This window comes from Telluria sp. ZB4P37 (genome assembly GCF_059685855.1).
Genome location: NZ_JCASID010000002.1, coordinates 1 through 57,242, shown reverse-complemented (window position 1 = coordinate 57,242; position 57,242 = coordinate 1). Strand labels below are relative to the sequence as shown.

Below are 57,242 nucleotides of genomic sequence, written 5' to 3'. Positions count from 1 at the left end.
CGCGCTGATGGACATCGGCTTGAGTCTGGCGCTGCTGGCGATGGGCGCTTTTGGGGGCTTCGCGGCGGGCTTGCTGGGCATCGGCGGCGGCATGGTGCTGGTGCCCTTCATCACAATGATCTTCACCGCGCGCGGCTTCCCGCCCGCACTGGTCATCCACATGGCGATCGCCACCTCGCTCGCCACTATCCTGTTTACCTCGCTGTCGTCGGTGCGCGCCCACCACCAGCACGGCGCGGTGCTGTGGCCCGTGGTGAAGCTGCTGGCGCCGGGCATCCTGGTCGGCTCCTGGATCGGGCCCTGGATCGGCAAGCAGATGGATGCCTCGGTGCTGGCCCTGTTCTTCGGCGTGTTCGTGGCCTTCTCGGCGACCCAGATGCTGATCGGGAAAAAGCCGGCGGCCACGCGTGAACTGCCGGGCGCGCCGGGCATGTTCGCGGCGGGCGGCGTGATCGGCACCCTGTCGGGCATCGTGGGCGCGGGCGGCGGCTTCGTGTCGGTGCCCTTCATGACCTGGTGCGGCGTGCGCATCCACAATGCGGTGGCCACCAGTGCGGCGCTGGGCTTTCCGATCGCGCTGTCGGGCACCATCTCGAATATCTATTATGGCTGGGGCGAGGCCGGACTACCTGGCTACTCGCTCGGTTTCGTCTACCTGCCGGCGCTGGTCATCATCGCGCTGGCCAGCGTGACCATGGCGCCACTGGGGGCGCGCACCGCCCACAAGATGCCGGTGCGCCGGCTGCAGAAGGTATTCGCCGTGATCCTGTACGCGCTGGCGGCCTACATGTTCTGGAAGGCGTTCAACTGATTACTTTGCCTTCGTTGCGAACCCGCGCATGCGTGCGCGGTCCATCGGCAGATCGCGCACACGCAGTCCCACGGCGTCTGCGACCGCATTGGCCAGCGCCCCCGCCGCCGGGCCTTGCGCGGCTTCGCCGGTGCCAAGATACGGCTGGCCGGGACGATCCAGCAGGTGCACGTCCACCCGGTCCGGCACCCCGTTAAAACGCAGGATCGGATAGCTGGCCCAGTCCTGTGTCAGCACGCGCTTGGCGTCGAAGCGCACCGCTTCCAGTAGCGACCAGCTGGCCGACTGGAGGATGCCGCCCTCGATCTGGTTGCGCACCCCGTCGGGGCTGACGATCTCGCCGCAATCGACGGCGGCGACCGCGCGCGTGATGCGCACGAAACCGGTGTCGAGGGCCACCTCGACTTCCAGCGCGATGGCGCACCAGGCGGCCAGGTTCTTGTAGCGGGCGAACGCGAAGCCGCGGCCGCGGCCGGCGGTCTTCTTATAAGCGTCCCAGCCGAACTTGGCGGCGGCCAGTTTCACGACCTCGATCGCGCGCGGGTCCGCCAGGTGGCGCAGGCGGAAGGCCACCGGGTCGGCTTTTGCGGCGCGCGCCAGTTCGTCCATGAAGCTCTCGATGGCGAACACGTTGCAGTAGGCGCCTAGCGAGCGCAGGGCCGAGGTGCGGAAGGGACCCGCCGGCTGGAAGCGGTGGGTCACGCGGGCGTTCGGCAGCACGTAATAGGGAATCGCGTTGCGGTCGCCGCCGCCCTGCGGCTGCGGGATGGGTTTTGGTGCCGGCGGCGTGAACGGCCGCGCCAGATGGGTGGCGGCCAGGAGGTTGCCGGCCTTGCCGGGGCGCGTATTGTGCGGCTGGCTCCAGACCTCGTATTGCCAGTCGGCGATGCGGCCGCCCGCATCCAGCGTCGCCTGCACCTCGGCCACCATCGCCGGGCCGTAGGGCTCCCAGCAATGCTCTTCCTCGCGCATCCACTGCACCCGCACCGGGTTGCCGGGAAAGGCGCGCGCCAGCAGAATGGCGTCGGCCGCCACGTCGTCGGCGCCATTGTGGCCGTAGCAGCCGGAACCTTCCATGTGCACGCAGCGGATCGCCTCCTCAGGCGCGCCGATCAGTTCGGCCAGCGCGGCGCGTAGCGGGAACACGCCTTGCGAATGGGTCCACACGGTGTAGCGGCCTTCTTCGAGTTGCGCGACGGCGCAGGAGGGCCCCAGGGAAGCGTGCAGCTGGAAGGGCCGGGTGTAGGTGGCGCGCAGGGTCTGGCCGGCGGCACCTGGAGCACCGCGCGCAAGAATCTGCTGCGGCTGCGAGCCCAGGCCGCGCGCCAGCGCCGCCACGTCCTGGCCCGCCGGGAGCAGGTCCGGCGCGTCCCAGCGCACCGCGCGCGCCAGCGCGCTTGCGGCCTTCACCGCGCGCCATTCCTCGTCGGCGATCACGGCCAGGAAGCGGCCGTCGCGCACGACATCGAGCACGCCGGGCAGGCGCATCACCTGCTGTGTGTCGACCGCGAGCAGCCGTGCTGCCGTTGCTGGCGGTCGCACCACGCGCGCATGCACCATGGCGGGCAGGCGCAGGTCGTGCACGTAGGCGAGTTCGCCTTTCAGCTTGCCGGGGATGTCAACCCGCGGCAGCGTCACGCCGGCATGGCGCGGCGCTGCTTTCTCGCGCGGGGGCAGGGCGCCGCTGGCGCGCACGTGCTGTTGGCCATTGGCCACCAGCTCGCCGAAGCTGATGCGGCGGCCATCGGGCGCGCGGAACACGCTATTGGTTTGCACGAGTAGGGCCGCCGGCACGGCCAGGCGCGTGGCTGCCCTGGCAAGCAGCAGGGCGCGCACCTGGGCCGCCGCATGGCGCAGCGCGGTGCCGCTGTCCTGCATCGACAGGCTGCCGGCGGTATAGCCTTCGTCGGGCGTGCGGTCGGTGTCGGCGGTGACCAGTTCCAGGCGTCCCGGATCGATCTGCAGTTCGTGCGCGGCCACCTGCAGCAGCGCGGTCCTGATGCCCTGGCCCAGCTCCACCTTGCCGGTGAAGACCGTAACGCGGTTGTCGGCGCCGACCCGGATCCAGGCATCCAGCCAGGGCGTCTTGTCCAGGCTTCCCGGCAGCCTGGCTCCTTGTGCCTGCGCGTTTGAAGGCAGCGCGAACGACAGCACCAGGCCACCGTTCGCGGCCAGGAAGCGGCGCCGGCCCTTGTCATGAGGATTGCTGCTCATCGTTTTTTTCGCACCGGTTGCATTGCCAGCACGTCGGCGGCGCGGCGCACGGCGCGCAGGATGCGCATGTGGGTGCCGCAGCGGCACAGGTTCGGCTGCATCCAGTCGCGGATCTGCTCGTCGCTCGGCGCCGGGACCTGTTCGAACAGGGCGGTGGCGCGCATGATCATGCCGGCGATGCAGTAGCCGCATTGCGCGGCCTGCTCGTCGATGAAGGCCTGCTGCAGCACCACGCTCGGCACCCAGCGGCTGCCGGGCGACTCCACCGTGCGCACGGCGCGCGTGCCCACCAGCGCCACCGGCAGCACGCAGGACATCACGGGCGCCTTGTCGAGCATCACGGTGCAGGAGCCGCATTGCCCGAGGCCGCAGCCGAACTTCGCACCATTGAGCTTCAGGTCGTTGCGCAGCACGTAGAGCAGCGGCGTATCCGGATCGACGTCAACCGTGTGCGGCTTGCCGTTGACCTGCAGGCGGTAAGTGGTCATGGGTGTTTGGCTTTCTGGATGCTGTCCTCGAGGTCCGGCCAGGGCGCGGCCTTGGCGCCGTAGCGCCGCAGGTAGGTGACAAGAGCGGTCAGCTGGGCATCGTCCAGCATCGCGCCGAAACCCGGCATGAAGCGTCCCGGCTCGCCGTTCGGGGGCGCGACGCCTTCGCGGATCAGGTGGACCAGGTTGCGCGGGTCCGGGTCGTAGAGCGCGACCGCCTTCTGCAGCGGCAGCGCGCTGCCCGAGCCGGCGTCGCGCCCGAGATCGTGGCAGCGCGCGCAGGCCATCGCATAGATCTCGTAGCCCTGGCGCATCTGCTGCGCGTCGTCCCCACCGGCGGCCGGGACGGGCAAGCTGCCGGGCGTAGTTGCAGCTGTACTTGCCGGCGCCGCGCGCGCGGGCGCCTGTGCCAGGAAACTGTGGATGTAGGTGGCGACGGCGGCGACGTCCCGTGGATCGGATTGTCCCAGGTTCACGACGACATCCTGCATCGGCCCGGCCGCGATCGCATGGCCGGGTGCGAGACCGGTGCGCAGGTAGCTGGTGAGGTGTTCGCGCGTCCACGGTACGGGCGAGGGCGAGTGCCTGTTCAGGGCAGGCGCGTACCAGTTTTCGGCGTCGCCGCCATCGAGCCGGCGCTTCAGGTTCGGGCCGCCGAGCATCGTGCGTGGCGTATGGCATGCGCCGCAGTGGGCCAGCGCATTGGCTACATAGGCGCCGCGGTTCCACTCGGCCGACTGGCGCGGGTCGGCCTGCCATGGCGCGTCGGCTAAATAGAGCAGGTTCCAGAAGGCGACCAGCGGGCGCAAGCCGAACGGGAAGGTCATGTCGTTCTCGCGCGCCGGGGCGTTCAGCGCCGGCCGCGTCATCACATAGGCATACAGCGCGCGGATATCGTCCTGCGCCAGTTGCGCGTAATGGTTGTAGGGGAAGGCAGGGTAGAGCAGGTGGCCGTCGCGCGCGACGCCCCGGCGCATCGCGCGCGTAAACGCTTCCTCGCTCCAGGCACCGATTCCGGTGCGCGCATCCGGCGTGATGTTGGTGCTGTAGACGGTGCCGAAGGGCGTCTTGAGTGCCAGGCCGCCGGCGAAGGGTTTTGCAGGATCGACGGTGTGGCAGGCGGCGCACATGCCCAGGCGCGACAGGTTCGCGCCGCGTTCGACCAGGGCAGTGTCGAAGCGGCTTGGCGCGGATTGCGGCGGCAGGGCGGGACGCCACATGAGGAAGCAGGCGGCAAGCGCCAGCACGGGACTTCCTGCCAGAGCCAGCCACCAGCCGTATCGCCGCGCGCGTCCTGGCCACTTCATTCCGACTTCCCTCCTTTATACGTGGAGAGCAGGCAGCCTCCATCGGCTGGCGGAGAATATCATGGCTGAGCGTTATGATTGGCTCAGCAGCCCGTACCAGTACGGGACCAAGCTATTCATACATTGTGTCGTTCAAATAATTGGGATTGCTCCGGAAACAGACATGGCCAGTCAATCTTGCTCTGGCTGGTCCAGGAAATGCCAAATTGACGGTGGGCCGGGAGGCCTTGCCAGGCGCAGCCTGGCGCTGGCGCGCATACGTATCGAACGCCCTCGACGTCCCGCAGTGGTATGCTTGCCACCATGACTACCGATTCCGACATTGAACTGTCCGGCGCCTTCCAGGCCGCGGACAGCAACGGCCGTACCCTGGACGTCAAGGCGATCCGCATCTTCGACGAGGGTTACGGGATCATTGACGTGTACGTGGACTTCAAGGCCCAGCTCGACCCGGCCGCCTACAAAGACACGGTGCTGACCAAGGCCATCGTCGAGCGCCTGCGCGCGCTCGGCTACAAAGGGCCCGATTTTGGCCACAGCGACCCGGGCCTGCAAGAGAGCAAGACGATCGTGCTCGAAGCGCCGGAAGAATTCGCGGTTTTCGCCAAGAGCCGCGGCTGGAAGAACCTGGCCGAAGAATTCGACGAATAAGCGGCAGCCGGGCTGCGCACTGGTGGCGGCCCGGCCGGAATGGCTGGCCGTCATCCTCACCGACGCCAGGGGCGCCATCCTGTTCCGTACCGCCTGGCCTTTCGGCAGCGCGGCCGGCGCAGGCCGCGACCTGCACCTGACCTAGCCGGCCACGCCGGAAGACTTGCGGTGGGCGCTCGCGCCCGCGTGATGATTCAGGCGTGCACCGGGCGGCCAGGGGCCTGGCGGTAGGCCCAGGCCAGCATCACCAGGGCGCCGATGATCATCGGCAGCGACAGCACCTGGCCCGAAGTGACGGGAATGCCTGCCACCGTGATTTCCCAGTCCGGCACGCGGAAGTATTCGGTGGTAAAGCGCGCGCACCCATACAGAAGGGTGAACATGGCGCCGACCGCGAGGCGCGGGCGCTGCTTGCGCGCGTAGGGCCAGAGGATGATGAATACAACGATCCCGTCGAGCAGCATCTGGTACAGCGGCGACGGGTGGCGCGGGCCTTCGACGCCCGGCCACAGCATGGCCCAGGGCAGGCTCGGGTCGGCGATGCGGCCCGGCAGCTCGTGGTTGATGAAGTTGCCCAGGCGCCCGGCCGCATACCCGAGCGGCACCATCGGGGCGATGAAGTCGTAGACGTCGAGCAGGTTGCGCCTGGCTTTGCGCGCCCACAGCGCCATCGCCACCAGCACGCCCAGGAAGCCGCCGTGGAAGGACATGCCGCCCTGCCAGACCTTGAAGATCTCGAGCGGATTGGCGAAGAAATGGGCGGGCTGGTAGAACAGCACTTCGCCCAGGCGTCCGCCCAGCACCACGCCGAGCATGCCGTAGAAAAGCATGTCGTCGAGGTCTTCGGCCTTCCAGCCTTGCGCGGCGATGTGCGGCTGGCGGATGCGCAGCCGGCCAAGGGCCAGGAACAGGCCGAAGGCCACCACATACATCAGGCCATACCAGTGGATGTCCACCGGGCCGATCGAAAAGGCGACCGGGTCCGGATTCGGGTGTACCAGCATAATCAGTTCTTCCTCAGTAAATCCAAAAAGCTCCGCAAGACCGGCGACGGATTGTCGCGGCGCCAGGCCAGGCCCAGCTCGGCCAGCGGCGTGGGGTCGACCAGGGCACGGTATTCTACGCCAGCGCGCATCAGGTTCGACACGGATTGTGGCACAAGTGCCAATCCCATGCCTCCGGAGACCAGGCTGACGATGGTCTGCATCTGGATCGCTTCCTGGCCGATGACGGGCGTGATGCCGGCCGCGCGAAAGCAGGCCAGGATGGCGTCGTGCAGGGCGGGCGCCACCGCGCGCGGGAAGATCACCAGCGGCAGGGGCGGCAGGTCGCGCAGGCGCACCGGGCCCCTGGCCCGCAAGGCTTCGAGGCCCGCGGGGGCGCACAGGATCAGGGGTTCTTCCAGCAGTTTCATGTAGTCGATGGCCGCGTCCATCTTGCCGGGCAGCGGCGGGATGACGAAGCCGGCGTCGATGCGCGCGTGCAGCAGCTCGTCGGCCTGCACGTCGGAGGTCGCTTCGCGCAGCACCAGGGCCACGTCCGGGAAGGCGGAGCGGTAGCGCTGCAGGATGGCGGGCAGCACGCTGTAGTCGGCGGTGGAAACAAAGGCCAGGCTCAGGCGTCCCGCTTCGCCGCCGGCCACGCGGCGCACCAGTTCCGGCAAGCGGGCGGCGTCGTCGAGGATGCGCCGCGCTTCGGGCAGCAGGGCGGTGCCGGCGGGCGTGAGCGCCACCTGGCGGCGATTGCGCAGGAAGAGGGGGGCGCCGAGCAGCTCCTCCAAGCCGGCGATGCTTTGGGACAAAGGCGGCTGCGTCATGTGCAGCCGCTCGGCGGCGCGGCCGAAATGCAGCTCTTCGGCGACGGCAAGAAAATGGCGGAGCTGGCGCAGTTCAGGTGTCATTGATACGCAGGATATATGGGCTGGGCCCGGTGATATGCAGAACATATCACACACCATCCTTGCCTACCGTGAGCCTGGCTCAGCGGCGCTTGTCGAAGGCCTGCTTCACCCGCGCTGCGCGGTGCTTCGATTGCACATTGTGTTCCTTCTTCTTGTCGAGCCCGAGCAGCTTCTCGATGAACTCGAACCAGATGAAGGCGAACACCATCAGCCCGACGATATACCACCAGGACAGGTCGGCGAAACGCCATACTTCAAAAAAACGCAGCCCGCAGAGGGCGGCAATCAGCAAGATCAGCGGCATGGGAGACTCCTTCAGCACCCATAGTACAAACAAAATGATGCTACGTGGCAAAATTTCGGGCTTTGATGCTGCTCCGTCAACTTCGATCGTTGCGCTCTCGTTACAGAGTGTATCCCTGCGTGACCTTGTCACGAATAACGGTAGAATAGGATTGTCATGAACCTGGAGAAACAAATGAAACGGTCTTTGTTGTTGTGTATGGTGATGTCGGCCTTCGCGTCCACCAGCGCGTTCGCCCAGGCCGACCTGGCGAAGGCCAAGAACTGCATGGCCTGCCACGCAGTTGCGAACAAGCTGGTCGGCCCGGCCTACAAGGACGTGGCGGCCAAGTACAACGGCCAGAAAGCCGCCGAGGACAAGCTGGTGCAGAAGGTCATGAAGGGCGGCGCAGGCGTCTGGGGTCCGGTCCCGATGCCGGCCAACCCGCAGGTGAGCGAGGCCGAGGCCCGCAGCCTGGTGAAATGGGTGATGGCGCAGAAATAAGCGGCTGGCCTGGATAACGAAAGCGCGCCTGCGTGAGCATGGCGCGCTTTTTTTTCGGGTTACCGGATCACGTCGATCCGCGTCCGCTTCCCACCCTTGTACGTAAACAGCGTCAACGCCCCGTTCAGGATATCGCCCGACTGGTCGAACTGGATGGTGCCGGTCACTCCCTCGTAGCGGATCTTCTTCAGCTCCGGCAGGTATTTCGCCGGCTCGGCCGATTTCGCGGCCTGCATCGCGGCGGCCATCACCATCACCGAGTCGTACACATAGGGCGCGTAGAGCTGCACGTCGGCGCCGGTCTTTTGCTTGAAGCGGGCGCGGAAGTCGGCCATGGTCTGTTCCTGCGGGCCTTTCACCCCGCCGGCTTCGGCGCACACCACCTTGCCTTCGCCGATGGCCTGGCCGGCCAGACGGCCCAGCGCCTCGGTGCAGATGCCGTCGCCGCCCATGAATTTCGCTTCGATACCGAGCGCCTTCAACTGGCGCAGCATCGGGCCGGCCACCGAATCCATCCCGCCGAAGAAGACCAGGTCGGGCTTCTTGGCGCGGATCGAGGTCAGGATGGCGGTGTAGTCGGTGGCCGTGGCGCTGGTGAATTCCTTGGCCACGATCTTCACGCCAGGGCCCTTGAGCCCTTTGGCAAATTCCGCCGCGACGCCCTGGCCGTAGGTGGTGCGGTCGTCGATGATGGCGATGTTCCTGGCCTTGAGGGTCTCGACCGCGTACTTGGCCAGCGTGCCGCCCAGCTTGGCGTCGCTCGCCACCACGCGGAAGGCGCCAGGGAATTTCTGGCGGGTGTACTGGGTGGCGGTGGTGGCCGGCGAGATCTGCACCAGCCCGGCATCGTGGTAGATTTTTGACGCCGGCACCGTGGTGCCGGAATTGAGATGGCCGATGATGCCGTTCACCTTGGCGTCGACCAGCTTCTGCGCCACCGCCGTGCCTTGCTTCGGATCGCTGCCGTCGTCTTCGGCCAGCAGTTGCAGCTTGACCTTCTGGCCGCCCAGCGTGACGCCCCGTGCATTGAGTTCGTCGATCGCCATGCGCGCCGCGTTCTCGTTGTCCTTGCCGAGGTGGGCGTTGGGGCCCGAGACCGGGCCGACGTGGCCGATCTTGACGACTTGCTGTGCCTGGGCGCTGCCTGCGGCTGCTAGGGCGGCGGCCAGCGCCATGACTTTGATACTGAGCTGCATGTGGTGTTCCCCTTGGTGTCGACTGCGGCGCCGCTGCCGCGGCGATCAAGATTTCCACGGTAAAAGGTACAACAGTTTTTTGCCTCCGCAAAGCAATATCGGCAGACATTTGCGCCTTCGCACCACTGCGGTGCGCGGTCGGCAGAGCCGACCACCCTGGATAGTCACCGTTCCATACATGGGGTCAGCCAGATAGACCCTAGCGGCTGATCCGGTAGATCACGTCCACGCCCTGCACCAGGGTCATGGCCGCCATCAGGCTCAGGTCGCGCGGCTGTTCCCCGCCGCCGTCCGAATAGCGTCCATTGGGATCGGTCGCCATGCCCATCGCATTCGACACATTCTTCAGCGCGCCCAGCGAAACGCCGGTAGCCGGCCCCAGCTTCGCGCCGATGCCGCGCGCCATGTTCTGCGCCTTCCCTTTCGCATTGGCGAGCGCCTGAGTCACCAGTTCGGCTTCGATCTTGTCGCGGTCGCTGCGGCTGAAGGCGACGGCCAGCGATTCGACCTGCTGCATCGCCATCAGGGAACGGACCATGGACGACCAGGCCGCCATATTGCGCACCGTGACGTTGACGGCGACCCGGGTATCCATCTGCGGCGCCGCGTCGCCTGCTACCTCCGTCTTGCGCGGGCGGCGCAGGATGTCCTGCACGGTGACGTCTTCCGGCGCGATACCCTGGCTGGCGAACAGCGCCCGGCTGGCCTCGAGCCGCTGCGTTACCTGCTGCCACGCGGCGGTTGCATCGGCATCGGCGGACACGATCTCGAAGTCGATCTCGCCGGTGTCGGGCAGCATGCCGATGCTGGCGGCGGCGCTGACATGGATGAAGGGGTGGGTGGGGAGGTCGGCGGCCAGGCCGGGGAGGGCGGTGGCGGCCAGCAGCAGGGTCGCGGCAAAACGCTTGAGCATACGGGTCCTTGTCGAAGAGGTAGTGGCTCGACAATAGACCAACTAGACATGTCTGTCTACAAATTTGCGTGGTGCGGATGCTGGTTATGCCGAACTCATAGAGCAGCCTGTCTAGGCGGGCAGACGCGGAAGCGGTGGTAGTCGAGGTCGCAGAAATAGTCTTCCAGCGCCTGCGCCGAAGCCCCCGGGTCGCACAGGGCGACATACCCGTCCGGCCGCACCAGATAGCTCGCATTGCGGGCGAACCCGGCGTCTTCGTATTCGCGGGCCCAGTCGAACTCGCGCAGCAGCATGCAGTGGCGGTCGCACCAGGCGCGCAGGTCGTCGTAGGCCTGGCCATACACGTGCACTTGCCAGTCGATGGTCTTGGGCGCAGCATGGTTGTCCTGGCCTTCGCGCATTACCCAGGGCAGCCGGTCGCCGCCATGCACGCGCCCGGCCGTGCCGCTGCTGAGCGCGCTGTCGTGGTAGCTGATCATGGTCTGCGACAGGATACGGAAGATCTGCTCGCGTGACGTGCCCACGCTGTAGAGGGCGCTGGCGAACATCGGCGCGATCCGCATGCGCACGAAATCGGCGAAATTACCCTCGGCGGTAATGAACGTGAACATGCGGTCGGTGGTCTCGACCAGCTTGCGCGCGAAGGCAATGCGCTCGGGCTCGTAGGTGTCGAGCAGGCTGTCGGGCGCTTCGGCGCGCACCACGGCGGCCAGCTTCCAGCCCAGGTTGATGGCGTCGCCGATGCCGGTATTCATGCCCTGGCCGCCGGCCGGGCTGTGCACGTGGGCGGCGTCGCCCAGCAGGAAGGCGCGGCCGCGCCGGTAGTGGTCGGTGACCCGGTGGTGCACCCGGTAGGTCGAGAACCAGTGCACCGCGTCGACCTCGATGCCCAGGCTGGTGAGCGCGCGGTGGCTGACGTCGTTGAAGGTGAGGCTCTCGGGATGCTGCGCGCGCTCGTCGCGCACGGTGCCGATCAGGCGCGCGCGCCCGTCGTCACTGTACGACAGCAGGATGCAGAAGTCGGACGTGTCGAGCGAGGCGTGGATCTCGCCGTTGACTGCCGTGCCATGCACCTGCACATCCGCCACGTAGAACAGGTGGTCGTAGGTGCCGCCCGCGAAGCCGGCGCCCAGGCTGCGCCGGACGGTCGAGCGCGCGCCGTCGCAGCCGGCCAGGTAGCGCGCCTCGACCTGCACGTCGTTGCCGCTGTTGCGGCGCAGGCGCGCGACCACGACCTCACCCCGTTCCTCGAAGTCGGCCAGCTCGGTATTGCGCTCTACCTGGATGCCCATGGTCTCCAGGTGGCGCACCAGCAGGGCTTCGTGCGCGTCCTGCGGATAGATCAGCACGTAGGGATAGGGCGTCAGTTTCTCGCCGGCCGACTGGAAGGCCAGCTGGGCCCGGCGCTTGCCCTTGACCCACAGGTTGATGGCGGTATTGGGCTTGCCGGCTGCCGCGACCTCGTCGGCGATCCCGAGCGAGCGGTAGAGCTCGAGAGTGCGCGCATGCACGGCCATGGCGCGCGAGGTGGTGCCGGGCCCGGCGGTCTTGTCGACGATGCAGACCCGGATCCCCTGTTTTGCCAGCGCCAGCGCCAGCACCAGGCCGGTCGGGCCGGCCCCCGCGATGAGTACGTCGTATCGGTCCATGGCGGTCTCCTGGCCTCCTCGGCGTCAGTAGGGAGACGCCAAACGGGGCGAAATGTTCCGCGCCCGCCTACTCGATGCTGATCGGCAGGTCGCGTCCTTCGAGCGCCACTTGGCCGGCGTAGTCGGCCGCATGGATGCGCAGGATGTAGTCGCCCGGCGCCAGCGCGCCGACCTGCCAGCTGCCGGCCTTTACTTCGCCATCCTGCAGGCGGTTGTTTACAGCATAGGCGAAATGCGTGGCCTTGCTACCATAAACCGTGATGCCGCTGTTGGGCGCGTACACCAGCTTGACCGCGTCCGGATTGCGCGGCAGGCGGTCATACACCTGGGTAATGAGCGGACGCTCGTAGCCGGCCACCGGCGAGCCGTCGGCGCGCAGCAGCTGGTAGCCGAGCTTGTACAGGCCCAGGCGGCGCCGCGCCAGGTTGCCGTTCACCTGGTCCCAAGCGTCGACCACGATATTGACTTCGCCCAGCGCGCGCGGCACGCGCAGCGGTTCGCGCTTGTTCGCCGGCAGGCGCTTGCCGCTGCTGTCGAACAGCGCGATGCTGTTGACCTGCGGCGCCACCGTGTCGGTAAAGCCCACAAACGGCAGGGTCAGTGGATTGACCACGGTGCCGCCCTGGTAATAGTCGAGGTGGACGTGGGCCATCGCGTTGATGGTGCCGATCGGGTCGCCCACCGCAAAGCGGGTACCGCGCGGCACGCGCACGCGCTCGGCCTTGCCGCGCTCACCCGTCTGTACCTGGAAGCGTGGGTCGAGCGGCTTGCCGCGGGTATCGCGCCCGACCCGCATGTGGATATACGACAGCGGCCCCAGGCTGATGCCTTCGCTGAGCGAATCGAAGCCCCAGTTCGCGAACGGGTCCGATACCTTCGAGGGCAGCACGGCCAGCACCGGCTCGCCGACGTCGGCGCGCACGTCCAGGCCGGCGTGGAAGTGGTCGCGGCTGTCGCCGTTGTAGCTGCCGCGCACCTCGCCCATCACACCCACGACCTCGTGCGGCATGTCCTGCGGTCCCACCGGCCAGGGCATCGGCGCCGATCGCCGCACCGCCACCGGCTGGGCACGCGCCGGCGCCGCTTCGCCGGCCCGGGGTGCAGCCAGGCGGTTGAGCTGGTGCGACTGCGCATCGGCCACCACCAGGCTGCCCTGGGGCTCGACCGCGATGCCGCGCGGGCCGTAGAGCTGCACCGTGCCGTCGGGGCCGAAGCCGTCAACGGAGGCCGGAACGTCGGCGTCCAGCAGGGCGCGGTATTCGCCTTGTGGAGTGAGCTGCAGGATGCGCCCGCCGGAGCCGGACGCGATATAGAGGTAGCCGTCGCGCGTGAGCGCCAGGCCGACCGGGCGCCGCAGCACGGCGCGGCGCTCGCCCTCGGGGGGGACGGCAATTGTCGTCACCATGCCGTCTGGCGCAATCCTGCGGATGGCATGGTTGCCGGTGTCGGCAACATACAGGGTGCCGTCGAGGGCCACCGCGATCGCGCTGGGGGTATCGAAGCTGGCCGCCGTGCCAATGCCGTCGGCCATGCCGGGCTTGGCGCCGCCGGCGATCGTGGTGACGCTGCCGTCCCGGGCGATGCGGCGGATGCGGTCGTTATAGGTGTCGGCCACGTAGACGATGCCGGCGGCGTCCACCGCGATGCCGACCGGGCCGTTGAAGCTTGCCGCGCGCCCCAGAGCATCGAGCTCGCCGCGTACGCCGCTGCCGGCCAGGGTCGCTACCATCCCGTCGGGTGCGATTCTCCGGATGGCGTGGTTGCCGGTGTCGGCCACATACAGGTTGCCGGCGTGGTCAAATGCGAGGGCGGAAGGGGTGTGGAAGCTGGCTGCGGCGCCCACACCGTCCGCGAAACCTTCGCGGCCGCCGGCGAAGGTGGTGACCGTGCCGTCGGGGGCGATCGTGCGGATGCGGTTGCTGTCGCCGCCGTCGGCGACAAAAATCTTGCCGCGGCTGTCGAGGGCGACGCCGAAGGGGTCGCTGAAACGACTCCTTGCTGCCGGGCCGTCGGTCGTGCCGGGGATGCCGTCGCCGGCCACGGTGGTGAGGCGGGCCGGCCAGAACGGGATCGTTTTCGCGACCTTCGGCGTGAGCACGGCGAGCGCGCCCGCCTGGCGCTCGACGAGGTCGGTGAAATAAAGGGCGGTGCCCGCCAATACGACGCCCGCGCCCGCAAGCGCCGCGATGAGGATCTTTCGGTTCATTGGAGCCGCTAGGGTGATTGCAGAGGGTGCAATCTTAGCGGATGTGCCTGCGTCGTGTTGCACCTAGGGTGGGCGGGTCCTCCCGCCCGCGCGTTCAAATTACCTTGGACTTGCACGCGGCGTGGTATCCACACGTGGGTTGAACGCGTGGGCAGAATCTGCCCGCCCTACGGTTATCCGCCCAGCGACTTGAGATGGGTGATTTCCTGGGCAACCGCCTGGCTCACAATCTCCCCCAGCGCCTCCTGCAGGCCCTCCCGCAAATCCGCACTGAACCGCTCCAGCGACCTCTGCATTGCATCGGCCATCGCATCCCTGACACGCTGCTCGAGCACGAAATCGACCCGCCCCTGCAGCTGCTGCAGCACGCGCTCGGTCACGCGGCGTTCCAGCACGCTCCATTCCTCGCCGGTCCAGCGCTCGTTGGCGCGCCGCTCCAGCTGTTCGGCCACCGGCTCGCCAGCCACCGGCGCAGCCGGCTGTTCGCCGACGACTTCGGTCAGCACCGGGATACTCGGATCGAATGCGGGGTTTTCGTTCATGACTGTCCTGCGACGAAGTGGGTCAGGGGATAGGACTGCTTCTTGTAAGCCGAGTAGCGCTGGCGGCCGGCGGCGGCATCGTCTTCATCGAGCGAAATGATCTCGAACACGCGCGCGAACGCATCGAGCCTGGCGGGCGTGCGGCGCGTGAGGTTGACCAGCATGTCGTGGTGTGGCAGCTCGGCCGCTTCGTCGAAGGTGACGATAATGGGCGTCACGGCCGCCAGCGGGTCGTCGGCGAACACGTGCGGGATGAAGTCGGTATCCGATACCGTCCACAGCGCCGCATTGAGCGCCTCGGCCTGCTCGGCGTTCTCCAGCAGGACGACGACTTTCGCCTTGGCGGCATAGGCCTTGCGCGCCAGGCGGCAGGCGTAGGCCAGCTTGTCGGGAATATTGGTATGGAAGTCGATGCGGGTCATGGTGGGTGCAAATATACAGGGCGGCACATGGCCGCCCCGGGTTCAAGTCAATTTTTGGCTTGGAGCGCTCTCAACCGTTCATGCCGCTGTGGCGCAGCAGCGCGTCGATCGATGGCTCACGGCCGCGGAAGGCCTTGAACGATTCCAGCGCCGGGCGCGCGCCGCCCATGGCCAGGATCTCGCGCTGGAAGCGCTTGCCGGTTTCCGCCAGGTTGCCGGCCTCCAGCGCCTCTTCGAAGGCCGCATAGGCGTCGGCCGACAGCACCTCGGCCCACTTGTAGCTGTAGTAGCCGGCCGCATAGCCGCCCGAGAAGATGTGGCCGAAGGAATGCTGGAAGCGGTTGAAGGCGGGCGGGATCATGACGGCGAACTTCTCGCGCACGTCGTTGATCAGGTCCTGCACGGTGCGCTGGCTTTCTGGATCGAAGTCGTAGTGCAGGTGCATGTCGATCAGCGAGAACTCGACCTGGCGCAGCGTCATCATCCCGGACTGGAAGTTTTTCGCAGCCAGCATCTTGTCGTACAAGGCGCGCGGCAGCGGCTCGCCCGTCTTCACGTGGGCGGTCATCTGCTGCAACTTGTCCCACTCCCAGCAGAAGTTTTCCATGAACTGCGACGGCAGCTCCACCGCATCCCATTCCACCCCCGAGATGCCGGATACCGACAGCTCCTCGACTTCGGTCAGCATGTGGTGCAGGCCGTGGCCGAATTCGTGGAACAGGGTAATGACTTCGTCGTGGGTGAACAGCGACGGCTGCAGCTTGCCGTCCACCGTGGCCGGCGGTGTGAAGTTGCAGGTCAGGTAGGCGATCGGGGTCTGCACGATGCCGCCGGTGGCCAGGCGGCGGCCGCGCGCGTCGTCCATCCAGGCACCCTGGCCCTTGCCGGCGCGGGCATACAGGTCGAGGTAGAACTGGCCCACCAGCTCGCCCTCACGCTCGATGCGGAAGAAGCGCACGTCCGGGTGCCACACGGGCGCTTCGTCCGGCTTGATCGCGACGCCGAACAGGTCCTGGATGATGGAGAACAGGCCTGCCACGACCTTCGGCTCGGGGAAGTATTCCTTTACTTCCTTTTCGGAGAAGGCATAGCGCTTCTCGCGCAGCTTTTCGGAGGCATAGGCCACGTCCCAGGACTGCATGTCGGCTATGCCCAGCTCGTCGCGGGCAAAGACACGCAGCTCGTCCAGGTCTTTTTCGGCGAAGGGGCGGGCGCGCTTGGCCAGGTCTTCCAGGAATTCGATCACGTGCTGCGGGCTTTGCGCCATCTTCGGCACCAGCGAGACTTCGGCGAAGTTGCCGTAGTCGAGCAGCTTGGCTTCTTCGTTGCGCAGGCGCAGCAGGTTGACGATGTTGGACGAGTTGTCCCATTTTTCCAGTTCGGTGAACATGATGCCGGCGTCCGAGGCCTTGGTGGCGCTGGCGCGGTAGACCGTTTCGCGCAAGGCGCGGTTGTCGCAGAACTGCAGTAACGGGTAATAGGACGGGAAGTGCAGGGTGAACTGCCAGCCGGCCTTGCCGTCCTTCTCGGCGGCGGCGCGGGCAGCAAGCTTCACGTCGTCCGGCACGCCGGCCAGATCCGCTTCGCTTTCCACCACCAGCTTGTAGTCGTTGGTCGCGTCCAGCACGTTTTCAGAGAAGCGGGTGGAGGTGGCAGCCTGCAGTTCCTGGATCTCGGCGAAGCGCTGCTTTCGATCTTCCGGCAGCTCGGCGCCGCCCAGGCGGAAGTCGCGCAGCGCGTTCTCGACGATCTTCTTGCGGGCCGGGCCGAGACTGTCGTAGTCGCTGGCGGCGCGCAGGAGCTTGTACTTGGCGAACAGCGCCTCGTTCTGGCCGAGCGAGGTCCAGAACTCGGTGACCTTCGGCTGGTTCTCGTTGTAGACCGCGCGCAGCTCGGGCGTGTCCATCACGTTGTTCAGGTGGTTGACCACGCCCCAGGCGCGGCCCAGGCGTTCGGTGGCTTGTTCCAGCGGCACCACGAAGCTGTCCCAGGTGACCGACTCGACAGGTGCTTCGAGCTGCGTGACAACCTCGGATGCTTCCTTGATCAGCTGTTCGATGGCCGGCGTGACATGCTCGGGCTTGACCGCGTCGAAACGGGTGAGGCCGGAAAAATCGAGTAGGGGATTGCTGGCTGCGATGGTCATGGTGTTCCTTCTAGTGTTAGGCCACGCCGGGCTTCGGTTCCATTCCCGTTGCCTGGCTGGGGCATTCCTGGCTGCTCGAGTGCACGCGTTCCGCGGACTCGACGGTGTTCATCAAGAGCATGGTAATCGTCATCGGGCCGACGCCGCCCGGCACCGGGGTGATGTGCGAGGCAAGTTCACGGACACCGGCAAAATCGACGTCACCGCACAGTTTGCCCGCATCGTCGCGGTTCATGCCGACGTCGATCACGATCGCACCCGGTTTCACCATGTCGGCCGTGAGCGTATTGCGGCGCCCGACGGCGGCCACGACCACGTCGGCCTGGCGGGTGTGGTAGGCCAGATCCGGCGTTGCGCTATGGCAGATGGTGACGGTGGCATTGGCTTGCAAGAGCAGCAGGGCCATGGGCTTGCCGACGGTGTTCGAGCGGCCGATCACGACCGCGTGCTTGCCGCGCAGGTCGACGCCGGTGCTTTCGATCAGCTTCATGCAACCGTAGGGCGTGCAGGGACGGAAGCCCGGCAGGTTGGCGACCAGTTCGCCGGCCGACAGCACGGAATAGCCATCCACGTCCTTGCTGGTGGCGATCGCTTCGATGACCTTGCTCGGGTCGATGTGCTTCGGCAGCGGCATCTGCACCAGGATGCCGTGGATGGACGGGTCGGCGTTCAGGGCGGCGATGCGCTCGAGCAGGGCCGCTTCGCTGAGGTCGGCCTCGTATTTTTCCAGCACCGAGTGAAAACCGACGTCGCCGCAGGCCTTGACCTTGTTGCGCACGTAGACGTGGCTGGCCGGGTCCTCGCCGACCAGGATCACGGCCAGGCCGGGCTGCTTGCCGGCTGCGGTGAGCCTGGCGGCGCGCCCGGCGATCTCGCCGCGCAGTTGTTGGGAAAGGAGGACTCCGTCGATCAGTTGGGCAGGCATGTTCGGGCTCGTGGCTAGGCAAAAACGAAATTATAAGGCCCGCACCCATATCGCGCGCCGCCGATAGCCAAGCATTGTCATATTTGCAGGACGGCTCTTCCAAAGGCAAGAGCAGCTGCCTTACCCATGGGCGTCGACTTCGTTATACGATCGACAAGTACAACATCGTAGCGTGGGCAGGGCAATTTCGGGCAATGCCCGGAATTACGCCCTCGCGTTCAACGAACAGGCGCAAGCCACGCGGTGAGCCGGAATACGCGGTTTGAACGCGCGGCCGGCGAAGCCGACCACCCTACAAAATTGTGCAGTTGCAGCATAAAATTTCATTATGTGAAATGACGTATCGCAATTTGAAAAAGACCAGGTCCGCTGGTAGAATCGAAGGGTTTATTTTCAGACATGTGAAATTTCACCAAATCGCCGCCAGCCATTTCGCCTGATCGGGTGGGGCGCAATTCTAAGGAGACGCATTAATGTCAGCTCAACTCGACCAGTTGACGGCGCAAGCCGCCAATGACCCGGACACGCTCGAAACCCAGGAATGGCTGGACGCGCTGGAAGCCGTGATCGAACACGAAGGCACCGACCGCGCCCACTACCTGATGGAGCGCATGGTCGACCTGGCACGCCGCCGCGGTGCCCATATCCCGTTCTCGAGCAACACGGCCTATGTCAACACGATCCCGGCCCACCTGAACGTGAACTGCCCGGGCAACCTGGAATACGAAGAGCGCCTGCGCTCGTGGATGCGCTGGAACGCGATGGCGATGGTGGTCAAGGCCAACCGCGCCGACGGCGACCTGGGCGGCCACATCTCCTCGTTCGCCTCGCTGGCGAACATGCTGGGGATCGGCTTCAACCACTTCTGGCACGCCCCGACCGAAGACCACGGCGGCGACCTGCTGTACATCCAGGGCCACTCGTCCCCAGGCATCTATGCGCGTGCTTTCCTGGAAGGCCGCATCACCGAAGAGCAGCTGCTGAACTTCCGTCGCGAAGTCGACGGCAAGGGCCTGTCTTCGTATCCGCACCCGAAACTGATGCCGGACTTCTGGCAGTTCCCGACCGTGTCGATGGGCCTGGGCCCGCTGATGGCGATCTACCAGGCGCGCTTCCTGAAATACCTGCACGCACGCGGCATCGCCGATACCGAGAACCGCAAGGTCTGGGTCTTCTGCGGCGACGGCGAGATGGACGAGCCGGAATCGATGGGCGCGATCGGCATGGCCGCGCGCGAGCGCCTGGACAACCTGGTCATGGTCGTCAACTGCAACCTGCAGCGCCTGGACGGCCCGGTGCGCGGCAACGGCAAGATCATCCAGGAACTCGAAGCCGACTTCCGCGGCGCGGGCTGGAACGTGGTCAAGGTCATCTGGGGCTCGCAGTGGGATCCGCTGCTGGCCAAGGACAAGGACGGCATCCTGCAGCGCGTCATGATGGAATCGGTCGACGGCGAGTACCAGAACTACAAGGCCAAGGACGGCGCCTACGTGCGCAAGCATTTCTTCGGCAAGCACCCGGAGCTGCTCAAGATGGTCGCCAACATGAGCGACGACGACATCTGGCGCCTGACCCGCGGCGGCCACGACCCGCACAAGATCTATGCCGCGTTCAAGAACGCGCAGGAGAACAAGGGTTCGCCGACCGTGCTGCTGGTGAAGACGGTCAAGGGCTTCGGCATGGGCAAGTCGGGCGAGGCGCGCAACACCGCCCACCAGACCAAGAAGCTGGACGACGCCGCGATCCGCGAGATGCGCGACCGCTTCAACATCCCTATCCCGGACGACAAGCTGGCCGAGATCCCGTTCTTCAAGCCGTCCGACGACGCGCCTGAAATGCAGTACCTGCACGAGCGCCGCAAGGCCCTCGGCGGTTACCTGCCGCAGCGCCGCTCCAAGGCCGACGAACAGCTGGTGGTGCCGGCCCTGGAAACCTTCAAGGCCGTGCTGGACCCGACCCCGGAAGGCCGCGAGATCTCCTCGACCCAGGCTTACGTGCGCGTGATCACCAGCCTGCTGAAAGACCCGAGCATCGGCCAGCGCATCGTGCCGATCCTGGTCGATGAGTCGCGTACCTTCGGCATGGAAGGCCTGTTCCGCCAGATCGGCATCTTCAACCAGCAGGGCCAGCTCTACGAGCCGGTCGACCGCGACCAGGTGATGTACTACCGCGAAGACAAGGCCGGCCAGATCCTGCAAGAGGGTATCAACGAAGCGGGCGGCATGAGCTCGTGGATCGCCGCGGCGACCTCGTACTCGTCGAACAACCGCCAGATGATTCCGTTCTACACCTTCTACTCGATGTTCGGCATGCAGCGCGTCGGCGACCTGGTGTGGCTGGCGGGCGATATCCGCGCACGCGGCTTCCTGATGGGCGGCACCGCCGGCCGCACGACCCTGAACGGCGAAGGCCTGCAGCACGAAGATGGCCACAGCCACATCATCGCTGCGACCGTCCCGAACTGCCTGCCTTACGACCCGACCTTCGGGCACGAAGTGGCGGTGATCATCCAGGACGGCCTGCGCCGCATGGTGACGGAACAGGAAGACGTGTTCTACTACATCACCATCATGAACGAGAACTACGCGCATCCGGGCCTGAAAGCGGGCCAGGAAGCGGGCATCCTCAAGGGCATGTACCTGCTGCAGGAAGGCGCGGCCATTGCAGACGACCAGCCGGCACCGCGCGTGCAGCTGGTCGGCTGCGGCACTATCCTGCGCGAGTCGATCTTCGCCGCCGAACTGCTCAAGAACGACTGGGGCGTCGATGCGGACGTGTGGTCGGCGCCTTCCTTGACGCTGCTGGCACGTGACGGCCAGGACTGCGAGCGCTGGAACATGGTCAACCCGGATGCCGAACAGCGCCTGCCTTACGTGACCTCGCTGCTGCAGAACACTACCGGCCCGATCATCGCGACCACCGACTACATGCGCATGTTCGCCGAGCAGATCCGCGCCTTCATGCCGCAGGGCCGCACCTACAAGGTGCTGGGCACCGACGGCTTCGGCCGCTCGGATTCGCGCGTCAAGCTGCGCGAGTTCTTCGAGGTGAACCGCTACTACGTGACCGTGGCGGCACTGCGCTCACTGGCCGACGAAGGCAGGATCGAACGTTCGGTCGTGTCGCAGGCGATTGCCAAGTACGGTATCGATCAGAACAAGCCGAATCCTGTGACCCAGTAAATGCTTCTGGTTCCGTCGTTTCCGCCACTGGCGGAAACAACTCCCGGCGCAGGGCCAGGCGCCCCGCCGGGACCCAAGTTTGCGTGCGTGGTCTGCTGCGTAAATTGGGTTCCCGCCTGCGCGGGAACGACGGGCTTAGGCTAACTCAAATAAAAACGGAGCTAACACTATGAGCATTGTGGAAGTCAAAGTCCCGGACATCGGCGACTTCAAGGAAGTGGAAGTCATCGAACTGATGGTCAAGCCAGGCGACACGATCAAGGTCGACCAGTCGCTGGTCACGGTCGAGTCGGACAAGGCGAGCATGGAAATCCCATCGAGCCACGCCGGCGTCGTGAAAGAAATCAAGATCAAGGTCGGCGACAAGGTTGCCGAAGGTTCGCTGGTGCTGCTGCTGGAAGAAGCGGGTGGCGCTGCCGCGCCGGCGCCTGCAGCCGCTGCTGCACCGGCACCGGCCGCTGAAGCCGCACCTGCGGCCGCGCCGGCTGCTGCCCCTGCAGCTTCGGGCGGCATCGTCGAAGTTACCGTGCCGGACATCGGCGACTTCAAGGAAGTCGAAGTCATCGAAATGATGGTCAAGCCGGGCGACACGATCAAGGTCGACCAGTCGCTGATGACGGTCGAATCGGACAAGGCGAGCATGGAGATCCCGTCCAGCCACGCCGGCGTCGTCAAGGAAGTGAAGGTCAAGGTCGGCGACAAGGTCGCCAAGGGCTCGCTGGTGCTGCTGGTGGAAGCTACTGGCGGCGCACCTGCTGCTGCTCCTGCTGCTGCGTCGGCACCTGCGGCCGCTGCAGCCCCGGCTCCGGCCGCTGCACCTGCTGCCTCGGCTCCGGCCGCCGCAGCACCGGCGCCAGGCGCCACCGGCTCGAAGGCCCACGCCTCGCCGTCGATTCGCAAGTTCGCCCGCGAACTGGGCGTCGACCTGGCGCGCGTGCCGGGCACCGGCCCGAAGAGCCGTATTACCCAGCTCGACGTGCAGAACTTCGTCAAGGGCGTGATGGCTGCACCCGCGGCGGCGCCAGGCAAAGCGGGCGGTTCCGGCGTGGGTCTGGACCTGCTGCCATGGCCGTCGCTGGACTTCTCGAAGTTCGGCCCGACCGAACTGCTGCCGCTGTCGCGCATCAAGAAGATCTCCGGCCCGAACCTGCACCGCAACTGGGTCATGATCCCGCACGTGACGCAGTTCGACGAAGCCGACGTCACCGACCTGGAACAGTTCCGCGTCGATTCGAACGCCGCGCTGGCCAAGCAGAAGTCCGCCGTCAAGCTGACCATGCTGGCCTTCGTGATCAAGGCATCGGTCGCCGCACTGAAGAAGTTCCCGCAATTTAACGCGTCGCTCAGCGAAGACGGCGCGAACCTGATCCTGAAGCAGTACTACAACATCGGCTTCGCCGCCGACACCCCGAACGGCCTGGTGGTCCCGGTCGTGAAGGATGCCGACAAGAAGACGGTATCGCAGATCGCGACCGAAATGGGCGAGCTCTCCGCGCAGGCACGCGACGGCAAGCTGCCGCCGACCGCGATGCAGGGCGCGACCTTCACCATTTCGTCGCTGGGCGGCATTGGCGGTACGGCCTTCACGCCGATCATCAATGCACCGGAACTGGCGATCCTGGGGCTGTCCAAATCGGCCATGAAGCCGGTGTGGGATGGTTCCGCCTTCCAGCCGCGCCTGATGCTGCCGCTGTCGCTGTCCTACGATCACCGCGTGATCGACGGCGCCGGCGCTGCGCGCTTCGCAGCCTACCTGGCGGAGGTGCTGGCCGACCTGCGCAAGACCCTTCTGTAAGGAGCGCCGAGTATGAGCACTGTTGAAGTAAAGGTCCCGAATATCGGCGACTTCAAGGACGTCGAAGTGATCGAGCTGCTGGTCAAGCCGGGCGACACCATCAAGGTCGACCAGTCCTTGATCACTGTCGAATCGGACAAGGCCAGCATGGAGATCCCGTCGACGCACGCAGGCGTGATCAAGGGCATCACCGTCAAGGTGGGCGACAAGGTGAACGAAGGCACGATGCTGCTGACGCTGGAGGAATCGGCGAACGCCGATTCCGGCGCCGCACCTGCCGCTGCACCTGCCGCAGAAGCCAAGCCTGCGGCGCAGGCGGCCGCACCGACCGCCGCGTCGAAGCCGACCGATTCCTACGCACCGGCCCATCCGGCGCCGGCAGCCAGTGTCGCGTCGGCCCCGGCCCCGGGCGCCGCCAGCTACAGCGGCCAGGTCGACATCGAATGCGAACTGATGGTGCTGGGCGCAGGTCCCGGCGGCTATTCGGCTGCCTTCCGCGCGGCCGACCTGGGCATGAATGTGGTGCTGGTCGAGAAGTACGCGACGCTCGGCGGCGTGTGCCTGAACGTGGGCTGCATCCCGTCCAAGGCGCTGCTGCACGTGGCCCACATCATGGACGAGACCGCGCACATGGCCGACCTCGGGGTGAGCTTTGCCAGGCCCGACGTCGACATCGACAAGCTGCGCGCCTATAAAGATGGCGTCATCAAGAAGATGACCGGCGGCCTGAATTTCATGGCCAAGGCGCGCAAGGTCAACGTGGTGCAGGGCGTGGGCCAGTTCCTCAGCCCGAACCACGTCGAAGTCACCAGCGCCGACGGTTCCAAGAAAGTCGTCAAGTTCGCCAAGGCGATCATCGCTGCCGGTTCCGCCGTGGTGAAGCTGCCCTTCGTGCCGGAAGACCCGCGCATCGTGGATTCGACCGGCGCGCTGGAACTGCGCCAGGTGCCGAAGCGCATGCTGGTCATCGGCGGCGGCATCATCGGCCTGGAAATGGCAACTGTCTACTCGACTCTGGGTGCGCGCATCGACGTGGTCGAGATGATGGATGGCCTGATGCAGGGCGCGGACCGCGAGGCCGTCAAGGTCTGGCAGAAGTTCAACGCCCACCGCTTCGACAACATCATGTTGAAGACCAAGACCGTCGGCGTGGAAGCGCTGCCGGAAGGGATCAAGGTCACGTTTGAAGCCGCCGAAGCCGGCGCCACCGCACCGGAACCGCAGGTCTATGACCTGGTGCTGGTGGCCGTCGGCCGCAGCCCGAACGGCAAGAACATCGCCGCCGAAAAGGCCGGCGTCGTGGTGAGCGACCGCGGCTTCATCGGCGTGGACGGCCAGATGCGCACCAATGTGCCCCACATCTTCGCCATCGGCGACCTCGTGGGCCAGCCGATGCTGGCGCACAAGGCGGTGCACGAAGCGCACGTGGCGGCGGAAGCGGCGCACGGCGCCAAGGCCTATTTCGACGCCAAGGTGATCCCGTCGGTGGCCTATACCGATCCGGAAGTGGCATGGGTCGGCCTGACCGAGGACGAAGCCAAGCAGAAGGGCATCCAGGTTGAGAAGGGCCACTTCCCGTGGAACGCCAGCGGGCGCGCGGTGGCCAACGGCCGCGACGAAGGCTTCACCAAGCTGCTGTTCGATGCCGAGACCAAGCGCATCATCGGCGGGACGATCGTCGGCACCAATGCCGGCGACATGATCGGCGAAGTGGCACTGGCCATCGAGATGGGCGCGGATGGGGTGGATATTGGTAAAACCATCCACCCGCACCCGACGCTGGGTGAATCGATCGGCATGGCGGCGGAGGCGTACAAGGGCGTCTGTACGGATTTGCCGCCGGTGAAGAAAAAGTGATCGCCTTGTCGGCGATGTAGCAGAAACGGGACCCTTGGGGTCCCGTTTTTTTTCGCTATTGGCTGCGGTGTGAACTTGGGCGGGAACGACGGTTGTTGAGCTGACTGTGAAAAGTTGAGGCAATCACGTACTTAAGCACGTCGTTGCGCGAGGCGGGAACCCAATTTTGGTGAACAGCCACTTCATCTGAAATAGCAGGAAGTAACTGCCACCATTCCCCTCACTTCGCAATCAACACCAGCGTCCCCCGCCCACATAACCCATAACTGAAGTTCTCCCCACCCACCAGATCCTCCGCCCCCGGCGCCCTGACCTGCGACGCCCCTTCAGCCCAGGTACAGGTATCGGTCACCCGATACCAGGTCTTGCCCGCACCCGGCCATGGCAGGGTGAAGTTGACCTGCGCGCTCCAGGCATTGTGGGCGACATAGATCGCGGACGCCGTGTCGCCGAGTTCCGAGCCATCGATGCGCCAGGCGATCGCGTGGTTCGCGGCATCGTTGAAATAGGCCGCGTCGGCCACCCCGCCGTCCGGCTTGAACCAGCGCAGCTGCTCCATCACGTTGCCGTTGTTGTCCACGCTGGAGTAGAAGTTGGCCGGACGCAGCGCCGGATGCGCCTTGCGGAAGGCCATCATCGCTGTCGAGAATGCCTGGAAGTTGTTCTGGTCCGTGGTGCGGGTCCAGCCCAGCCAGTTCGGCGAGGAATCCAGGTTGTACGGGTTGTTATTGCAGTTCAGGCTGCGCAATGCCTCATCGCCGCCAACGATCATTGGCACGCCCGCCGACAGCATCATCAGCGCCATGCCGTTGCGCGCTGCTTTGCGCTGGTCTGCCGCGATGCCGCCCTGGTCCCAGCTGTTGTTGTTATCTTCGCCGCCGTCGCTCGGGCCCCATGGCCAGGCCTGGTTGTTGTTCTTGCTGTTGCAGCTGTATAGGTCTTTGAGCGTGAAGCCGTCGTGGGCGGTGATGAAATTCACCGAGTGCCAGGGCTTGCGGCCATCGTCGCCGTACAGGTCGCTCGAGCCGGCGAAGCGGCTGGCCATCTGCCCGGTCGTGATCGCCACACTGCCCAGCTTGTTCTGCGCCTGGCGCACAACGTCACGGTAACCGCCATTCCACTCGGCCCAGCCGCTCGGGAAACCGCCGACCTGGTAGGAGTTGCCGCCAATCGCCCAGGGCTCGGCGATCAGGTCCACACCGGTGCCGCCCAGGGCAGGCCGAGGCGGCAGTTCCGCCACGATGCGGTTCAGCGCGTTGCCGGCGTCCATCTTGTCGAAATTGAAGCAACCGTGCTGGCAGGTATTGCCGAGCACCGAGGCAAGGTCGAAGCGGTAGCCGTCCACGCCCAGCTTGTCGCGCCAGTAGGCGAGCGAATCGACGATCAGGTTTTGCGCGATGGTATTGCGGGTGTTGTAGTTGCCGCCGACGCCGGTGTTGTCCCAGGAATTCTGCATGTCCGAGGTCAGGCTGTAATACGTCGGGTTGTCCAGCCCGCGGAAGCTGGTGATGTTGTAGGTCGTCTTGTCGGTTGGGCTCCAGGCGCCGCCTTCGCCGGTGTGGTTGTAGACCACGTCGACCAGCACCTTGATGCCATTATCGTGGAAGGCCTTGACCATCTCCTTGAACTCGCGCGTAGGGCCGCCCGGCGTCTTGTCGTAGGCATAGCGGCGATCCGGGGCGAAATAGTTCAGGGTCATGTAGCCCCAATAATTGTCGCCGCTGTTGCTGTTGGGGTCGTTGTCGTTGGTGTCGTTCTGGGTTTCCTGCACCGGCAGGAATTCGATGGCGGTCACGCCCAGGCTGGCCAGCCAGGCCGCTTTCAGTCCCGCGCCCTTGTAGGTGCCGCGGTAGGCGGCGCTGATGCCGGTGTCGTTCATCGTCAGCCCGCGTACGTGCGCCTCGTAGACGACGTCATCTTTCAGCGCGCGCGTCGGCTTGGTGCCGAAGGACTGCGTGTCGCCTGCCAGCACGATGCCCTTCGGCGCCGAGGTGCCGCTGTCGATGTTGCGGTAGGTGGCGCCGCTGGCATAGATGGTGCCGTTGGTCATCGTGGCCGTCGTCGGATCGTGGCTCAACTCGAGCGCATAGGGATCGGACAGCAGCTTGTTCGGATTGAAGCGGTTGCCGGCGGCGTCGACGTCGCTGACGAAGCCTGCGCTTGAGCCCTTGGTCCAGCTGGCGCTGTAGGGCCAGTTCGGGCCCCAGGCCCGGTAGCCGTAGTACAGGGTCCCGGTCAGGCCTTGGGCGCTGAGGGTCGAGGTAGGGATCGTCACGCTCCACGTACCGCTGGAATTGACCAGCGTGTAGCGTGCCTTTTCGGCGGCGCCGGTGGCGGTGCTGTACAGGTACAGTTCGATGCGGGTGGCCTTGCTTGAATAGACCTTGAAGGTCACGTTGGCCTTGGTCGCGTCGTAGGATGCGCCGAGCTTGGTCGGGTTGATGGCGGCCCAGGCGGGCGCGCCGAGCAGGGCGCCCGCAATGCACGCGGCCAGCATTCGTTGATGCAGTTTCATTGTCGTCTCCGATGTTTATCTGTTTTATATGCTGGTGGCCCAGGGCAGGGAGCGGCGCTCTGGCCGTTTCTCTCAACCGTGTCCTTGCAGCTTTCTATGTACTTTCCCTACCTCGTTTGGGTAGCTCGTCCATACACCCGGGTGACGCTACTCCTGCCGCATACCGAAGTCAACCGTATTTCCGTAGTTTTATTACTGCTGTGGATGTCAATCGTGACAAGCGCCTGCCTCGGTATTGACAGGCTATGATGAATGCGTGCGGCGGCAAGCCCACTTGTCGCCAGTCGTGTAATGCCACAGGAGACTGCTATGTACGAACACGGCAATGAATACGTCGGGACAGTCTTTGTCCTCCCCGAATCCCGGACCTTCGAACTCCGCACCTCGGTGCATGGCGAGCCGTCGGTCGTGCACGGCACCATCTCCCAGCAACTGGCGGCCCGCTTCGGCGAGGGCACGGCCGATTTCATCGATCCGCGCCAGGTGGCGCTGCAGCAGCGCCGGGTCGAGGTGATGACGCGCGAGATCCACGAACGCCACCGCGCGCCGCGCAAGGTGTTTTGCCTGACCCGGCTGTTCGATTTCGAGACCCAGTCCGCTACCCGCCCCGCTCCGGGAGTAGTTGGTTGAGACGACCGCTGGAACGAAAGAATGCCGCCCGGCTTGCGCGGGGCGGCATGGATGTGGATTCGGTTTGCTTATGTAAACGCGATAAACCGTTGCGGGATTTCAATCGAACCATTCTGTGCTGCAGCTGCGTATGAACGCATCTCGGCAAGGACTGCTTCCAGCTGTTCCATACCGGGATTCTCCATGAATCCTTTCATGCGTTCTTGCAGGGAAGCCTGCTGGTCACGCCATTCGTATCTGGACGCCTTGCTCATGCTGCCTCCTCGCGGCCGCTCGCCGCTGTCGTTTTATTGTTCATGACATCCTCCTGTAAAGGAGGTCAGATTGTCACAAATTCATGCCCCAAGTCGGTGCGATGACGCACAGACCCCCGTTAAAGAATGCTGCGGTAAAACAGTTCTAGACGCTCAGCAAGCAGGCGGCGTGCTTCCTCGCGCTCCGGTTTCCGGTCGGGGAAGAGGAAGCGGATCACCGGGTCGCCATTGATGCAGGCGATCAGGTGCGAGGGCAGCAGGGCCAGAGGCACCTCGGCGTGCAGCTGCGCACGGATGTCCGGGCGGGCAAAATAACGATCGAGCATCTCGCGGGTCATGCGCGGGCCAGCCTCGTAGAAGGCTTCGGCCAGTTCCGGATTAGTGCCGGACTCGGCCATCACCACCCGCTGCAGGGCTACCGCGTCGGGCTCGCACAGCATGTCGTAAAAATGGCCGGCGAACTCGCCGATGACTTCGCGCAGGGGCCGCTCGTCGTTGTCCATGCCGCCGATCGCGAAAAACCGTTCGCGGCGCGCGTGCAGGACGGCCTTGAGCAGCCCGGCCTTGCCGCCGAACTTCACGTAGATGGTGCGCACCGCCACATGCGCCTCGCGCGCAATGGTTTCCAGGCTGGTGCCGGTATAGCCGTGTTTCAGGAACAGCCCGGCCGCCACGTCGATCAATTCCTGGGTGCGCGCTTCCACCTCGGATGCCTTGGGGCGGCCGGCGGCCTTGGGAGGCTGGGTAGTCTCTGGCGTCGATTTGCTCATGCATCCACTCTACGCAAATCAAGAATGAAACGCAACCGTTTCATTTCTTGACTTCATGGGTTTCTTGGCAAATAATGCGATGAGTCCATTTCATTTCGCAAGGTCGTTCCCATGGCAGAATCGCATACCCCGGCGGCGCGGCAGGCCGTCCCGTCCCAGGCGCTTGGTCCGGCAGCCGCGCCGGGCAAGACCCCGCCCAACAAGCGCGTACTCGGCGTGGTGGCGTTGATTGCCCTGGCTGCCATCGGCGCCGGTGGACGCATGTGGTACCGCAGCCACCATTACGTCGAAACCGAAAATGCCTATGTCACCGGCCGTGTGCACCCGGTATCGAGCCGCGTGCCCGGCGTGGTGACGCGCGTGCTGGTGGACGACAACCAGGTGGTCAAGGCCGGCGATGTGATCGCCGAACTCGATCCGGCCGACCAGGCCGTGCGGGTGGAACAGATCGACGCGCAGATCGCCTCGGTCGAGCAGCAGATCGGCCAGGCCGACGCGCAAGTCATGCAGGTGAAGGCGCAGGCTTCTGCCGCTGGCGCCCAGGTGAAGCAGGCCGAGGCCCAGCTGCTGCGCGCGCGCCAGGATGCCGAGCGTTTCGGCCAGCTCTATAACGACACCATGAAGGCGGTGTCGAAGGCGGAAGTGGATGCATCGATCGCCGCGCGCGCCGGCGCCGCCGCCGATGTGGCGGCGCGGCGCGACAACGCCGCCGCCGCACAAGCGCAGATCGCCGCCGCCGGCGCCGGCCGCGAGGTGCTCAAGGCCCAAGTGAAGGTGCTGCAGGCCCAGCTCAAGGATGCGCGCCAGCAGCTGGCCTACAACCGCATCCTGGCGCCGGTCGCCGGGCGCATCGGCAAGCGCAGCGTCGAAGTCGGCGCGCGCGTGCAGCCGGGCCAGCAGCTGCTGGCCGTGGTGGAAGACGAAGTCTGGGTCACCGCCAACTTCAAGGAAACCCAGCTGGGCGGCCTGGAGCCAGGCCAGCAGGTGGCGCTCGAAGTCGATGCGCTGCCGGACGCCCACCTGACGGGCCGCGTGCACAGCTTCTCGCCGGCCTCGGGCAACCAGTTCGCGCTGCTGCCGGCCGATAACGCGACCGGCAACTTCACCAAGATCGTCCAGCGCGTGCCGGTCAAGATCGTGCTCGACCCGGCGGACATGAAGACATACGCCGGCCGCCTGGTGCCCGGCATGTCGGTGGTGGCCGAGGTCGAACTGGGCCAGGCTAGCCAAGCTACCCAGACCGCGGCTGCGCACTAAGGTCAGGTCATGACCAGCCTGACCAAGGATGCCCACGCCGGCGTGATGCCCGGCGCCCCTGCCAACGGCGCCCGTGTCGACGCGCGCACCTGGATCGCGGTCGCCGCCGGCATGCTGGGCGCCTTCATGGCCGTCCTCGACATCCAGATCACCAATTCCTCGCTGCGCGACATCCTCGGCACGCTCAATGCCACGCAGGAAGAGGGCTCGTGGATCTCGACCGCCTACCTGTGCGCCGAGATCGTCGTGATCCCGATGACCGCGCTGTTTACGCGCGCCTTCGGTGTGCGGGTCTACATGATCGGCACCACGTCGTTGTTCCTGGTGTTCTCGACCCTGTGCGGCGCGGCCTGGAACCTCGAGAGCATGATCGTGTTCCGCATGCTGCAGGGCTTTACCGGGGGCGCCCTGATCCCGATGGCGATGACGCTGGTGATGACCCGCCTGCCGGCCTCCAAGCGCGCGGCCGGCATGGCCATCTTCGGCCTGACCGCGACGCTGGCGCCGGCCATGGGCCCGGCCCTGGGCGGCTATCTGTCGGAGCTGTACGGCTGGCCGTCGATCTTCTACATCAACTGGGTGCCGGGCGTGCTGCTCATCGCCGGCATGATCTACGGGCTGAACCCGGAAAAGCCGAACCTGCGCACCCTGCTGAACGCCGATTGGCTCGGCATCAGCCTGATGGCGATGGGCCTGGCCTGCCTGACGATCTTCCTGGAAGAAGGCAATTCGAAAGACTGGTTCGAGTCCTCCTTCATCATCACCTTCGCGTCGCTGTCGCTGGTGGGCATCCTGGGCTGGATCGCCCTGAGCGTAAGCCGCCCGGATCCCTTCGTGAACCTGCGCCTCTACGGCCAGCGCAACTTCCTGGTCGCGACCGTGCTGTCGGCGGTGACCGGCATGGGTTTATATGGGTCGTCGTTCCTGCTGCCGCTCTACCTGGGCCAGATCGCCGGCTACACGCCGATGCAGATCGGCGAAGTGATCGCCTGGGTCGGCCTGCCGCAGCTGCTGGTGATGCCGTTCGCGGCGGCGCTGTCCTCGAAAGTGGACAACCGCATCCTGTGCTCCTTCGGCCTGCTGCTGTTCGGCGGCTCCTGCCTGATGAACGCCTTCATGGACGCCGGCACCGGCTACGACCAGCTGATGATCACGCAGGTCGTGCGCGCGATCGGCCAGCCCTTCGTGATGCTGACCCTGTCGAACTTCGCCATGGCCGGCATCGCCCCCAAGGACATGCCTTCGGCCTCGAGCCTGTTCAACATGACGCGCAACCTCGGCGGCTCGATCGGCATCGCCCTGCTGGCCACGGCCTTGAGCACGCGCGAGCACTTCCACTCGGCGCGCCTGGGCGAGGCGGTGTCGAGCTATGCGCTGCCGACCCAGCAGCGCCTGGAAGGGCTGACCCAGGGCTTCATCGCCGGCGGCATGGACCCGGCCACCGCCGCCAACCAGGCGCTCGCCGTGATCGACCGCATCGTGCGGCGCGAGTCCTATGTGATGGCCTATAACGACGGCTTCTGGATCGTCGGCCTGGTGCTGATCGGCTGCATTGCCGTCATCTGGATGGCCGACAAGGTGAAGTCGCCGGGCGGCGCCGCAGGCGCCCACTAAAGCGCGCACTGATAACGAAACGAGAGAACACATATGGTCAAACAATTTGCATTGGTGACCGCGCTGGCCGCGGCGCTGGCCGGCTGCGCAACCGTCGGTCCGGAATTCACGGAGCCGGTGGCTGCCGCGGCTCCTGCCTTCCGCCACGCCGCGGCGTCCAACGACGCCGTACGCCTGCCGGCGGCCTGGTGGACCGTGTTCGGCGACGCCACCCTCGACAATTTGGAACAACGCGCGCTGCGCGACAACCCGGGCGTGAAGGCCGCCGCGCAGCGCCTGCTGCAAGCGCAGGCCCAGCTGGGCGTGGTGCGCGCAGGCCAGGCGCCGAACGTGGCGCTCGGTGCCGGCGTATCGAACTCGCGCACCTCGTCGGAAACCTCGCAGGGCATCGCCTTGGGCGGGCGTTCGATCGAGGGCAACCACTTCAGCGCCGGCGCTTCGCTCTCGTATGAGCTCGACCTGTGGGGCCGGGTGCGGCGCGTGGTCGAAGCGGCCGATGCGCAGGCGCTGGCGGCGCAGGATGATCGCGATGGCGTGATCCTGCTGCTCTCCGGCCAGGTAGCGGCATCCTACTGGCAGCTGCGCGGGCTGGACGCCGACATGGCGATCCTGCGCGATGCGCTGGCGGCGCGGCGTGAAGCGCAGCAACTGGTGGAAGCGCGTTTCAAGGCCGGGCTGTCGAACGAGCTGGATGTCTCGCGCTCCCGCATCGAACGGGCCAATGCCGAAGCCGACCTGCACGAAGCCCAGCGCCAGCGCAACGCGGTGGAGCATGCACTGGCAACCCTGGTGGGCGCCTCGCCGAGCGCGCCGCTGCTCTCTGGCGGTAACGGCGCCGCGCTGCCGCTGCCCCCGGCGATTCCTGTCGGCCTGCCGGCCAGCCTGCTGAAGCAGCGTCCCGATCTCGCGGCCAGCGTGGCGCAACTGCGGGCCGCCAATGCGCAGGTGGGCGTGGCCGAAGGGGCCTTCTATCCGTCGCTGTCCCTCACGTCGAACTTCGGCTTCGCGTCGGAGCACCTGCGCGACCTGGCCAGCGGCGGCGCGCGCCAGTTCTCGTTCGGGCCGCTGGCCCTGTCGCTGCCCGTGTTCGATGGCGGGCGCAATCGTGCCAACCTGGCGCTGTCGAAAGCGCGCTACGACGAGGCGGTGGCGAACCACGAAACGCGCCTCTTGATCGCGCTGCGCGAAGTGGAAGACGCGCTGTCCGACGTACAGCAGCGCCAGCAGCAGGGCGAGGTGCAGGCGCAATCACAGCAGGCCGCGGCGCGCGCGCTGCTGGTGGCCAAGGCGCGCTACGAGCGTGGCGTGTCGACCTATCTCGACGTCACCGATGCGCAGCGCAATTCGCTGGCGGCGGACCGGGCGGCGGCGCAGATCCGCACCCAGCGCCTGCTGGCGACGGTGGCCGTGGCGCGCGCGCTGGGTGGCGGGTGGGAGCAGGGGCCGGCGCTCGCCACCGTGCGTTGATTTCTCCGCGCATCGGCAAGCCGCGATCTCGTAGCGTGGGCAAGTCCCTTGCCCACGCGTTCAAACCTGGGTGATGCCGCGCGCGCGGCTATTCATACGCTGGTTGAACGCGTGGGCGGCGTACACACCGCCTGACAATCGGCAGTCGGGTGGAGCCGCGCCACCCTACGGGATTCGAGGGCTCAAACATATCGAAATCTCAACGGCACCGGGTCGCCCCAGGATTACAATATTGCGTTGTCATTCCTAAAATAAAGAGACCCATGAAGAACATCCTCGCTCCTCTCATGCTGTTCGCGGCCGTTGGCGCCGCGCAGGCCGAACCGGCCGACGTCGCGCAGCTCAAGGCCATGGCCAAGCGCTTCGCCCCTGTCGAGCTGCGTGCCGACACCTCGACGCTGTCGAAAGGCGACCGCGCCGCGATCGTCAAGCTGATCGAAGCCGCGAAGATCATCGACACCCTGCAATTGCGCCAGCGCTGGTCCGGCAACGAAGCCCTGTGGGCCGCCCTGCAAAAGGACACCACGGAACTCGGCCGCGCACGCCAGAACGCCTTCTGGCTGAACAAGGGCCCGTGGTCCGGTCTCGACGACAACCAGTCCTTCATGCCGCTTGAGTACGCCGGCATCAAGATCCCGGCCAAGAAGCCGGCAGGCGCCAACTTCTATCCGGAGAACGCTTCCAAGACCGCGCTGGAAACCTGGATGAACGCACTCCCGGCCGCCCAGAAATCCGACGCCCAGTGGTACTTCACCGTGATCCGCACCGGCCCCGACGGCATGTTCAAGACCGTGAAGTATTCAAGCGAATACCGCGCTGACCTCGAGAAGCTGGCCACGCTGCTGCGCGACGCCGCCGCCTCCACCGACAACGCCTCGCTCAAGACATTCCTGAACTTGCGGGCCGACGCTTTCCTCAGCAACGACTACCTGGCCTCGGATTTCGCCTGGATGGACCTGGATTCGCCGGTCGACATCACGATCGGCCCGTACGAGACCTATAACGACGAACTGTTCGGCTACAAAGCCGCTTTCGAGGCCTATGTCAGCATCCGCGACCAGAAGGAAACGCAGAAGCTGAACTTCTTCGGCAAGCACCTGCAGGAGCTGGAAAACAACCTCCCGGTCGACAAGCAGTACCGCAACCCGAAGGTCGGCGCGATTGCCCCGATGGTGGTGGTCAACCAGGTGTATGGCGCCGGCGACGGCAACATGGGTGTGCAGACCGCCGCCTACAACCTGCCGAACGACGAGCGCGTGATCCGCGAGCGCGGCTCCAAGCGCGTGATGCTCAAGAACGTGCAGGAAGCGAAATTCAAGTCGACCCTGCAGCCGATCTCGAAACTGGTGCTGCGCCCCGCCGACCAGAAGGACCTCGATTTCGATTCCTTCTTCACCCACATCCTGGCGCACGAGATCATGCACGGCCTGGGCCCGCACCGCACGCAAAAGGACGGCAAGGAGTCGACCCCGCGCCAGGACCTGAAGGACACCTATTCGACCATCGAGGAAGCCAAGGCCGACATCAGCGGCCTGTGGGCGCTGGGCTACATGATGGACAAGGGCCTGCTCAAGGACGGACTGGGGCAGGGTGCAGCAAGCAAGCGCAAGCTCTACAACACCTTCCTGGCCTCGAGCTTCCGCACCCTGCACTTCGGCCTGACGTCCTCGCATGCGCGCGGCATGGCGATCCAGGTGAATTACCTGCTCGACAAGGGCGCTTTCGTGGCCAATGGCGACGGCACCTTCTCGGTGGATTTCAAGAAGATCAAGGCGGCCGTGATGGACCTCAACCGCGAGTTCCTGACCATCGAAGCCCTAGGGGACTATGCGCGTGCGAAGGCGATGATGGACAAGTACGTCGTCATCCGTCCGGAAGTGCAGAAGGCGCTCGACCGCCTGAAACCGACCGTGCCGAACGATATCCGCCCGGCCTTCATCACCGCCACAGCGCTGACAAAATAAAGAGCGTCTAACAATTCCCCCGATGGCCGCGTTGCATCGTCTCGCCGTACTAGCGTACTGTCTTCGACAACGCGCCTTGCCCTCGGGGTTTTGTCAGGCGCTCTAGCCTGTGGTCTTTCTGGCAGTATTGTTGGACGCTACGCAACAGTACTGCCGGATTTACCTCACCAGATCTGGTCGCCCGGACAATTGGTACATTCGTCATGATATAGTCGAGATATTGCTTCTGGGAAATTATTGGCGCCTGTGTGCGCCGGTCCTGGTAGTTGACCTCGAGTATGAACATGACAAACAAGCCCCTGACCATTGGCGCTCGCCTGGCTCTCGGCTACGGCGCCTTTTTCCTCCTGATGATCGTCCTGGCGATGCTGGCCGCCGGGCGCGTCACGGAGATCGACCGCGCCCTCAACCACATCAACGACGTTACCAGCGTCAAGCAGCGCTATGCAGTCAACCTGCGCGCGAGCGTGCGCGACCGGGCGATCGCGCTACGCGACGTTGTCCTTGCAGCCGACGCGGCCCGCGCCGCCGCGCCGGTGGGCTTGATCAAGACGCTTGACGATAACTACGCCCGCTCGGCCTCGCCGATGGATGCCCTGTTCCATGAGCTGCCGGATGTCCTGCCGGCCGAAAAAGACGCACTCGCGGCAATCAAGGAACAGGAGCGACGCACCCGGCCGCTGATCGACCGCGTGGTGGCGCTGCACGCCGCCGGGCAGGTGGCGGAAGCACAGGCCCTGCTATCGCAGCAGGCAGCGCCGGCCTTCGTCGACTGGCTTGCCAGCATCAACGGCTTCATCGAGCTGCAGGAAAAGCTGCATAACGAGGATGCGGCCGATGCGCGCCGTCTGGCATCCGGTTTCTCCGGCTGGATGCTGCTGCTGTTCCTGTGTGCGATCGTGACCGGTGCCTTCAGTGCCTGGTATATCGCGCGCGGCCTGCAGCGCCTGTTCGACCGCGATGCCTGCGCGGCGCGCCGGGCCGATCTAGCGGGCGAACCGGCGCCGGAAGGCGCGCCAGGGGACGGCCCGCCGGCGGCGCAGGTGGCCCAGGCGATGGCGGCGATCAATGCCTCGTCAAGGAAGATCGTCGACATCATTGGCGTGGCCGATGCCCTGGCTTTCCAGGCTACCATCCTGGCCCTGAACGCCGCGGTCGCAGCAGCCCGCGCGCACGGTCAGGGCCGGGTTTCCTCCATTGCGGCAACGGAAGTACGCGAGCTTGCGCAGCGCTCGGCGGCTGCGGCAAGGGACATCCGGGAACTGATGCGCAGCTCGGTCGAGCGCGTCGAGGCAGGTGCCCGGCTGGTCGACGAAGCCCGGTCGAGGATGGACGACATCGTCACCTCGTCCCGCCGCGTAAGCGAGCTCATGTGCGAAATCGGCCCCGGCGCCGGACCTGGCGAGCACGTCGGCCAGGCCGATGGCGCCATCGGGCAGATGAACGACACGATCTCGCAGAACGTGGTGCTGGTGCAGCAGGCCACAGCCGCCGCGACCTCGCTCGAGGCAGAGGCCGAGCGCCTGGCGCAGGCGGTGAACGGGTTCCGCAGTGACAGGGCGGAGCGGCCGGAACCCGCCACGTTTTGAGCACCAATGTTTGAACGATAAGGGCTGCTCCGGCAGCCCTTATCCTTTTGGACACAGCGCAATATATACCTGCGAGCAGGGCTTAACCTGAGACTAAAATTGCCGTTAGGAATTTTATCGTCCCTGGGAGAATCATCATGTCCAAGCCCCTGCTGCTCGCCGTCCTGCTGGCTGCCTCCATCCTTGCACCAGCACTCCAGGCCGCCGAGCTGACCGTGCTGGAAAAGCGCTGGCTCAGCGCCGCCGGCCCGGTGCTGGCCTATTCCCAACAAATGAACCTGCCGCTCGACATCACGGTCCAGCCCCGGCCGCGCGCCGGCGACGTGCCGCTGGCGATGGGCTTCGACAAGGGGCGCTGCAAGCTCGTCCTGTCGCTGCGTAACAACCCGGATGCCGAGACCGTGCTGGCCGGGATTCCGGAAGCCGGGCAGGGCGCCCTGATCGAAGCGATGGCGGCGCACGAGATCGCGCACTGCTGGCGCTATGCGCAAGGAGCCTGGCATGCATTGCCGGCAGGCTTCGAGGAAGTGGGGGAGGAAACGGCGTCCGACCGGTCGCTGCTGCAGGCCGCGAAGGCGATGCGCGAAACCCGGCGCGAAGAAGGCTATGCCGACCTGGTCGCCCTGGCCTGGACCCGGCGCAACAACCCCGGCGACTATGCACGGGTCTACCGCTGGCTGGCCGGCGTGCGCGACCGGGTGTCGGTGCCGCGCAGCGGCCACGACACCCGTGCGTGGGTGCGACTGGCTGAAAACGGCGCCCGTTTCGGCGCCGCCGCCGCGCCCTTCGACGATGCCGACGGCCTCTGGCGCGAAGGCTTGCTCGAGGCTGAATAATGGCCGGCGCGCCAGTGCAGGCGCAACAGAAAGTGATGTTTTATCGACAAGTGTACGTTGTCGCACAGATGGTGCCGGGTGGGGGGCGTTTAATGAGTGCTGTCACAACAAACCGAACATAAAGGGACACATCATGAACAAGCTCCTCGCCGCCCTGCTGGCAACCGCCGCCGGCGCCACCATCGCCGCAGCTCCTGCCTTCGCCCAGACTTCCGACAATGCGGCTTACCGCAAGGCGATGCAAAAAGTGGAAGCCAACCACAAGGCAGCCAAACAGAAGTGCGACGCGCTCAAGGATGAGGACGTCTGCGAAGAGCGGGCCGACGTGATGCGCGCCCGCGCCGAACTCGCTGCCGTCACCAAGCATGCCAACACCACGGACAACCGCGACGCGGCCCGCCGCAAGCTGGCCGAGGCCGAGTATGAACTGGCCGAAGAAAAATGCGACACCATGAAAGGCGACGCGAAAGACAGCTGCATGAGCACCGCCAAGTCGGCGCGTACCGCAGCCCTGGCCAACACCAAAGGTGGCCGCGATACCGCCATGGGCCGTAGCGCCGCCGGTGCCACCGCTGGCGCTGCCGCAGCCAACGCCAAGGCCGACACCGATGGCGGCCTGATCGCCGGCACCGACACCAGGGACCCAGTGAAGGCCGCCGCTGTCGATAAATGCGAAAAGCAGGGCAACAAGACCGCCTGCGTCGTTGAAAACGACAGCCGCAAAGTTGCTACCTCGGCCGAGCGCGCCGGCGACAAGACCCGCATGGCAGCTACCGACGCCGGCGATAAAACCCGCATGGCAGCCGCTGACGCCGGCGACCGTACCGAAGCGGCAGCAGCCACTGCCGCCGCCAAGACCGAGCGCGCAGGCGAACGCGGTGTAGCGAACGTGTCCGATGCCATGATCACCACCAAGGTCAAGGCCGGCCTGGTCAAGGCGCCGAACACCAGCGCACTGGCCATCAAGGTCGAGACCGAAAAAGGCGTCGTCATGCTGAGCGGCTTTGCCGAGTCGAAAGCTGAAATCGAGCGCGCGGAGCAAGTCGCCAAGAGCGTTGAAGGCGTGACCCGCGTCAAGAACTCGATCAAGGTCAAGTAATCGCGCAGGCGGGCTGCCTGCCGGCCCGCTCGCCGATACCCGCATTACCGCAGCCCGGACCTTCGCGTCCGGGCTTTTCGTTGACGCGGCACCACCACGAACCGCCGGGCCCGTCTGATACCGGAGGTATAATGCCCTCGTGAACAAACTCGAAGCTTTCGGATACATTGCCGCCCAGGCCGCGCGTGGGGAAATCACCTTTCCCACCAGCGTGAATGCCGTGCTGCGCCTGCAGCTCGCCCTGGAAGATTCCGATTGCCATGTGGAAGAGGCGATCCGGCTCGTGCTGTCCGAACCACAACTAGCGGCCCGTACCGTGGCCATGGCAAATACCGCCGCCTTCGGCGCCGGCGGCGTGCAGGTGACCAATGTGCGCGCCGCCGTGCTGCGCATCGGCTACCGTCGCCTGCGCGGGCTGGTGGCCGCCCTGATGGTGCGCCAGTTCGGCCACCGCATCGCCGACCCGCAGCTGCGCGCCAAGGCAGAACAGCTGTGGGGCCATAGCGCCCACGTGGCGGCGCTGGCCCAGGTGCTGGCGCGCCGCGTCACCAATGTCGATCCCGATACTGCGCTGTTCGCCGGCATCGTGCATGAAGTCGGCGGCTTTTATCTGCTGTCGCGCGCCGACGAGTTTCCCGGCCTGTTAGAGGACGATCCCGAGAACTGGGGGGCGCTGTGCGAAGACGTGGTCAGCGCCGAAGTCATCCGCAAGCTGGCGATCCCGGCCGACGTTGCCGCGGCCATTGCCGCGCTGCGCGACGGCGTCCTGAGTCCTGAGCCGCATACGCTGCTCGATACGCTGCTGCTGGCGAACCGCTATGTGACGGTAGGCTCGCCCCTGGGCGCGGTCGAGGAAGGGCAGGATGCGGGGCCGCTCGACCCCGCCACCGTGCGTGCGCTGCTCGACGAGGCCGCGGAGACGGCCCAGGCGCTGGGCGACGCGACCCTGGTCTGAGCTTCTTCGATCAGCCTCAAGCGAGGGCGCGCGCGCCCACGCGGCCCTGCACCAGCATGCCAAGGGCCAGCGCATTAGCGCCGGTGATAGCGGCTGGTGCTGCCCGGTCTGCTTTCCTGTCGTGATGCCAGGTATGGGCTGGGGATGAACTAGGCCTTCAGGCGCGGCCAGCCGATGCGGCCGTGGCCGGCATTGTCGAGCCGCAGGCGCAGCGCGCCCGCATCCTGGACCGGGAGGCTGAAATCGAACATCACCTCGTCGCCGTGCGCTACCGCGTCAAGAATGGCGCCGGCCGCCTCGAGCTCCCGGCGCACCATGCCCTCGAACGCATAGGGCGCCGTGCAGCGCAAGGGCTGCAGCTGGATGATCGGCACCTTCTGCGCCTGCAGCAAAGCCTGCGCCACGCTGTCCGTATAAGCGCGCACCAGCCCGCCCGCGCCGAGCTTGACGCCGCCGAAATAGCGCACCACCGTGGCCAGTACGCCTTCCAGGTCCTGGTGGCGCAGCACGTCCAGCATCGGGCGGCCCGCCGTGCCGCTGGGCTCGCCATCATCGACCGCCGCCGACTGGCCGCCGGCCAGCAGCGCCCAGCACACATGCGCCGCACCGGGATGCCGGGCGCGCAGGCCGGCGACCACCTGCTGCGCACCGGCCCGGTCGGGCATCGGCTGGACGCAGGCGATGAAGCGGCTCTTCTTGATGACGAGCTCGAAGTGGACGGGGGCAGCGATGGCGTGGGGCATGAAGCGATTATCAAGGGCGTGCCGCGGATATGGCAAGGTCACGGCCAGGCAGTGATTCGCAGGACAAAAACAAAAAAGGCGTCACGATTGCTCATGACGCCTTCATTGCTGAATCTTGGTAGGCCGTGCGGGATTCGAACCTGCGACCAACGGATTAAAAGTCCGCTGCTCTACCAGCTGAGCTAACGACCCAAGGAAGCCAAGATTATAGCGGCGTTTGCGCGAATATCCAAGTGCTTCGTTTCATTGTTGTGAAAATTCGCGTGATTTGCCTTGGCTTTTCGCTCAGGTCGCAACTTCCTTGTCCTCGGCCTGGACCTCGCGCATCGAGTGCGGTTCAAGTTTTTCCGCTTCCACGTTATGGCGGATGAACAGGCCCCAGGTTGCCAGGATTGCCGCGGCGGCAAGGCCAACCGAGGCCGAATGCAGCAGGAATTCCGGCTTGCTGTGCATGAACTGGAACACCCCGATCAGGCATTCGATCGACAGCGACACCACGACCACGATCAGGAAGCGCGACAGGAAACGGCGCACGCGGGTAGGCGAGCTGATATTGACCGAGCGCTGCACTTCTTCTTCGAGGACCGTCTGACCCAGCTCGAGCGAGGCAACCGCAATCGTCAGCAGGCCAATGCATTCGAGAATAAGTTCAAAGCGGTCGCGGACCTTGACTTCCGAACGGGGATTGAGCGCATCCCAGGTTTCCACCCCAGCCAGGACGATCAGGCCCAGGCCGCAGACGAAGAACAGGCCGACGATCAGCATATAGCCGACAAGGAAAATGTTCTGGATATATTTCACGTCCTGCACCGGTAGATTGAATTGCAATATTGTAACGTTATCCCGCTGGCTACCGCGTTCGCCAGGCCATGCAGCCGCCGTGAAGCAGCAAGTGAATGACACTGCGCAAGAATTGCAATTAAGACTGCTTATATCGTGGTGCCTTCGGCTGCCTCCCGGTGCGGCAAGCCTTCTTCCGATATGGAGTTGTCACGGTCATGGGCATTGCGCTGACGGATCAGATCTTCGCTGCGTTGGCAGAGTTCCGCAGCGCAAGCCGGCTGTACGAGCTCAGGATTGGTGAGGATGACTCCGGTCTGCTGGTCGAAGCTTTCTTCGCCGAGGACGCGTTGCAGGAGGTGGGAACGCGCGACGTGATTGTGCTCTCCACCGACGCCTGCTTTGACATCGAGGCTCTGCTCGGCCAACAGGCAGCGCTGGAGGTAAGCCTGGCCGACGGCAGGCGCGAGCGCTTTGCCGGGGAAATACGCGAAGCCGCCATGCTCGGCAGCGATGGCGGGCTCGCCCGCTACCGGGTGCGCATTGCGTCATGGCTATGGCAGTTGGAGCAGGTACGCAATAGCCGGGTGTGGCAAGACAAGAGCGTGATCGAGATCGTCGACGCCGTGTTCGACGCTTACCTGCCATCCGCACGCTGGCGCTGGAGCGACGAAACGGGATCCTTCATGTCGGACGCGGCACCGCGCAGCTATTGCTGCCAGTACCGGGAATCCGACCTTACCTTCGTACAAAGGTTGCTGGCGGAAGAAGGCCTGTGCTGGCGCGTCGAGCAAACCGAAGAGGGCCCGGGTCTGGTGCTGTTCGCCGACAGCAGCCATCGCGGCGCCGTACCGGAAGACGCCAGTAGCGCAGCGAATGGGGGCATCCGCTTCCATGGCGCGCGGGCGATGGAAGAGTCCGACACCATCCAGGCACTCTCGGCGCAACGGCGCCTGCATGCATCGCTGACGACGGTGATCAGTTACGACTACAAGGCCAGGCAGGTGGTCGGCGCCAGTTCTCCGTCCCACTACCCCGGCGGAAGCAAGCTGCCGAAACTCGAATCCTGCGACGTGCCCGGCCAGTGCGCCTATGCCGATTGGCAGCAGGCGCAGCGCCACGCAGACCTGCAGATGCAGGGGCAGGAAGCACGCGGACAGCTATGGCAGGGCCGCTCGACGGTGCGCACTTTGCGGGCCGGGACGCGGGTAGAGGTCATCGGCGCGCCGCTGCAGCAGTTGGGTGAGTCGGCGGCGTTTACGGTACTGCGCGTGACGAGCATCGGCGTGAACAACATGCCGCCCGCTGCGCAGCACGCGCTGGCGGAGCTGTTTGGGCCGATTCGGGACTTGCTGGAGGATATTGCGCGCGTGGAAGTGTCGTCCGAGCTTGCACTGGCGATTGCCCAGGCCCGCGAGATGGGCTATGCGAATTGTTTCGAGGCTGTTGTTTCTTCGCTGATCTGGCGGCCGTCCCTGGCAGGCAGCGTCGGACACATGGCGTCGAAACCAACTGCCTTCGGCGCGCAGAGCGCGGTTGTCGTTGGCGCGGACGGTAGCGATCAGCCCAGCGGTGCGGACGAGCTGTATTGCGACCGGCTCGGGCGGATTCGGATCCGGTTTCATTGGCAGGATAGCGGGGACGCGACTTGCTGGGTGCGCGTCGCGCAGCGCTCTGCCGGCGGGGGAACGGGGCATCAATTCCTGCCGCGGATTGGCCAGGAAGTCCTGGTGCAATTCCTGGAGGGGGATATCGACCGGCCGATGGTGGTCGGCGCGCTCTACAACGGGCAGGGGGAGGGCGGTGTCTTGCCTACTCCGGGTGGGCGGCGTGACAGCGAGGCAAACTTGTCCTGTTTCAAGCGCGCGCATGATCACGCGACCTCGGGGCAGGGAAATATCGCGGGCGGGAATAGTCCAGTGTGGCATGGCGCGTCGGCCGATAGTGCGGGGCATCGAAATGCGGCGGCGCTGTGGGGGATCCGCAGCAAGGAGTTTGGCGGGGGATATGGGTATTCGCAATTGTTGTTTGATGATACGGATGGGCAGGGAAGGGTGCAGCTGAGGAGTACGTATGCGGGGAGCGAGCTGAACCTGGGGCACTTGATTCACGCTGCCGATAATTATCGCGGGAGCGTGCGGGGGCTTGGTGCGGAACTTCGGACGGATGCGTATGGGGCGGTGCGGGCGGGGGCGGGGTTGCTGGTGTCGAGTTACAAGATCAAACATAGCGCTGCGGCGCGCGACCCCTTCGGTGATAACGCTGCTGGGGTGGCCTTGTTGAAGCACGCGGTGGCCCTGGTAGACGCGTTTAGCTCGGCTGCCAAGACCCATCAAGCCGTGGGTCTGGCGGCTCACTTAGGGGGAGCAAAAGCCAATGAAAGCGTGCTGGACACCCAGGCAGCGCCGCTCAAGGCAATGTCGACGGGCTTGTCGGGAATGAGCATTACCAAAAATCTCGACGCCGCCTTGGCCGATGCTCGTGCGAAGAATACGCAGTCGGGCGAGAACAAGGTTCCGAGCATGACTGACCCTGTTATCGCGATCTCCGCAATGGCAGGATTTGCTGCGAAAGCCGGGCAGAATGTGCAGTTGGCCAATGGCGAAGCCACTGCTCTGATTAGTGGTCAGGATGCACAGTTGGTAGCTGGCGCGCACATGCGGCTTCAATCACACCAAGTTATTGGCGTGCTGGGCGGTGCAGTGAAGCCGGGTGAAACCGGGATTGGGTTGCAAATTATCACGGTCAGAGATGCGATGGACGTCCAATCGCAGGCTGATGAGTTAAATGTAACAGCGAAAAGCGAGTTGAATGTTGTCAGTGTCAGCGCTCGCGTCGACTTCGCAGCTGCTAAGACGGTCAGTCTCACTACGGCGGGAGGTGCAAAAATTACGATTGATGGCGGGAATATAACGTTGCAGTGTCCTGGGAAAATAAAAATGCATGCTGGCAAAAAGAGCTTTCTTAAACCCGCAGAGCTTTCATATCCGCTTCCCGCTTTGCCTACCAGCATATGCGTTGAATGTTTGATTAAAGCGCGCAATGCGGGATCTCCTTTCGTGATGACGTCAGCATGATTACCTGCCTCGATTTTCGCACGATCGCAGAGGAATCAATCGCAGACAATCCAGAATCGAATTTGTATTTTCTAATTGACCACGGTGGCTTACCAGGTCTGCGCAGGAAACTGTCGAAAAGTTCCGTAGCGTGGACGAATCTATTCGCCTGCACCGGCGAAACAGGCGCTTTAGCTGCTGCGCCAATTCTCATTAAGGCTACCGAAAACGGTAGTTTACATATGTCGCGATCGTTCTTTGAATGGTTGGCGAGGAATGGCACTTATTCTTCGACTATCAGCATATTGACGTCGCCGTTGCGAATTGAAGTTATCAAAGAGCGACTGGCGAAGCGCCTTGAGGTCAGACTTTCGGAAAACATTGAGGCGATACTTCGCTTTTTCGATCCTAGAGTAGTAGAGAGCCTTTATACAGTTTTATCTGCTGAGCAAGCGGAAATTTTCTTTAGCCCTGTGGAAAAATGGCGATATGTAAATAGGCTGGGAAAAGTGGTAGAAGTTAATTCAATCTTTAAGTCGAAGGATGATTTTTCAGGGCCCTTGATTCTCAGCCAGCAACAACAGAACATTCTACTTGAGGCATCTGAAGTTGACCAAGTACTAAATTTATTGCGATCCAATATTCCAAGTTTAATGAGCAAACTTTCCTTGCCTGATAAATATTCGGTAGTAAGTAAGAAAATCGAAAATGCAAGAAAATTTGGGATTAATTCCACGTTAAAACTTTCGCTCTACACGACGGTCCTATTATTGGAGGGCGAAGATTTCACTGAAAGCTCGTTATGGGCTGCCTTCCTGAATAAACTCTTGAACGATGATTTTGATTTTTCTGAAATCTTCTCTGCGTCTGATTTAAACGCGATGTGAGGAAACATGAAAATCTTCTTAAATACTAGTTATGCCCGTTCTGTATTAGGAAAGATTCTGATTCCATTTGCACTGGTGGCGTCGCCTGTCACAAGCAAAGCTCAACCGACCGACGACGCTCTCACGAAGGAAACGAGCAACGGAACAGTTTTATTGGGTCTCGTTGGCTTTAACTATACCGATCGCCATATTTCCGAATATAGCGTCGATAGCGCAAGTGGTGGACACATTAACTTAAGTTCGCCTACAAGTGGTGGAAGTGGAGTTACCTGCTGCATTAAAATATCAAAAAAGTACCTGAATCAAATTCAAGTTAAAGTTCGGTGGCAGGTCGATGGATGCAAATTTCTAGAGAAAAATCCACGAACCGGCGCCACGGTCGAAACAAGACGGTTTTATTACAAGGAGGCTGTCGTAAACGTGCAGCCCGTCGTTGGTAGAAAACTCAATCTCCTTGAAACGCACTTTTACCCAGATAGTCAGGTGCGTGTCTACTTAACGGAGCATGGGTCGGATCCAAAATTGGTTTTGGCAGGAAATCGTCCTGATAAATCCCACTTTCCGAGATGCAAAAATGGCGAGATTTCAAGGTAGTACAAAAGTCGGTGATACGAAATCCCCTTCTTTGCGGACAACAGAATCCGGGCTAAGGTCAGGTGTTGATCAGGCCGCGCAATTTGCCGCGAATCAGCCAGGATATATTCAAACGCCGTCTTTGCTCAGCAATTGTTTGCCCGCATTAAGGTCTGCGAACAAGCAGAAAAGTTCGGGCACGACATGTAAGCAGAATCTTTGGCTATCTTTCTTTTTTGATGGCACCGGTAATAACCGCGAGTTTGATATTGAACTGTCAAAGCACAGTAACATTGCTAGGTTATACCGCGCTCACAAGCCAAAAAGTCAAATAGAAGGAATACTTTCTGTATACATTCAGGGGGTTGGAACATATTTCCCGGAAATCGGTGATGACGGCGGCAGCAGGTTAGGGCTTGGTTTCGGATCAATGGGTGAAGAGCGTTTAAATTTTGCCATTAAACAATTTGATCAATTTTTGGAGCTACCGTTAGCACAGGCGAAGGCGCATGCGAATGCGATTCAGGAAATTAATATTGCTGTATTTGGCTTTAGTCGTGGCGCTGCTCTTTCACGGGCATTCATCAATATGATAATGAAGGAGCGTTGTGAACTTCGCGGCCGGGCATGGGTTCTCAAGACAGGAACATGCCCTGTTCGATTTCGTTTTCTGGGTCTGTTCGACACTGTGGCCTCAGTGGGTCTTCCGATGAGCTCTAATATCACCGGAGTATTTGAATCATACAGTGACGATGTAGCAGGAATAATTAAAAACCGCCTGAAAGATTATCACCTGTCGCGTCCTAAACGATTGGCATTTGTCGCCGGCGCGACTCCTGGTGCCGACCCCTCGCCCGGCCCGGCAGATGGTCACAACGATTGGGGTGGCAGATTGGCGATTCATGATACGGTAGAGGAAGTGCGGCATTTCATTGCTGCGCATGAAATCAGAAACTCGTTTCCATTAGATAGTGTAAGCACGATAGCCCAGGATCGGATATCGAAACCTGGACATTTCTATGAGACAGTATATCCTGGTGCACATTCAGACGTTGGCGGAGGATATGCGCCCGGAGAGGGAGGGAAGAGTCTCTTATCCGTAGAAACCCTGAATCTAATTCCGCTGCGTGACATGTATGATTGTGCAGTACGAAGTGGAGTACCAATGTTAGTTGAGTGGACAGCGGATAATAACTCTGATTTTAAGACGGATGCAGCACTGTGTGCCACTTACAATTACTACTTAAAAGCTGTAGGCTCCATTGCAAATTTAGGTGATGGACTTAATAAGCATATGGCTTTGTATTATGCTTGGCGTTTCAGGTCCATAAGAATAAAATCGAACGGTAGTGACGTGGAAGCAGAAATCATCCGATTGCAAGATAGCAGGTTTAGGAAGCATGAAGCTATACTTGCTAAGGAAGTGAATAGCTTTGAGAAAAAGGAAAGCTTAGCTAAGCTAACCTTGAATGGATTGGGGGTGGCGCAAGAAATGCAATCTGAGGATCCAGGAACTAACATCGCACAGAAAAATTTTTCGGTAAGTAATGTCAGTGTAGATAAGGCACGTGAAAGGTATCAGATTTCTCATGGCGAACGCCTCAGGGCTAAAGCCAGGAGGGACTCCGTTCCAAATATGAAGAATTATCAGGCGATGGTAAATTTATATGATCGTCAGCTATTGGAAGACGTTTTATCCATACGAACTGCTATCGGAACACCTTCCAGTGGCGCCAAACGTAGTAACCTTCGGCCACATTATAAATTGTTGCTCGAGGCTTATGAAAATGAATTTGAGAAAAACAATGGCTTAAAAGATGAAAAAATCATTAGCTTCTTCGATAATTATGTTCACGATTCTTTAGCAGGATTTGCCAAAGATGCAACACTTCCATCCGATCCGCGTGTCGTTTATTTGGGAGGGGACGAAAAGTATAAATATGCGAGTTTGGAGAACAATGACACGCTACGGACTGATCGTGATATTAGAATGGCTTAATCAATGAATTTTCTGTTAACTGATAGCTAATTGTGTTCAGAATAGATGAAGGCGATATAGGGTATTTGCGCTAAGCAAGAGCACATCTCCCTTGGCCTTGCCAAACAAAAAAGGCGCTACGATCACTCGTAACGCCTTTTTGGCTAATGCTGAATTCGTGGTAGGCCGTGCGGGATTCGAACCTGCGACCAACGGATTAAAAGTCCGCTGCTCTACCAGCTGAGCTAACGACCCGAAAGAGGCAGCATTATAGCCGGGCGTTCCGGTTTGCGCCAGTGCCGGTTGTACAACTCAAGCCGACGCCAGCGCCGCCGTCACCTTCAGCACTTCATCCACCGTCGTCACGCCCTCGACCACCTTCATCGCTCCCGCGATCCGCAACGGCTTCATCCCATCCGCCACACTCTGCTGGCGCAGCTTCTGGATATCTCCCGATTCACGCACGATGCGCGCGAACCCTTCGCTGACGCTCAAGAGTTCATAGATACCGACCCGGCCGCGATACCCGGTCTGGCGGCACTCCGGGCACCCGATCGGCCGATACACGCTAGCAGGCTTCGGAATATTCCACATCCCGCCAATGCCCTGCCACACTTCATCACTGATCTCGCCCCCAGGCGTCTTGCAGTCAGGGCAGAGGGTGCGCACAAGCCGCTGCGCCATCACGCCAATCAAGGTCGCTTCCAGCAGATAATCCGGCACGCCCAGTTCGAGCAGACGCACCACCGCAGCCGGCGCGTCGTTCGTATGCAGCGTCGAAAACACCAGGTGCCCGGTTAGCGCCGCCTGGATCGCCATCTCGGCCGTCTGCAAATCGCGAATCTCGCCCACCATGATGATGTCCGGATCCTGCCGCATCAGCGCGCGCACGCCGTCGGCAAACGACAGGTCGATCCCCGGCTGTACCTGCATCTGGTTAAACGCGGCTTCAACCATCTCGATTGGATCTTCGACTGTGCAGACGTTCACCTCGCTCGTCGCCAGCGCCTTGAGCGTCGTGTACAGCGTGGTGGTCTTGCCTGACCCGGTCGGCCCGGTGACAAGAATGATCCCATGTGGACGGCTGGTCAGCGCATCCCAGCGCTGCGCATCCTCAGGCAGAAATCCCAACTCCGGCAAGGTCTTGACCACGACTTCCGGATCGAAAATCCGCATCACCAGCTTTTCGCCAAATGCCGTCGGCAGCGTCGAAAGACGCAATTCGACTTCCTGGCCGCCGGCGGTGCGTGTCTTGATGCGTCCATCCTGCGGCCGGCGCTTTTCGATGACATCCATGCGGCCCAGCAGCTTGATCCGCGCCGTCATCGCAATCATGACCACGGCCGGCACCTGGTAGACCTGGTGCAGCACGCCGTCGATGCGGAAGCGGATGACTGCAAACTCGCGCTTCGGCTCCAGGTGGATATCCGATGCGCGCTGCTCGAACGCATAACTCCACAGCCAGTCGACGATATTGACGATGTGCTGGTCGTTGGCATCGAACTGCTTGTTCGATTTACCTAGTTCGACCAGCTGCTCGAAGTTGTTCCGCATCGCCAGGTCTTGCCCGGTGTGGCGGTTGGCATCGCGGATCGTCTTGGCCAGGCTGAAGAACTGCGAAATGTACTGGGAAATATCGAGGGGGTTGGCCAGCACCAGTTCGATCTTGCGGCGCGAGACCTTGGCGATTTCCGCTTCCCATTCGATATTCGCTGGGTCGGCCGTTGCCACGACCAGGGTGGAGCCGCTCATTTCCACCGGAAGGATATTGAAGCGCGCCGCATAGCTGGCCGACATCACATCCGCCACCTTGGTGAAGTCGATTTTCAGCGGGTCAATGCGAATAAAGGGCAGGCCGACCTTGGTCGCGCACCATTCAGTAAGCGCGTCGAGCGTCAGGAGGCGGTGCGGCGGCTGGGCCGACACCAGCTTGCACTGGGCTGCGGCGGTGAGCGGATGCATGGAGCCGACGGCATTCTTCAGGATGCCCTGTGCCTGGGCGAACTGTGCCTTGACGTCTTCCTTGGTGACGATGCCGTCCGCCAGCAGCCACGAGAAGATGGACTGCAGGTCGAGCGCCCGCAGGCGCGGCGCCTTGGCGGTCGGTGGGGCGGCATGCGTATTCACGGTCGGCTCCCGGTGGAAAACGTTCAGTCGGCGGCGAAGATGCCCTTGACCCAGGACTTGGCCGGCAGCTTGGTGGCGGCCATGATCTGCGCGGCCCGGGCAGCCAGGGCATCCTGGCCAAGGGGAGGGCGGTCGCGGAAGCACAGTGCCACGACATTGCCGTCATGGACTTCCGGCAGGCAGATCACGTGGTCGAACGCGAACTTCATGGCCTTGATGTTCTTGGCAAAACTCGGATGGTCGCCGAACAGGTTGACCGTCATGATGCCGCCTTCAGCCAGGCAATCGTTGCAGGCCTGGTAGAACTCGGGCGTATCGAGCACGGGTCCGCGCGCGGTGGCGTCGTACAGGTCGCATTGCAGGACGTCGAAGGCGCCATGGTTGGCTGGATCGTGCACGAAGTCCATGGCGTCGGCCATCAAGACCGACAGCCGCTCGTCGTTCTCCGGCAGCTTGAACATCGATGCGCAGATGCCGATCACCGATTCATTGAGCTCGACGGCAGTCACGGACGCTTGCGGGAACTGGCGGTAGCAGAATTTGGTCAAGGTACCAGCACCCAGTCCCAACTGCGCGATTGCGCGCGGCGATTCGATGAACAGCATCCAGGCCATCATCTGCTGCGCGTACTCGAGCTCAGGCCAGTCGGGTTTGCGCAGGCGCATGGCGCCTTGCACCCATTCGGTGCCGAAATGCAGGTAGCGGACGCCGTCCTGTTCGGACAAGGTGACGGGAGCGAACTTGGGCTTGCGCGTCGTGCGGCGCGAGGATTCGGCCTGTTCGATGGATTTGCGTTTGATGAGCATAGGGCGACCTGGTTGAATCGCCCTATTATCGGGGGAGGGGTTCCCGCAGCGCAAGCACGGAAACCCCGGGGGAGGCATTCAAGGCCGGCACGGGCGCCGGCTACCGATCAATACGCGTCGAGCGGCTGGACCGAGACGAGCAGGCGCACGCGGTTGCCCGGGTCGCGGCTCATCACCGAGGTATAGGTCTGGCCGCGGTATTCATAGGTCACTTCGTAGCCGTTGGTGCGCGACTCGTAGGCTTCCACGTTGCGGCACTGGCGCACGGCCTGTTCCTGCACGCCTTGCGGCCGGTTGTTGTTTTCCGCGCGGTCGCCGACCATCGCGCCGGCAATGGCGCCTGCCGCGGTGGCAGCCACGCGGCCGCTGCCGCTGCCGACCTGGTTACCCAGCAGGCCGCCGACGATACCGCCGACGATCCCGCCGCCGGCGCCGCGTTCCTGCTGGACCGGCACCTGGACGTAATCGGTGCGGCATTCCTGGCGCGGCATGCGGATCTGTTCTACGCGCGGCTGCACACGCACCACGCGGCCGAAGTCTTCGAAATCGGCGGCCTGGGCCAGCGGCAGCGCGGCAAGGCCCGTGGCGGCAATCATCAGTTTGGCTTGGATGTTCATGTTTTACCTCGTAGTGGGAGTGGTCTAGCCCGGCGGATGGAAAGCGGCCGGACTTTCATACTTCATATGGTAATCCCGCTGGAAGGAAGCATCCGATCCCCGTGGCAACAAAATGTAACAGCGGCGCAAGCCTACCGAACCCGCCGCCAGAGTGGCAGGGCTGCCGGAGCAGGGCGTACAGGGCGGTATCGGCGCCAACCAATTCTTACAAAGTCGATTCCTGAAATCACATTTGGGTTGCTTCCAATACCACAAAACGTTACCCTTACACAAATCAGGGACTTTTATTGGCGTTTGGAAACGAAAGTAGAGAGAACAGCGACGCATGCCAACCGTCGCGGCGTGGCGCCTGGCGATCATGCTACCGACCTGGTCAACTTGAGGAAAAAATGAGTTTGTTGATGAGAGTGCCGCCCAATCTTGTGCAATCGATCCGCGCCTTCCGCGTCGTCGAGCTGCAGCAGGAGGCTGCGCGCCTGGGTCAGCACTTCCTGTATGCGCATTGCGCCAATACCTTGACCAAGCAACAGGTCTGCTCACGCATCGGCGAAAACTTTTATTTCCCCAAACCCTGCAGCAAGAATTTCGATGCATTGCGCAAGTGCCTGACCGAGACGGTCGCCGAAGCCGGTCCCCAGCCGGGCTTCCTTGTGGTGCTGGAGCAACTGCCGAGCGCCCAGAAATTCGACAAGGAAGCGCGCGAAAACCTGCTCGACGTCTTCCGCGATGCGGCCGAGTTCTGGGCCGAAAAGAAGGTTCCCTTCAGAGTATTCTACTCTTTCGCTATCCCTGCGTAAGAATCGGACCATCCCCTGCTTGCCGCGGTCGCCCCCGTGCCTTACGGTACAATGCGGGGTATGAAAAATATTGTAATCCTCATTTCCGGCCGCGGCAGCAACATGGAAGCGGTCGTGCGCGCAGCGGAAGACGAAGGGTGGCCGGCCCGTATTGCAGCAGTAATCAGCAATAAACCGGAAGCAAAAGGCCTGGAATTTGCCCAGTCCCGCGGTATCCCGACGGCTGTCGTGGCTAATAAAGATTTCGCCAGCCGCGCCGAGTTCGATGCGGCGCTGCAGGAAACGATCGATCGCTTCGCTCCCGACCTCGTGGTGCTCGCCGGCTTCATGCGCATCCTGACTGCGCCTTTCGTGGCGCATTACGAAGGGCGCATGCTGAACATCCATCCGTCGCTGCTGCCGCTGTTCCCGGGGCTGGGCACGCACCAGCAGGCACTCGATGCCGGTGAAACCGAGCATGGCGCGACCGTCCATTTTGTCACGGCCGAGCTCGATCATGGCCCGGTGGTGGCGCAGGCACGCGTGCCGGTGCTGCCGGGTGACACCGAAGACACGCTGTCCGCCCGCGTGCTCGTCGAGGAACACAAATTGTATCCCCATGCAGTGCGCCTGTTCGTCGCAGACAGGCTCCGTATGATTAACGGCGAAGTGCGCATTCTCGACGACGCGCCCGCCGAAACCACAAGCATTTAACCAAGGAAATTCATGAGATTGCCACCAGCAATCCTCGGCAATACGGAAGAAGTATTGCGCGAGGTCCTGCGCTTTATGTCGCCGGCCGACGTCACCCTGTCGCGTTACTTCAAGGACCACCCGCGTTTCGGTGGCCGCGAGCGCGGCGTCATTGCCGAAGCCGTCTATGCGGTGCTGCGTAATAAATCCTTCTTTACCGATTTCGCCGGCGCCGGCAACACCCCGTCGATGCGCAAGCTGGCCCTGCTGGGCCTGGCTGAAACCGCGGGCATTGACGCCCTTGGCGGCTTGAGCGAAGACGAGACGCATTTCCTCACCCGCATCAAGGAAGTCGACCGCACCTTGTTGCCGCCACAGATGCAGGCCAACCTGCCGACCTGGCTGTACGACAAGTTTGTCGCCCAATATGGCGAGAAGGAAACGCTAGAACTGGCCGCCGCGCTCAACATCCCGGCGCCGCTCGACCTGCGCGTGAATTCGATCAAGGCGAACCGCGACGAGGTCATGGCCGAACTGGCCAAGGCGCCAATCGCCGCCGAACCGATGCCTTACGCTCCGCTGGGCCTGCGCGTGCTGAAAAAGCCTGCGCTGCAGAACCTGCCGCTGTTCAAGGACGGCGCCATCGAAGTGCAGGACGAGGGCAGCCAGGTGCTGTCCCAGATCGTCGGCGCGCGGCGCGGCGAAATGGTGGTGGACTTCTGCGCGGGCGCCGGCGGCAAGACGCTGGCACTGGGCGCGACCATGCGCAATACCGGCCGCCTGTACGCCTTCGACGTGTCCGAGAAGCGCCTGGCCAAGCTGAAACCGCGCATGGCGCGCAGCGGGCTGTCGAACGTGCATCCGGTGCTGATCGCGCACGAGCGCGACGCCAAGATCAAGCGCCTGGCGGGCAAGATCGACCGCGTGCTGGTCGACGCACCGTGCAGCGGCATGGGCACCCTGCGCCGCAATCCGGACGTGAAGTGGCGCCAGCGCCCTGAAGCCATCGGCGAGATGCAGGAAAAGCAGGCCGCGATCCTGGACGGCGCGGCGCGCCTGCTCAAGGGCGGCGGCCGCCTTGTGTATGCGACCTGCAGTCTGCTGGACGAAGAAAACGACTTCATCGTCGAGCAATTCCTGGGCAGCCATCCGGACTTCGAACTGGTCCCGATGAGCAAGGTGCTGGCCGAGCAGAAGATCCCGCTCGAGATGGGCGATTATCTCAAGATGCTGCCGCACAAGCACCAGACCGACGGCTTCTTCGCCGCCGTGCTGGAACGCAAGGCCAAGGCCAAGGCGGCGCCGGTGGAAGCGGCGGCCGAGGCCGACGCAGGCGAGGCTGCCGACGAGGCATCCGGCAATACCAACGCCTGAGGCCGCGGGCATGCCGCTCCAGCAATTGCTGGCCGACCTGCTCGGCGACATCCCCAAGCCTGCCATCCTGTGGCAGGCGCTTGCCATTATCCTGTGCGTGGCGGCCGGCTGGGGCCTGGCGCGGCTGATCCACCGCTCGTGGTTGCAGAATCACCAGCACACGGGCCTGATCGGCCTGGGGATGGGCAGCTTTAACCGCGTGCTGTCTCCGCTCCTGATGCTTGGCTTCCTGATGGTCACGCGCGCAGCGATGGCGGGTTACCAGAGCGTGCACCTGCTCGACATCGCAGTGCCGCTGGCCTCGTCGCTGGCGGTCATCCGCACTTTCTTCTACCTGCTGCGGCGCGTGTTCGCACGGCACGGGCAGCTGGGTGAGGCGCTGCAAACCTTCGAAAAAATCTTCGCACTGATCGTCTGGTTCGGCGTGGCGCTGCATATCACGGGCGTGCTGCCGGATGTGATCCGCTTCTTCGAGAGAAAATATTTGCCAATTGGCAAATATGAACTCAAGCTGTCGGACCTGGTCGAAGGCACTGTATCGATCGTAGTGCTGATGATGCTGGCCCTGTGGGCGGGCGCCGCGCTGGAAGAGCGCCTGATGCGGGTCGACCGCATGCACAGCTCGCTGAAAGTCGTACTGGCGCGCATGAGCCGCGCCGTGCTGATTCTTGTGGCGGTGCTGTTCAGCCTGTCTCTTGCCGGGCTCGACCTGACCGTGCTGTCGGTGTTCGGCGGCGCCCTCGGCGTCGGCTTGGGCTTGGGCATGCAGCGTATCGCCAGCAATTACGTGTCCGGTTTCATCATCCTGCTGGAACGTAGCCTGACCATCGGCGACCCGATTACCATCGATAAATACTCCGGCAAGGTGGCGCGCATCAATACGCGCTACACCGTACTGCGCGGTGCGGACGGCACCCAGACCCTGTTGCCGAACGAGATGCTGATCACCGGCGTGGTGCTGAACCAGTCGGCCTTCAACCGCAACGTGCGCGCGGTCACCAGGCTGACCGTATCCTATGACAGCGATCTATCCAGCGTCATGCCGCTGTTGCAACTACAGCCGCAAGGCGTCGCCCGGGTGCTCGAAGAGCCGGCGCCGGACGTCCTGCTCAATGCCTTCGGGGCCGACGGCTACGAGCTGGAAATCGGCTTCTGGCTGGGCGATCCGGAAAACGGGCAGGGCGGTCCGATTTCCGACGTCAACCGGAAAATCTATGCACTTGTGCAAGCAGGCACGATAAAACTTGGTCATCCGTCCATAGATACCCGCTTACTCGATGCGCATATCACATCGGTTGTGGCGCGAAGCCCGGTTTAACGTGAATTAAGGCACGCACGCGTGCCGTGCGTCATTAGAACCGCGTAAAATGCACAGTTGTAGGCTGCCGCGTCAAGGTAGCTCAGGCTATACTTTTGGAGACTCAATGAATTTCTTTAGTAGCGAACCCGTGCAAGCCGTGCTGCAGTTCCTGTCTACCGGTCTGCTTGATTTCACCGGATGGCAAGTGTTCTTTGCCACGCTGGGGCTGACGCACATCACGATCGCCGCTGTGACGATCTACCTGCATCGTCACCAGGCGCACCGCGCGCTGGAACTGCACGCGATCCCGAGCCATTTCTTCCGCTTCTGGCTGTGGCTGACCACCGGCCAGGTCACCAAGGAGTGGGCGTCGATCCACCGCAAGCACCACGCCAAGTGCGATACCGAAGAAGACCCGCACAGCCCGCAGACGCGCGGCATCCGCAAGGTGCTGTTCGAAGGTGCCGAGCTGTACCGCGCCGAGAGCAAGGTCAAGGAAACCATGGACAAGTATGGCCACGGTACGCCGGACGACTGGATCGAACGCAACCTGTATACCAAGCACAGCGCCATGGGCGTCGTGCTGATGCTGTTCATTAACGTCGCGCTGTTCGGCATCGTTGGCATTTCGGTCTGGGCCGTGCAGATGATGTGGATCCCGATTACCGCCGCTGGCATCATCAACGGCATCGGCCACTATTGGGGCTACCGCAACTACGATTGCAGCGATGCGGCGACCAACATCATCCCGTTCGGCATCCTGATCGGTGGCGAAGAGCTGCACAATAACCACCACACCTTTGCCACGTCGGCCAAGCTGTCGAGCAAGTGGTACGAGTTCGACCTGGGCTGGGGCTATATCCGCATCCTGGAAACGCTGCGCCTGGCCAAGGTGAAGAAGGTTGCGCCGAAGCCGGAGTTCGCCAAGGACAAGCTGGTGGCCGACCTCGACACCCTGCAGTCGGTGATCGCGAATCGTTACGACGTGATGGCGAAATATGCCCTGTCGGTGCGCCATGCCTTCCGCGAGGAATTCGAGCACCTGAAGCACAAGGCCGAGCTGGAAACCCGCTTCCTGAAGAGCTCGCGCAAGCTGATGCAGCGCGAGCCGACGAAGCTGGAATCGTCGCAGAAGCAGCAGCTGGTCGAGCTGTTCCAGCACAGCAAGGCACTGGAAACCATGCACCAGATGCGAGTGGAACTGGGCGCGATCTGGGAGCGTTCGCACGCGACCCGCGACCAGTTGCTGCAGCAACTGCAGGACTGGTGCGCACGCGCCGAAGCCTCGGGGATCAAGTCGCTGCAGGAGTTCTCGCTGCGCCTGCGCAGCTACGCATAAGTTCGGCGTCAGGCTGCATACCAAAAAAGCTCCTTCGTGAACTGAACCCCAAAAGTTGGACACCAACTTTTGGGGTTTTTTCATGTCGAAGTACAGTGAGCAATTTAAGCTCGCCATCGTCCAGCAGTACCTTTCCGGCACTGCGGGTTACAAACAGATCGCCCATGAGCATAATCTACCGTACTCAACGGTGAGGAAGTGGGTAGGTCTGCATCGAGCACACGGAACGGACGGTCTAGCAAAGAAGTTCAG

The 57,242-nt window shown here is 63.5% G+C and carries 49 protein-coding genes and 2 tRNA genes (1 of these 51 running past the window's edge); 27 read left to right on the top strand and 24 right to left on the bottom strand.

The annotated features are described in order from the left end of the window. Positions 1–8: the 3' end of an EVE domain-containing protein gene (locus AC56K1_RS04690; protein WP_497156688.1), read on the top strand. The gene continues 463 nt to the left of window position 1, outside the view; only the last 8 of its 471 coding nucleotides appear in the window; the start codon falls outside the window, past its left edge; the stop codon is at positions 6–8. Beyond that, a complete protein-coding gene (locus AC56K1_RS04685; protein ID WP_497156687.1) occupies positions 8–811 on the top strand; it encodes a sulfite exporter TauE/SafE family protein in 804 nt (267 codons plus the stop codon). The genes AC56K1_RS04690 and AC56K1_RS04685 overlap by 1 nt, the downstream gene beginning before the upstream one ends. Here AC56K1_RS04685 and AC56K1_RS04680 read toward each other — a convergent pair whose 3' ends face one another. The 3 genes from AC56K1_RS04680 to AC56K1_RS04670 are packed head-to-tail and all read right to left on the bottom strand — an operon-like array spanning position 812 to position 4,820. After that, positions 812–3,025 carry a xanthine dehydrogenase family protein molybdopterin-binding subunit gene (locus AC56K1_RS04680; RefSeq protein ID WP_497156686.1) on the bottom strand — a complete coding sequence of 738 codons (2,214 nt, stop codon included), beginning with the start codon at positions 3,023–3,025 and terminating at the stop codon, positions 812–814. It abuts the gene before it with no gap. After that, positions 3,022–3,513, bottom strand: a complete 492-nt coding sequence (locus AC56K1_RS04675) for a (2Fe-2S)-binding protein (RefSeq protein ID WP_497156685.1) — start codon at positions 3,511–3,513, stop codon at positions 3,022–3,024. The genes AC56K1_RS04680 and AC56K1_RS04675 overlap by 4 nt, the downstream gene beginning before the upstream one ends. Beyond that, on the bottom strand, positions 3,510–4,820 hold the full coding sequence (locus AC56K1_RS04670) for a c-type cytochrome (RefSeq protein WP_497156684.1): 1,311 nt from the start codon (positions 4,818–4,820) through the stop codon (positions 3,510–3,512). Before AC56K1_RS04670 ends, AC56K1_RS04675 begins: the two co-directional genes overlap by 4 nt. Before the next feature lie 303 nt (positions 4,821–5,123). Here AC56K1_RS04670 and AC56K1_RS04665 point away from each other — a divergent pair, with 303 nt between their 5' ends. After that, entirely contained in the window at positions 5,124–5,471 is a 348-nt protein-coding gene (locus AC56K1_RS04665) for a hypothetical protein (RefSeq protein ID WP_497156683.1), read from the top strand. Positions 5,472–5,493: 22 nt separating this feature from the next. Further along, positions 5,494–5,616 (top strand): hypothetical protein, encoded by a 123-nt coding sequence (locus AC56K1_RS04660; RefSeq protein WP_497156682.1) that lies wholly within the window; start codon positions 5,494–5,496, stop codon positions 5,614–5,616. Between the two features lie 49 nt (positions 5,617–5,665). On the opposite strand, the gene lgt is transcribed toward AC56K1_RS04660, so the two are convergent. From lgt to AC56K1_RS04645, 3 genes are all read right to left on the bottom strand, one after another. Beyond that, positions 5,666–6,475: a prolipoprotein diacylglyceryl transferase gene (lgt, locus tag AC56K1_RS04655; protein ID WP_497156681.1), complete on the bottom strand. Its 810-nt coding sequence runs from the start codon at positions 6,473–6,475 to the stop codon at positions 5,666–5,668. A gap of 2 nt (positions 6,476–6,477) precedes the next feature. Beyond that, positions 6,478–7,371: a LysR family transcriptional regulator gene (locus tag AC56K1_RS04650; RefSeq protein ID WP_497156680.1), complete on the bottom strand. Its 894-nt coding sequence runs from the start codon at positions 7,369–7,371 to the stop codon at positions 6,478–6,480. 79 nt (positions 7,372–7,450) lie between these two features. Further along, positions 7,451–7,675, bottom strand: a complete 225-nt coding sequence (locus AC56K1_RS04645; protein ID WP_171082662.1) for a hypothetical protein — start codon at positions 7,673–7,675, stop codon at positions 7,451–7,453. 174 nt (positions 7,676–7,849) lie between these two features. Here AC56K1_RS04645 and AC56K1_RS04640 point away from each other — a divergent pair, with 174 nt between their 5' ends. Next, positions 7,850–8,158, top strand: a complete 309-nt coding sequence (locus tag AC56K1_RS04640; RefSeq protein ID WP_497156679.1) for a c-type cytochrome — start codon at positions 7,850–7,852, stop codon at positions 8,156–8,158. Positions 8,159–8,217: 59 nt separating this feature from the next. On the opposite strand, the gene AC56K1_RS04635 is transcribed toward AC56K1_RS04640, so the two are convergent. The 8 genes from AC56K1_RS04635 to folD all read right to left on the bottom strand — a co-directional run bounded on the left by AC56K1_RS04635 (position 8,218) and on the right by folD (position 18,157). Then, positions 8,218–9,354, bottom strand: a complete 1,137-nt coding sequence (locus AC56K1_RS04635; protein WP_497156678.1) for a branched-chain amino acid ABC transporter substrate-binding protein — start codon at positions 9,352–9,354, stop codon at positions 8,218–8,220. 199 nt (positions 9,355–9,553) lie between these two features. Then, on the bottom strand, positions 9,554–10,267 hold the full coding sequence (locus AC56K1_RS04630) for an SIMPL domain-containing protein (protein WP_497156677.1): 714 nt from the start codon (positions 10,265–10,267) through the stop codon (positions 9,554–9,556). A gap of 95 nt (positions 10,268–10,362) precedes the next feature. After that, the gene (locus AC56K1_RS04625; protein WP_497156676.1) at positions 10,363–11,916 is read right to left on the bottom strand and encodes an FAD-dependent oxidoreductase; all 1,554 of its coding nucleotides are present in this window, start codon (positions 11,914–11,916) and stop codon (positions 10,363–10,365) included. A 67-nt stretch (positions 11,917–11,983) separates the two neighbouring features. Continuing rightward, on the bottom strand, positions 11,984–14,122 hold the full coding sequence (locus AC56K1_RS04620; RefSeq protein ID WP_497156675.1) for an NHL repeat-containing protein: 2,139 nt from the start codon (positions 14,120–14,122) through the stop codon (positions 11,984–11,986). Between the two features lie 173 nt (positions 14,123–14,295). After that, positions 14,296–14,664, bottom strand: a complete 369-nt coding sequence (locus AC56K1_RS04615) for a DUF2486 family protein (protein WP_497156674.1) — start codon at positions 14,662–14,664, stop codon at positions 14,296–14,298. Then, positions 14,661–15,086 (bottom strand): DNA polymerase III subunit chi, encoded by a 426-nt coding sequence (locus tag AC56K1_RS04610; RefSeq protein WP_497156673.1) that lies wholly within the window; start codon positions 15,084–15,086, stop codon positions 14,661–14,663. Before AC56K1_RS04610 ends, AC56K1_RS04615 begins: the two co-directional genes overlap by 4 nt. 70 nt (positions 15,087–15,156) lie before the next feature. Continuing rightward, on the bottom strand, positions 15,157–17,232 hold the full coding sequence (locus tag AC56K1_RS04605; RefSeq protein ID WP_497156672.1) for a M3 family metallopeptidase: 2,076 nt from the start codon (positions 17,230–17,232) through the stop codon (positions 15,157–15,159). 16 nt (positions 17,233–17,248) lie between these two features. Next, on the bottom strand, positions 17,249–18,157 hold the full coding sequence (gene folD, locus AC56K1_RS04600) for a bifunctional methylenetetrahydrofolate dehydrogenase/methenyltetrahydrofolate cyclohydrolase FolD (protein ID WP_497156671.1): 909 nt from the start codon (positions 18,155–18,157) through the stop codon (positions 17,249–17,251). Positions 18,158–18,630: 473 nt separating this feature from the next. Here folD and aceE point away from each other — a divergent pair, with 473 nt between their 5' ends. The 3 genes from aceE to lpdA all read left to right on the top strand — a co-directional run bounded on the left by aceE (position 18,631) and on the right by lpdA (position 24,991). Further along, entirely contained in the window at positions 18,631–21,339 is a 2,709-nt protein-coding gene (gene aceE, locus AC56K1_RS04595) for a pyruvate dehydrogenase (acetyl-transferring), homodimeric type (RefSeq protein ID WP_497156670.1), read from the top strand. 169 nt (positions 21,340–21,508) lie between these two features. Continuing rightward, positions 21,509–23,134: a dihydrolipoyllysine-residue acetyltransferase gene (gene aceF, locus AC56K1_RS04590; protein ID WP_497156669.1), complete on the top strand. Its 1,626-nt coding sequence runs from the start codon at positions 21,509–21,511 to the stop codon at positions 23,132–23,134. 12 nt (positions 23,135–23,146) lie between these two features. Then, positions 23,147–24,991: a dihydrolipoyl dehydrogenase gene (lpdA, locus tag AC56K1_RS04585; protein WP_497156668.1), complete on the top strand. Its 1,845-nt coding sequence runs from the start codon at positions 23,147–23,149 to the stop codon at positions 24,989–24,991. A gap of 220 nt (positions 24,992–25,211) precedes the next feature. Here lpdA and AC56K1_RS04580 read toward each other — a convergent pair whose 3' ends face one another. Further along, positions 25,212–27,506 carry an alpha-amylase family glycosyl hydrolase gene (locus AC56K1_RS04580; RefSeq protein ID WP_497156667.1) on the bottom strand — a complete coding sequence of 765 codons (2,295 nt, stop codon included), beginning with the start codon at positions 27,504–27,506 and terminating at the stop codon, positions 25,212–25,214. 309 nt (positions 27,507–27,815) lie between these two features. On the opposite strand from AC56K1_RS04580, the gene AC56K1_RS04575 reads away from it, so the two are divergent. Beyond that, positions 27,816–28,136: a hypothetical protein gene (locus tag AC56K1_RS04575; protein ID WP_497156666.1), complete on the top strand. Its 321-nt coding sequence runs from the start codon at positions 27,816–27,818 to the stop codon at positions 28,134–28,136. Positions 28,137–28,204: 68 nt separating this feature from the next. On the opposite strand, the gene AC56K1_RS04570 is transcribed toward AC56K1_RS04575, so the two are convergent. Together AC56K1_RS04570 and AC56K1_RS04565 are read right to left on the bottom strand one after the other, a co-directional pair. Continuing rightward, entirely contained in the window at positions 28,205–28,390 is a 186-nt protein-coding gene (locus AC56K1_RS04570; protein ID WP_497156665.1) for a hypothetical protein, read from the bottom strand. 119 nt (positions 28,391–28,509) lie between these two features. After that, a complete protein-coding gene (locus AC56K1_RS04565; protein WP_497156664.1) occupies positions 28,510–29,160 on the bottom strand; it encodes a TetR/AcrR family transcriptional regulator in 651 nt (216 codons plus the stop codon). 111 nt (positions 29,161–29,271) lie between these two features. Here AC56K1_RS04565 and AC56K1_RS04560 point away from each other — a divergent pair, with 111 nt between their 5' ends. The 8 genes from AC56K1_RS04560 to AC56K1_RS04525 all read left to right on the top strand — a co-directional run bounded on the left by AC56K1_RS04560 (position 29,272) and on the right by AC56K1_RS04525 (position 39,941). Next, positions 29,272–30,417 (top strand): HlyD family secretion protein, encoded by a 1,146-nt coding sequence (locus tag AC56K1_RS04560; RefSeq protein ID WP_497156663.1) that lies wholly within the window; start codon positions 29,272–29,274, stop codon positions 30,415–30,417. 9 nt (positions 30,418–30,426) lie between these two features. Continuing rightward, positions 30,427–32,031, top strand: a complete 1,605-nt coding sequence (locus tag AC56K1_RS04555) for a DHA2 family efflux MFS transporter permease subunit (protein WP_497156662.1) — start codon at positions 30,427–30,429, stop codon at positions 32,029–32,031. A 33-nt stretch (positions 32,032–32,064) separates the two neighbouring features. Continuing rightward, entirely contained in the window at positions 32,065–33,498 is a 1,434-nt protein-coding gene (locus AC56K1_RS04550; RefSeq protein ID WP_497156661.1) for an efflux transporter outer membrane subunit, read from the top strand. Positions 33,499–33,761: 263 nt separating this feature from the next. Further along, positions 33,762–35,462 (top strand): DUF8614 domain-containing protein, encoded by a 1,701-nt coding sequence (locus tag AC56K1_RS04545; protein ID WP_497156660.1) that lies wholly within the window; start codon positions 33,762–33,764, stop codon positions 35,460–35,462. Positions 35,463–35,746: 284 nt separating this feature from the next. Further along, positions 35,747–37,051, top strand: coding sequence for a methyl-accepting chemotaxis protein (locus AC56K1_RS04540; RefSeq protein WP_497156659.1), 1,305 nt, complete (start codon positions 35,747–35,749; stop codon positions 37,049–37,051). A gap of 137 nt (positions 37,052–37,188) precedes the next feature. After that, positions 37,189–37,887, top strand: a complete 699-nt coding sequence (locus tag AC56K1_RS04535) for a hypothetical protein (RefSeq protein WP_497156658.1) — start codon at positions 37,189–37,191, stop codon at positions 37,885–37,887. Between the two features lie 133 nt (positions 37,888–38,020). Beyond that, positions 38,021–38,986: a BON domain-containing protein gene (locus AC56K1_RS04530; RefSeq protein WP_497156657.1), complete on the top strand. Its 966-nt coding sequence runs from the start codon at positions 38,021–38,023 to the stop codon at positions 38,984–38,986. A 139-nt stretch (positions 38,987–39,125) separates the two neighbouring features. After that, positions 39,126–39,941 (top strand): HDOD domain-containing protein, encoded by an 816-nt coding sequence (locus AC56K1_RS04525; protein ID WP_497156656.1) that lies wholly within the window; start codon positions 39,126–39,128, stop codon positions 39,939–39,941. A 149-nt stretch (positions 39,942–40,090) separates the two neighbouring features. On the opposite strand, the gene AC56K1_RS04520 is transcribed toward AC56K1_RS04525, so the two are convergent. The 3 genes from AC56K1_RS04520 to AC56K1_RS04510 all read right to left on the bottom strand — a co-directional run bounded on the left by AC56K1_RS04520 (position 40,091) and on the right by AC56K1_RS04510 (position 41,485). Then, positions 40,091–40,684 (bottom strand): IMPACT family protein, encoded by a 594-nt coding sequence (locus AC56K1_RS04520; RefSeq protein WP_497156655.1) that lies wholly within the window; start codon positions 40,682–40,684, stop codon positions 40,091–40,093. Positions 40,685–40,800: 116 nt separating this feature from the next. Beyond that, positions 40,801–40,876, bottom strand: a tRNA-Lys gene (locus tag AC56K1_RS04515). A 93-nt stretch (positions 40,877–40,969) separates the two neighbouring features. Beyond that, a complete protein-coding gene (locus tag AC56K1_RS04510) occupies positions 40,970–41,485 on the bottom strand; it encodes a hypothetical protein (RefSeq protein WP_497156654.1) in 516 nt (171 codons plus the stop codon). Positions 41,486–41,682: 197 nt separating this feature from the next. Between AC56K1_RS04510 and AC56K1_RS04505 the strand changes: the two genes are divergently transcribed. The 4 genes from AC56K1_RS04505 to AC56K1_RS04490 are packed head-to-tail and all read left to right on the top strand — an operon-like array spanning position 41,683 to position 47,979. After that, a complete protein-coding gene (locus AC56K1_RS04505; RefSeq protein WP_497156653.1) occupies positions 41,683–44,541 on the top strand; it encodes a type VI secretion system Vgr family protein in 2,859 nt (952 codons plus the stop codon). Then, positions 44,538–45,407 carry a DUF4123 domain-containing protein gene (locus tag AC56K1_RS04500; protein ID WP_497156652.1) on the top strand — a complete coding sequence of 290 codons (870 nt, stop codon included), beginning with the start codon at positions 44,538–44,540 and terminating at the stop codon, positions 45,405–45,407. Before AC56K1_RS04505 ends, AC56K1_RS04500 begins: the two co-directional genes overlap by 4 nt. Before the next feature lie 6 nt (positions 45,408–45,413). After that, positions 45,414–46,001 carry a DUF3304 domain-containing protein gene (locus AC56K1_RS04495; protein WP_497156651.1) on the top strand — a complete coding sequence of 196 codons (588 nt, stop codon included), beginning with the start codon at positions 45,414–45,416 and terminating at the stop codon, positions 45,999–46,001. Continuing rightward, complete coding sequence (locus tag AC56K1_RS04490) at positions 45,982–47,979, top strand: T6SS phospholipase effector Tle1-like catalytic domain-containing protein (RefSeq protein WP_497156650.1); 1,998 nt, start codon at positions 45,982–45,984, stop codon at positions 47,977–47,979. Before AC56K1_RS04495 ends, AC56K1_RS04490 begins: the two co-directional genes overlap by 20 nt. A 158-nt stretch (positions 47,980–48,137) precedes the next feature. Here AC56K1_RS04490 and AC56K1_RS04485 read toward each other — a convergent pair. From AC56K1_RS04485 to AC56K1_RS04470, 4 genes are all read right to left on the bottom strand, one after another. After that, positions 48,138–48,213 (bottom strand) — tRNA-Lys (locus AC56K1_RS04485). 57 nt (positions 48,214–48,270) lie between these two features. Further along, positions 48,271–50,085, bottom strand: a complete 1,815-nt coding sequence (tfpB, locus tag AC56K1_RS04480; protein WP_497156649.1) for a type IV pilus assembly ATPase TfpB — start codon at positions 50,083–50,085, stop codon at positions 48,271–48,273. A gap of 23 nt (positions 50,086–50,108) precedes the next feature. Then, positions 50,109–50,891 (bottom strand): spermine/spermidine synthase domain-containing protein, encoded by a 783-nt coding sequence (locus AC56K1_RS04475; protein ID WP_497156648.1) that lies wholly within the window; start codon positions 50,889–50,891, stop codon positions 50,109–50,111. Positions 50,892–50,998: 107 nt separating this feature from the next. Next, on the bottom strand, positions 50,999–51,508 hold the full coding sequence (locus AC56K1_RS04470) for a glycine zipper 2TM domain-containing protein (protein ID WP_497156647.1): 510 nt from the start codon (positions 51,506–51,508) through the stop codon (positions 50,999–51,001). Positions 51,509–51,897: 389 nt separating this feature from the next. Here AC56K1_RS04470 and AC56K1_RS04465 point away from each other — a divergent pair, with 389 nt between their 5' ends. From AC56K1_RS04465 to AC56K1_RS04440, 6 genes are all read left to right on the top strand, one after another. Beyond that, on the top strand, positions 51,898–52,305 hold the full coding sequence (locus AC56K1_RS04465; protein ID WP_497133259.1) for a barstar family protein: 408 nt from the start codon (positions 51,898–51,900) through the stop codon (positions 52,303–52,305). A gap of 60 nt (positions 52,306–52,365) precedes the next feature. Beyond that, positions 52,366–52,998: a phosphoribosylglycinamide formyltransferase gene (purN, locus tag AC56K1_RS04460; RefSeq protein ID WP_497156646.1), complete on the top strand. Its 633-nt coding sequence runs from the start codon at positions 52,366–52,368 to the stop codon at positions 52,996–52,998. A gap of 12 nt (positions 52,999–53,010) precedes the next feature. Next, positions 53,011–54,351 carry an RsmB/NOP family class I SAM-dependent RNA methyltransferase gene (locus tag AC56K1_RS04455; protein ID WP_497156645.1) on the top strand — a complete coding sequence of 447 codons (1,341 nt, stop codon included), beginning with the start codon at positions 53,011–53,013 and terminating at the stop codon, positions 54,349–54,351. A 10-nt stretch (positions 54,352–54,361) separates the two neighbouring features. Further along, on the top strand, positions 54,362–55,669 hold the full coding sequence (locus tag AC56K1_RS04450; protein ID WP_497156644.1) for a mechanosensitive ion channel family protein: 1,308 nt from the start codon (positions 54,362–54,364) through the stop codon (positions 55,667–55,669). Between the two features lie 106 nt (positions 55,670–55,775). Continuing rightward, positions 55,776–56,990 carry a DesA family fatty acid desaturase gene (locus AC56K1_RS04445; RefSeq protein ID WP_497156643.1) on the top strand — a complete coding sequence of 405 codons (1,215 nt, stop codon included), beginning with the start codon at positions 55,776–55,778 and terminating at the stop codon, positions 56,988–56,990. A gap of 82 nt (positions 56,991–57,072) precedes the next feature. Further along, positions 57,073–57,242: transposase (locus AC56K1_RS04440; protein ID WP_497157167.1), on the top strand; the 170-nt coding region annotated here is incomplete at its 3' end.

Excerpts from the sequence above, each read along its gene's own strand:
- AC56K1_RS04540 (WP_497156659.1), top strand. The coding sequence starts at position 35,747 with ATGACAAACAAGCCCCTGACCATTGGCGCTCGCCTGGCTCTCGGCTAC.
- AC56K1_RS04635 (WP_497156678.1), bottom strand. The coding sequence starts at position 9,354 with ATGCAGCTCAGTATCAAAGTCATGGCGCTGGCCGCCGCCCTAGCAGCC.
- AC56K1_RS04500 (WP_497156652.1), top strand. The coding sequence starts at position 44,538 with ATGATTACCTGCCTCGATTTTCGCACGATCGCAGAGGAATCAATCGCA.
- AC56K1_RS04520 (WP_497156655.1), bottom strand. The coding sequence starts at position 40,684 with ATGCCCCACGCCATCGCTGCCCCCGTCCACTTCGAGCTCGTCATCAAG.
- AC56K1_RS04630 (WP_497156677.1), bottom strand. The coding sequence starts at position 10,267 with ATGCTCAAGCGTTTTGCCGCGACCCTGCTGCTGGCCGCCACCGCCCTC.
- AC56K1_RS04575 (WP_497156666.1), top strand. The coding sequence starts at position 27,816 with ATGTACGAACACGGCAATGAATACGTCGGGACAGTCTTTGTCCTCCCC.
- lpdA (WP_497156668.1), top strand. The coding sequence starts at position 23,147 with ATGAGCACTGTTGAAGTAAAGGTCCCGAATATCGGCGACTTCAAGGAC.
- AC56K1_RS04550 (WP_497156661.1), top strand. The coding sequence starts at position 32,065 with ATGGTCAAACAATTTGCATTGGTGACCGCGCTGGCCGCGGCGCTGGCC.
- AC56K1_RS04545 (WP_497156660.1), top strand. The coding sequence starts at position 33,762 with ATGAAGAACATCCTCGCTCCTCTCATGCTGTTCGCGGCCGTTGGCGCC.
- AC56K1_RS04625 (WP_497156676.1), bottom strand. The coding sequence starts at position 11,916 with ATGGACCGATACGACGTACTCATCGCGGGGGCCGGCCCGACCGGCCTG.
- AC56K1_RS04645 (WP_171082662.1), bottom strand. The coding sequence starts at position 7,675 with ATGCCGCTGATCTTGCTGATTGCCGCCCTCTGCGGGCTGCGTTTTTTT.
- AC56K1_RS04490 (WP_497156650.1), top strand. The coding sequence starts at position 45,982 with ATGGCGAGATTTCAAGGTAGTACAAAAGTCGGTGATACGAAATCCCCT.
- AC56K1_RS04680 (WP_497156686.1), bottom strand. The coding sequence starts at position 3,025 with ATGAGCAGCAATCCTCATGACAAGGGCCGGCGCCGCTTCCTGGCCGCG.
- AC56K1_RS04560 (WP_497156663.1), top strand. The coding sequence starts at position 29,272 with ATGGCAGAATCGCATACCCCGGCGGCGCGGCAGGCCGTCCCGTCCCAG.
- lgt (WP_497156681.1), bottom strand. The coding sequence starts at position 6,475 with ATGCTGGTACACCCGAATCCGGACCCGGTCGCCTTTTCGATCGGCCCG.
- AC56K1_RS04565 (WP_497156664.1), bottom strand. The coding sequence starts at position 29,160 with ATGAGCAAATCGACGCCAGAGACTACCCAGCCTCCCAAGGCCGCCGGC.
- AC56K1_RS04640 (WP_497156679.1), top strand. The coding sequence starts at position 7,850 with ATGAAACGGTCTTTGTTGTTGTGTATGGTGATGTCGGCCTTCGCGTCC.
- aceF (WP_497156669.1), top strand. The coding sequence starts at position 21,509 with ATGAGCATTGTGGAAGTCAAAGTCCCGGACATCGGCGACTTCAAGGAA.
- AC56K1_RS04465 (WP_497133259.1), top strand. The coding sequence starts at position 51,898 with ATGAGTTTGTTGATGAGAGTGCCGCCCAATCTTGTGCAATCGATCCGC.
- AC56K1_RS04580 (WP_497156667.1), bottom strand. The coding sequence starts at position 27,506 with ATGAAACTGCATCAACGAATGCTGGCCGCGTGCATTGCGGGCGCCCTG.
- AC56K1_RS04685 (WP_497156687.1), top strand. The coding sequence starts at position 8 with ATGGACATCGGCTTGAGTCTGGCGCTGCTGGCGATGGGCGCTTTTGGG.
- AC56K1_RS04530 (WP_497156657.1), top strand. The coding sequence starts at position 38,021 with ATGAACAAGCTCCTCGCCGCCCTGCTGGCAACCGCCGCCGGCGCCACC.
- AC56K1_RS04650 (WP_497156680.1), bottom strand. The coding sequence starts at position 7,371 with ATGACACCTGAACTGCGCCAGCTCCGCCATTTTCTTGCCGTCGCCGAA.
- AC56K1_RS04615 (WP_497156674.1), bottom strand. The coding sequence starts at position 14,664 with ATGAACGAAAACCCCGCATTCGATCCGAGTATCCCGGTGCTGACCGAA.
- AC56K1_RS04555 (WP_497156662.1), top strand. The coding sequence starts at position 30,427 with ATGACCAGCCTGACCAAGGATGCCCACGCCGGCGTGATGCCCGGCGCC.
- purN (WP_497156646.1), top strand. The coding sequence starts at position 52,366 with ATGAAAAATATTGTAATCCTCATTTCCGGCCGCGGCAGCAACATGGAA.
- AC56K1_RS04455 (WP_497156645.1), top strand. The coding sequence starts at position 53,011 with ATGAGATTGCCACCAGCAATCCTCGGCAATACGGAAGAAGTATTGCGC.
- AC56K1_RS04620 (WP_497156675.1), bottom strand. The coding sequence starts at position 14,122 with ATGAACCGAAAGATCCTCATCGCGGCGCTTGCGGGCGCGGGCGTCGTA.
- AC56K1_RS04445 (WP_497156643.1), top strand. The coding sequence starts at position 55,776 with ATGAATTTCTTTAGTAGCGAACCCGTGCAAGCCGTGCTGCAGTTCCTG.
- AC56K1_RS04505 (WP_497156653.1), top strand. The coding sequence starts at position 41,683 with ATGGGCATTGCGCTGACGGATCAGATCTTCGCTGCGTTGGCAGAGTTC.
- AC56K1_RS04450 (WP_497156644.1), top strand. The coding sequence starts at position 54,362 with ATGCCGCTCCAGCAATTGCTGGCCGACCTGCTCGGCGACATCCCCAAG.
- AC56K1_RS04475 (WP_497156648.1), bottom strand. The coding sequence starts at position 50,891 with ATGCTCATCAAACGCAAATCCATCGAACAGGCCGAATCCTCGCGCCGC.
- aceE (WP_497156670.1), top strand. The coding sequence starts at position 18,631 with ATGTCAGCTCAACTCGACCAGTTGACGGCGCAAGCCGCCAATGACCCG.
- AC56K1_RS04495 (WP_497156651.1), top strand. The coding sequence starts at position 45,414 with ATGAAAATCTTCTTAAATACTAGTTATGCCCGTTCTGTATTAGGAAAG.
- AC56K1_RS04605 (WP_497156672.1), bottom strand. The coding sequence starts at position 17,232 with ATGACCATCGCAGCCAGCAATCCCCTACTCGATTTTTCCGGCCTCACC.
- AC56K1_RS04610 (WP_497156673.1), bottom strand. The coding sequence starts at position 15,086 with ATGACCCGCATCGACTTCCATACCAATATTCCCGACAAGCTGGCCTAC.
- AC56K1_RS04570 (WP_497156665.1), bottom strand. The coding sequence starts at position 28,390 with ATGAGCAAGGCGTCCAGATACGAATGGCGTGACCAGCAGGCTTCCCTG.
- AC56K1_RS04535 (WP_497156658.1), top strand. The coding sequence starts at position 37,189 with ATGTCCAAGCCCCTGCTGCTCGCCGTCCTGCTGGCTGCCTCCATCCTT.
- AC56K1_RS04665 (WP_497156683.1), top strand. The coding sequence starts at position 5,124 with ATGACTACCGATTCCGACATTGAACTGTCCGGCGCCTTCCAGGCCGCG.
- AC56K1_RS04670 (WP_497156684.1), bottom strand. The coding sequence starts at position 4,820 with ATGAAGTGGCCAGGACGCGCGCGGCGATACGGCTGGTGGCTGGCTCTG.
- AC56K1_RS04675 (WP_497156685.1), bottom strand. The coding sequence starts at position 3,513 with ATGACCACTTACCGCCTGCAGGTCAACGGCAAGCCGCACACGGTTGAC.
- folD (WP_497156671.1), bottom strand. The coding sequence starts at position 18,157 with ATGCCTGCCCAACTGATCGACGGAGTCCTCCTTTCCCAACAACTGCGC.
- AC56K1_RS04470 (WP_497156647.1), bottom strand. The coding sequence starts at position 51,508 with ATGAACATCCAAGCCAAACTGATGATTGCCGCCACGGGCCTTGCCGCG.